Annotated in this window: 51 protein-coding genes and 4 tRNA genes (2 of these 55 only partly in view); 37 read left to right on the top strand and 18 right to left on the bottom strand. The window is 64.4% G+C overall.

Translation table 11 applies throughout. The features are described from left to right. Positions 1-30, bottom strand: the 5' end (the start) of a protein-coding gene (locus ACWH49_RS24040) for a heavy-metal-associated domain-containing protein (RefSeq protein ID WP_448173728.1). It extends 282 nt beyond the left edge of the window; the window shows 30 of its 312 coding nt (coding positions 1-30); it begins with the start codon at positions 28-30; its stop codon lies off the left edge, out of view. A gap of 168 nt (positions 31-198) precedes the next feature. Between ACWH49_RS24040 and cueR the strand changes: the two genes are divergently transcribed. The 16 genes from cueR (at position 199) to ACWH49_RS23960 (ending at position 17,927) form a co-directional block, all read left to right on the top strand. Continuing rightward, complete coding sequence (gene cueR / locus ACWH49_RS24035; protein ID WP_448174390.1) at positions 199-678, top strand: Cu(I)-responsive transcriptional regulator; 480 nt, start codon at positions 199-201, stop codon at positions 676-678. A gap of 71 nt (positions 679-749) precedes the next feature. Continuing rightward, entirely contained in the window at positions 750-1,172 is a 423-nt protein-coding gene (locus ACWH49_RS24030) for a hypothetical protein (protein ID WP_448173727.1), read from the top strand. Positions 1,173-1,276: 104 nt separating this feature from the next. Beyond that, a complete protein-coding gene (locus ACWH49_RS24025) occupies positions 1,277-1,645 on the top strand; it encodes a hypothetical protein (protein WP_448173726.1) in 369 nt (122 codons plus the stop codon). Then, positions 1,642-3,039 carry a TolC family protein gene (locus ACWH49_RS24020; RefSeq protein WP_448173725.1) on the top strand — a complete coding sequence of 466 codons (1,398 nt, stop codon included), beginning with the start codon at positions 1,642-1,644 and terminating at the stop codon, positions 3,037-3,039. Before ACWH49_RS24025 ends, ACWH49_RS24020 begins: the two co-directional genes overlap by 4 nt. A 12-nt stretch (positions 3,040-3,051) precedes the next feature. After that, positions 3,052-4,419 (top strand): multicopper oxidase family protein, encoded by a 1,368-nt coding sequence (locus ACWH49_RS24015; protein ID WP_448173724.1) that lies wholly within the window; start codon positions 3,052-3,054, stop codon positions 4,417-4,419. 11 nt (positions 4,420-4,430) lie between these two features. Next, positions 4,431-4,922, top strand: coding sequence for a cupredoxin domain-containing protein (locus ACWH49_RS24010; protein ID WP_448173723.1), 492 nt, complete (start codon positions 4,431-4,433; stop codon positions 4,920-4,922). Continuing rightward, positions 4,919-5,377 carry a DUF411 domain-containing protein gene (locus ACWH49_RS24005; RefSeq protein ID WP_448173722.1) on the top strand — a complete coding sequence of 153 codons (459 nt, stop codon included), beginning with the start codon at positions 4,919-4,921 and terminating at the stop codon, positions 5,375-5,377. The genes ACWH49_RS24010 and ACWH49_RS24005 overlap by 4 nt, the downstream gene beginning before the upstream one ends. A gap of 11 nt (positions 5,378-5,388) precedes the next feature. Further along, complete coding sequence (locus tag ACWH49_RS24000; protein WP_448173721.1) at positions 5,389-5,733, top strand: copper-binding protein; 345 nt, start codon at positions 5,389-5,391, stop codon at positions 5,731-5,733. A 57-nt stretch (positions 5,734-5,790) separates the two neighbouring features. After that, on the top strand, positions 5,791-6,183 hold the full coding sequence (locus tag ACWH49_RS23995; RefSeq protein ID WP_448173720.1) for a hypothetical protein: 393 nt from the start codon (positions 5,791-5,793) through the stop codon (positions 6,181-6,183). Positions 6,184-6,259: 76 nt separating this feature from the next. Continuing rightward, complete coding sequence (locus ACWH49_RS23990; RefSeq protein WP_448173719.1) at positions 6,260-7,492, top strand: TolC family protein; 1,233 nt, start codon at positions 6,260-6,262, stop codon at positions 7,490-7,492. Further along, complete coding sequence (locus ACWH49_RS23985; protein WP_448173718.1) at positions 7,489-8,991, top strand: efflux RND transporter periplasmic adaptor subunit; 1,503 nt, start codon at positions 7,489-7,491, stop codon at positions 8,989-8,991. Before ACWH49_RS23990 ends, ACWH49_RS23985 begins: the two co-directional genes overlap by 4 nt. Further along, positions 8,988-12,167 (top strand): efflux RND transporter permease subunit, encoded by a 3,180-nt coding sequence (locus ACWH49_RS23980; protein ID WP_448173717.1) that lies wholly within the window; start codon positions 8,988-8,990, stop codon positions 12,165-12,167. Before ACWH49_RS23985 ends, ACWH49_RS23980 begins: the two co-directional genes overlap by 4 nt. A 213-nt stretch (positions 12,168-12,380) precedes the next feature. After that, positions 12,381-12,575 (top strand): hypothetical protein, encoded by a 195-nt coding sequence (locus ACWH49_RS23975; RefSeq protein WP_448173716.1) that lies wholly within the window; start codon positions 12,381-12,383, stop codon positions 12,573-12,575. A gap of 309 nt (positions 12,576-12,884) precedes the next feature. Further along, positions 12,885-14,723, top strand: coding sequence for a restriction endonuclease (locus ACWH49_RS23970; protein WP_448173715.1), 1,839 nt, complete (start codon positions 12,885-12,887; stop codon positions 14,721-14,723). Next, positions 14,720-16,297, top strand: a complete 1,578-nt coding sequence (locus ACWH49_RS23965; protein WP_448173714.1) for a hypothetical protein — start codon at positions 14,720-14,722, stop codon at positions 16,295-16,297. Before ACWH49_RS23970 ends, ACWH49_RS23965 begins: the two co-directional genes overlap by 4 nt. Before the next feature lie 541 nt (positions 16,298-16,838). After that, positions 16,839-17,927, top strand: coding sequence for a GNAT family N-acetyltransferase (locus tag ACWH49_RS23960; RefSeq protein WP_448173713.1), 1,089 nt, complete (start codon positions 16,839-16,841; stop codon positions 17,925-17,927). Here the strand turns inward: ACWH49_RS23960 and ACWH49_RS23955 are convergent. The 4 genes from ACWH49_RS23955 to ACWH49_RS23940 all read right to left on the bottom strand — a co-directional run bounded on the left by ACWH49_RS23955 (position 17,911) and on the right by ACWH49_RS23940 (position 23,781). Then, complete coding sequence (locus ACWH49_RS23955; protein WP_448173712.1) at positions 17,911-19,059, bottom strand: hypothetical protein; 1,149 nt, start codon at positions 19,057-19,059, stop codon at positions 17,911-17,913. The two genes, ACWH49_RS23960 and ACWH49_RS23955, sit on opposite strands and share 17 nt — an antisense overlap. Before the next feature lie 247 nt (positions 19,060-19,306). Continuing rightward, a complete protein-coding gene (locus tag ACWH49_RS23950) occupies positions 19,307-19,924 on the bottom strand; it encodes a hypothetical protein (protein ID WP_448173711.1) in 618 nt (205 codons plus the stop codon). Beyond that, positions 19,914-22,235, bottom strand: coding sequence for a hypothetical protein (locus ACWH49_RS23945; protein ID WP_448173710.1), 2,322 nt, complete (start codon positions 22,233-22,235; stop codon positions 19,914-19,916). The genes ACWH49_RS23950 and ACWH49_RS23945 overlap by 11 nt, the downstream gene beginning before the upstream one ends. Further along, positions 22,213-23,781, bottom strand: coding sequence for a hypothetical protein (locus ACWH49_RS23940; protein ID WP_448173709.1), 1,569 nt, complete (start codon positions 23,779-23,781; stop codon positions 22,213-22,215). Before ACWH49_RS23940 ends, ACWH49_RS23945 begins: the two co-directional genes overlap by 23 nt. On the opposite strand from ACWH49_RS23940, the gene ACWH49_RS23935 reads away from it, so the two are divergent. Next, complete coding sequence (locus tag ACWH49_RS23935; RefSeq protein WP_448173708.1) at positions 23,752-24,003, top strand: hypothetical protein; 252 nt, start codon at positions 23,752-23,754, stop codon at positions 24,001-24,003. The two genes, ACWH49_RS23940 and ACWH49_RS23935, sit on opposite strands and share 30 nt — an antisense overlap. A gap of 88 nt (positions 24,004-24,091) precedes the next feature. Here ACWH49_RS23935 and ACWH49_RS23930 read toward each other — a convergent pair whose 3' ends face one another. Continuing rightward, positions 24,092-24,553 carry a peptidogalycan biosysnthesis protein gene (locus ACWH49_RS23930; protein WP_448173707.1) on the bottom strand — a complete coding sequence of 154 codons (462 nt, stop codon included), beginning with the start codon at positions 24,551-24,553 and terminating at the stop codon, positions 24,092-24,094. Between ACWH49_RS23930 and ACWH49_RS23925 the strand changes: the two genes are divergently transcribed. Next, positions 24,552-26,225 carry an NAD+ synthase gene (locus ACWH49_RS23925; protein ID WP_448173706.1) on the top strand — a complete coding sequence of 558 codons (1,674 nt, stop codon included), beginning with the start codon at positions 24,552-24,554 and terminating at the stop codon, positions 26,223-26,225. The genes ACWH49_RS23930 and ACWH49_RS23925 overlap by 2 nt on opposite strands. Positions 26,226-26,258: 33 nt before the next feature. Then, positions 26,259-26,597, top strand: a complete 339-nt coding sequence (locus ACWH49_RS23920; RefSeq protein ID WP_056471155.1) for a P-II family nitrogen regulator — start codon at positions 26,259-26,261, stop codon at positions 26,595-26,597. Between the two features lie 19 nt (positions 26,598-26,616). On the opposite strand, the gene ACWH49_RS23915 is transcribed toward ACWH49_RS23920, so the two are convergent. From ACWH49_RS23915 to ACWH49_RS23890, 6 genes are read right to left on the bottom strand one after another with little or no spacing between them, the layout of a single operon-like run. Beyond that, positions 26,617-27,201 (bottom strand): LOG family protein, encoded by a 585-nt coding sequence (locus tag ACWH49_RS23915; RefSeq protein WP_448173705.1) that lies wholly within the window; start codon positions 27,199-27,201, stop codon positions 26,617-26,619. Between the two features lie 8 nt (positions 27,202-27,209). Further along, positions 27,210-27,590, bottom strand: a complete 381-nt coding sequence (locus tag ACWH49_RS23910) for a diacylglycerol kinase (RefSeq protein ID WP_056470169.1) — start codon at positions 27,588-27,590, stop codon at positions 27,210-27,212. Positions 27,591-27,622: 32 nt separating this feature from the next. Beyond that, complete coding sequence (locus tag ACWH49_RS23905; protein WP_448173704.1) at positions 27,623-28,159, bottom strand: RDD family protein; 537 nt, start codon at positions 28,157-28,159, stop codon at positions 27,623-27,625. Then, positions 28,156-28,926 carry a DUF3106 domain-containing protein gene (locus ACWH49_RS23900; protein ID WP_448173703.1) on the bottom strand — a complete coding sequence of 257 codons (771 nt, stop codon included), beginning with the start codon at positions 28,924-28,926 and terminating at the stop codon, positions 28,156-28,158. Before ACWH49_RS23900 ends, ACWH49_RS23905 begins: the two co-directional genes overlap by 4 nt. A gap of 56 nt (positions 28,927-28,982) precedes the next feature. Beyond that, complete coding sequence (locus tag ACWH49_RS23895) at positions 28,983-29,438, bottom strand: DUF3619 family protein (RefSeq protein ID WP_448173702.1); 456 nt, start codon at positions 29,436-29,438, stop codon at positions 28,983-28,985. After that, complete coding sequence (locus tag ACWH49_RS23890; RefSeq protein ID WP_448173701.1) at positions 29,435-30,001, bottom strand: RNA polymerase sigma factor; 567 nt, start codon at positions 29,999-30,001, stop codon at positions 29,435-29,437. Before ACWH49_RS23890 ends, ACWH49_RS23895 begins: the two co-directional genes overlap by 4 nt. Before the next feature lie 270 nt (positions 30,002-30,271). Between ACWH49_RS23890 and ACWH49_RS23885 the strand changes: the two genes are divergently transcribed. The 7 genes from ACWH49_RS23885 (at position 30,272) to pbpG (ending at position 39,326) form a co-directional block, all read left to right on the top strand. Then, positions 30,272-32,056 carry an acetolactate synthase 3 catalytic subunit gene (locus tag ACWH49_RS23885; RefSeq protein ID WP_448173700.1) on the top strand — a complete coding sequence of 595 codons (1,785 nt, stop codon included), beginning with the start codon at positions 30,272-30,274 and terminating at the stop codon, positions 32,054-32,056. A 165-nt stretch (positions 32,057-32,221) separates the two neighbouring features. Then, positions 32,222-32,713 (top strand): acetolactate synthase small subunit, encoded by a 492-nt coding sequence (gene ilvN, locus ACWH49_RS23880; RefSeq protein WP_056471147.1) that lies wholly within the window; start codon positions 32,222-32,224, stop codon positions 32,711-32,713. 53 nt (positions 32,714-32,766) lie between these two features. Then, positions 32,767-33,783 (top strand): ketol-acid reductoisomerase, encoded by a 1,017-nt coding sequence (gene ilvC / locus ACWH49_RS23875; RefSeq protein ID WP_448173699.1) that lies wholly within the window; start codon positions 32,767-32,769, stop codon positions 33,781-33,783. A 21-nt stretch (positions 33,784-33,804) separates the two neighbouring features. After that, positions 33,805-34,638, top strand: a complete 834-nt coding sequence (gene pssA / locus ACWH49_RS23870) for a CDP-diacylglycerol--serine O-phosphatidyltransferase (RefSeq protein WP_448173698.1) — start codon at positions 33,805-33,807, stop codon at positions 34,636-34,638. Positions 34,639-34,836: 198 nt separating this feature from the next. Continuing rightward, a complete protein-coding gene (gene leuA, locus ACWH49_RS23865; protein ID WP_448173697.1) occupies positions 34,837-36,546 on the top strand; it encodes a 2-isopropylmalate synthase in 1,710 nt (569 codons plus the stop codon). 32 nt (positions 36,547-36,578) lie between these two features. Further along, on the top strand, positions 36,579-38,120 hold the full coding sequence (locus ACWH49_RS23860) for a 2-isopropylmalate synthase (protein ID WP_448173696.1): 1,542 nt from the start codon (positions 36,579-36,581) through the stop codon (positions 38,118-38,120). 183 nt (positions 38,121-38,303) lie between these two features. After that, a complete protein-coding gene (gene pbpG, locus ACWH49_RS23855; protein WP_448174389.1) occupies positions 38,304-39,326 on the top strand; it encodes a D-alanyl-D-alanine endopeptidase in 1,023 nt (340 codons plus the stop codon). A gap of 37 nt (positions 39,327-39,363) precedes the next feature. On the opposite strand, the gene ACWH49_RS23850 is transcribed toward pbpG, so the two are convergent. Next, positions 39,364-40,134: an IclR family transcriptional regulator gene (locus ACWH49_RS23850; protein ID WP_056470141.1), complete on the bottom strand. Its 771-nt coding sequence runs from the start codon at positions 40,132-40,134 to the stop codon at positions 39,364-39,366. 94 nt (positions 40,135-40,228) lie between these two features. On the opposite strand from ACWH49_RS23850, the gene ACWH49_RS23845 reads away from it, so the two are divergent. Beyond that, the gene (locus ACWH49_RS23845) at positions 40,229-41,329 is read left to right on the top strand and encodes a TIGR03790 family protein (RefSeq protein ID WP_448173695.1); all 1,101 of its coding nucleotides are present in this window, start codon (positions 40,229-40,231) and stop codon (positions 41,327-41,329) included. Here the strand turns inward: ACWH49_RS23845 and hpnE are convergent, their stop codons facing one another. The 3 genes from hpnE to hpnC are packed head-to-tail and all read right to left on the bottom strand — an operon-like array spanning position 41,330 to position 44,315. After that, positions 41,330-42,631 (bottom strand): hydroxysqualene dehydroxylase HpnE, encoded by a 1,302-nt coding sequence (gene hpnE / locus ACWH49_RS23840; RefSeq protein ID WP_448173694.1) that lies wholly within the window; start codon positions 42,629-42,631, stop codon positions 41,330-41,332. It lies immediately after the preceding gene. After that, a complete protein-coding gene (gene hpnD / locus ACWH49_RS23835; protein ID WP_448173693.1) occupies positions 42,628-43,464 on the bottom strand; it encodes a presqualene diphosphate synthase HpnD in 837 nt (278 codons plus the stop codon). Before hpnD ends, hpnE begins: the two co-directional genes overlap by 4 nt. Further along, entirely contained in the window at positions 43,461-44,315 is an 855-nt protein-coding gene (gene hpnC / locus ACWH49_RS23830; protein ID WP_448173692.1) for a squalene synthase HpnC, read from the bottom strand. Before hpnC ends, hpnD begins: the two co-directional genes overlap by 4 nt. 119 nt (positions 44,316-44,434) lie before the next feature. On the opposite strand from hpnC, the gene ACWH49_RS23825 reads away from it, so the two are divergent. The 9 genes from ACWH49_RS23825 to ACWH49_RS23785 all read left to right on the top strand — a co-directional run bounded on the left by ACWH49_RS23825 (position 44,435) and on the right by ACWH49_RS23785 (position 55,159). Then, positions 44,435-45,571: an efflux RND transporter periplasmic adaptor subunit gene (locus tag ACWH49_RS23825; protein WP_448173691.1), complete on the top strand. Its 1,137-nt coding sequence runs from the start codon at positions 44,435-44,437 to the stop codon at positions 45,569-45,571. Continuing rightward, complete coding sequence (locus ACWH49_RS23820) at positions 45,568-48,702, top strand: efflux RND transporter permease subunit (RefSeq protein ID WP_448173690.1); 3,135 nt, start codon at positions 45,568-45,570, stop codon at positions 48,700-48,702. The genes ACWH49_RS23825 and ACWH49_RS23820 overlap by 4 nt, the downstream gene beginning before the upstream one ends. 29 nt (positions 48,703-48,731) lie before the next feature. Beyond that, a tRNA-Leu gene (locus ACWH49_RS23815) sits at positions 48,732-48,818 on the top strand. 29 nt (positions 48,819-48,847) lie between these two features. Beyond that, positions 48,848-50,155, top strand: a complete 1,308-nt coding sequence (gene tig / locus ACWH49_RS23810; RefSeq protein WP_448173689.1) for a trigger factor — start codon at positions 48,848-48,850, stop codon at positions 50,153-50,155. 135 nt (positions 50,156-50,290) lie between these two features. Then, entirely contained in the window at positions 50,291-50,917 is a 627-nt protein-coding gene (clpP, locus tag ACWH49_RS23805; protein WP_056470011.1) for an ATP-dependent Clp endopeptidase proteolytic subunit ClpP, read from the top strand. 135 nt (positions 50,918-51,052) lie between these two features. Further along, positions 51,053-52,318, top strand: a complete 1,266-nt coding sequence (gene clpX / locus ACWH49_RS23800) for an ATP-dependent Clp protease ATP-binding subunit ClpX (RefSeq protein WP_448173688.1) — start codon at positions 51,053-51,055, stop codon at positions 52,316-52,318. Between the two features lie 112 nt (positions 52,319-52,430). Then, positions 52,431-54,854, top strand: coding sequence for an endopeptidase La (gene lon, locus ACWH49_RS23795; protein WP_056470006.1), 2,424 nt, complete (start codon positions 52,431-52,433; stop codon positions 54,852-54,854). Between the two features lie 82 nt (positions 54,855-54,936). Further along, positions 54,937-55,012, top strand: a tRNA-Gly gene (locus tag ACWH49_RS23790). Positions 55,013-55,085: 73 nt separating this feature from the next. Beyond that, positions 55,086-55,159 (top strand) — tRNA-Cys (locus ACWH49_RS23785). Positions 55,160-55,207: 48 nt separating this feature from the next. Here ACWH49_RS23785 and ACWH49_RS23780 read toward each other — a convergent pair. Both ACWH49_RS23780 and murI read right to left on the bottom strand, forming a co-directional pair. Then, positions 55,208-55,292, bottom strand: a tRNA-Leu gene (locus tag ACWH49_RS23780). Further along, positions 55,283-56,134 carry a glutamate racemase gene (murI, locus tag ACWH49_RS23775; RefSeq protein WP_448173687.1) on the bottom strand — a complete coding sequence of 284 codons (852 nt, stop codon included), beginning with the start codon at positions 56,132-56,134 and terminating at the stop codon, positions 55,283-55,285. The genes ACWH49_RS23780 and murI overlap by 10 nt, the downstream gene beginning before the upstream one ends. A 147-nt stretch (positions 56,135-56,281) precedes the next feature. Here murI and ACWH49_RS23770 point away from each other — a divergent pair, with 147 nt between their 5' ends. Further along, positions 56,282-56,497, top strand: the 5' portion of a protein-coding gene (locus tag ACWH49_RS23770) for an electron transfer flavoprotein subunit beta/FixA family protein (RefSeq protein ID WP_448173686.1). The gene runs 534 nt beyond the window's last position; the window shows 216 of its 750 coding nt (coding positions 1-216); the start codon lies at positions 56,282-56,284; its stop codon lies beyond the right edge, outside the window.

Below are 56,497 nucleotides of genomic sequence, written 5' to 3'. Positions count from 1 at the left end.
GGTCATGTCGTTGACTTCGAAGGTGACCATGTAGCTCTCTCCAATGAGTTGCAGTGAGGCTACTTTCGACCTTCCCACCATGGGAGGGTCAAGCGCATTCGTCGCACTACGCAATGGAAGTGGTTTCTTCTTGACCTTGCCACCGTGGCAAGGTCTAGGATGTTCTGGTATCAGTTCCGTCGAAGGACGTGTCCCATGATGAATATCGGCCAAGCGGCGAGCGCGTCCGGCGTGTCTGCCAAGATGATTCGGCACTACGAAGAGCTGGGCCTGCTGCCCGAAGCGCAGCGCACGGAGTCGGGGTACCGACAGTACGAACTGCCGGACGTGCACACCCTGCAGTTCATCCGACGCTCTCGAGAGCTTGGCTTCGCGCTGTCGGAGATTGGCGAGTTGGTGAGCCTGTGGCAGGACCGCACACGCCCGAGCCGCGAGGTCAAGGCGCTGGCCGAGACGCACATCAAGGAGCTGGAGCAGAAGGCCGAGGAAATCCTCGCCATGAAGTCTGCGCTGCAGCATCTCGTGCGTTGTTGTCGTGGCGACGAGCGTCCCGACTGCCCCATCCTCGACGACCTCGCCGGACACGGGCAAGTGCCGAAGGCGACATCTGCCAACGCCACGAAGGTCCGTCGTCGGCAGCAGGAGACACCGTCTGCCAGGCCCCGCACCGCCATTTAAAGCCGGGCCCTATACGTGTGACTTTCTTGCTGTCACACGAGCACAGCTCACCTGCCCGATAATCTGCTGACGTGAAACGATTCCGTGTCTTCATCCTGGTCCTGTTGACCCTGCTGCTCCCCATTCGAGGCGCGATGGCGGCTGCCATGCTGTGCCCGGACGGTGAGAGGTCGACCCAGACGGCTGTGGTGGCCACGCACGGACATCACGGTGCTCAGCCAATGGAGCACCACTCGAGCCACGAAGCGCATACGGACGGGTCGTCCGCTCACCACCACGCCGGCGCAGATGCAGCCGCGGACACGGCGTCCTCGGGCGAGCACCCGGCCACCTGTCATTTCTGCGCGAGTGGTTGCTGCATGGTGTCGCTGCTTGGCACCGCGCCTTCGCTCGAGCGGCCCCGCGTGATTTCTTGGGTTGCCTTCCCCGAACTCGTAGCGCCGCTGCCGGTGTTTCAGTCGGGCGGGCAGGACCGTCCTCCCCGAACCATCTGACCCAGTCAGGCCTCCGTCGAGAGGCCGAACAGGGCTCGTGCGTCCACCGCGCGAGGAATCCGCCGTGGCCTTTGCGCCGGCGCTTCAACAGATGAGTTCGAACAATGAAAAACAACCTACTGGCCTGGGCCGTTGCCCTTGCCGCGTGCGTGCCCCTCTTGGCATCGGCGCAAGACACCAAGACCGGGTCGCCTAAAGCGCCCGCGCAGCTGACCTATCAATCGGCATTCGCCGACTACAAGCCGTACCAGGACGCCCCTCTCGGCAACTGGCGGGCGTTGAACGAGCTCGTCTCCGGAGGGGCGGGCGGCGCGGCCGGCCACGCTGGACACGACATGGGCGGCATGAAGAGCATGAAGATGCCTGCCGCGGCCTCCGCGCCTGCGACTTCCGCTCCCAGCGGCTCGATGCCGATGAAGCACATGAAGCCCATGCCGATGCACGGCGGGCATCCCCAAGGGGGCAAGCCATGATGCGCCTGACCGCCGCGACGCTGGCCTCCCTGGTGCTGGCGGGCTGCGCGTCGTTCTCCCCAGACGGTGGCTTCAGCGCCGTGGAGCAACTGACCAAGGAACGTATCGCCCAGTCGCCTTCCTACCAGCGCACCGGCGAGCAGGCCGACGCCGCCGAGTCACGCGTTGCCGAGTTGCTGAAGCAACCCCTGACCGCAGACACGGCGGTTGAAATCGCGCTCCTGAACAACAAGGACCTTCAGGCCAGCTACGCCGAACTGGGCATTGCCGAGTCCGACCTGGTGCGGGCCGGTCGCCTCGCGAACCCGTCATTCAGCTTCGGGCGTCTCGCCGGCGGCGGTGCCGTGGAAATCGACCGCGCGGTGCTGTTCGATGTGTTGGGCTTGCTCACGATGCCCTTGGCCAAGCAAGTCGAGCAGCGCCGCTTCGAGCAAACCCAACTGCACGCCGCCCACGAGACCGTGGGAGTGGCCGCTGAGGCGCGCAAAGCGTTCTTCGAGGCGGTGACCGCGCAACAGCTCGTCGCCTATTCCGCACAGGTCAAGGAAGCCGCTGACGCATCCAATGAACTGGCTCGTCGCATGGCGGCGGCGGGCAACTTCAACAAGCTTGCGCAGATGCGCGAGCAATCGTTTTATGCCGACGCCACCGTGCAACTGGCCCGCGCTCAGCACCAGGCCGTCTCTTCTCGCGAGCGCCTGACCCGGGTCCTGGCGCTCGGCGGGGACCCGCTTGAGTTCAAGCTGCCCGAACGCCTGCCGGACCTCCCAGCCGCTCCTGCCGAGCCCAAGGACGCGGAGCAGACTGCGATGGACAAGCGCCTCGATGTGCTGGTGGCCAAGCGCGCGACCGACTCGACGGCCAAGTCCTTGGGACTGACGAAGACGACACGCTTCATCAACGTGCTGCATGCGGGGTATCAGAACCGGAGCAACACCGGCGAGACCCGCAAGAACGGCTACGAGATTGAACTGGAGTTGCCACTGTTCGACTTCGGCTCTGCTCGCGTCGCGCGCGCGGAAGCCACGTACATGCAGTCGGTGAACCGCACGGCGCAGGTCGCCATCAACGCCCGCTCCGAAGTGCGGGAGTCCTACTCGGCGTACCGAACCGCGTACGACCTGGCGAAGCACTACCGCGATGAAGTCGTGCCCCTGCGCAAGCGCATCTCGGACGAGAACGTGCTTCGCTACAACGGCATGTTGGCCAGCGTGTTCGAACTGTTAGCCGACTCTAAGGACCAGATTGCCAGCGTCACCGGCGCGGTGGAGGCCCTGCGTGACTACTGGGTGGCCGAGACCAACCTGCAAACCGCGCTCACCGGCCGCTCGTCAGGCCCGGCGCCGGCCATGGGACCGAGCACTGCGACAAGCCCTGCACAGCCGGCCCACTGAAGGAGAAGAACAATGACAAATCGCAGAACATTCTTCAAGGCAGCGGGCGCGACCATGCTGGGCGCTGCCGCCGTCAGCCGCGCCGGCGCAGCGTTGCTTCCAGAGGCCGTGATGCAGTCGTCCGCCGCGATGCAACTTCCGCCACCGCCGCCGAACGGCCGACCGTTTCAGCCCATCGTGACACTCAACGGCTGGTCGCTGCCGTGGCGCATGAAGGACAACGTCAAGGAGTTCCACCTGGTGGCGGAGCCGGTGGTGCGCGAAATCGCCCCCGGCATGAAAGCCAATCTATGGGGCTACAACGGCCAAAGTCCGGGCCCGACCATCGAAGCCGTGGAGGGCGACCGCATCCGCATCTTCGTGACCAACAAGCTGCCCGAGGTCACGAGCGTGCACTGGCATGGCGTCTTGTTGCCATCGGGCATGGATGGCGTCACCGGTCTGACTCAGCCTCCTATCGCGGTCGGCAAGACCTTCATGTACGAGTTCGTGCTGCAGCGTTCTGGCACCTTCATGTACCACCCGCACGCCGATGAAATGGTGCAGATGGCGATGGGGATGATGGGGCTGTTCATCGTGCACCCCAAGGACCCGAAGCAGTTCAAGGTCGACCGCGACTTCGGCTTCATCCTCAACGCCTACGACATCGAGCCCGGTAGCGCGACGCCGAAGGTGAACACGATGCTCGACTTCAACCTGTGGACGTGGAACAGCCGCGCGTTCCCGGGCATCGACCCGTTTGTGGCGCGCACGGGCGAGCGCGTGCGCATCCGGGTGGGCAACCTGACGATGACCAACCATCCCATCCACATGCACGGGCCGCACTTCGAGGTGACGGGCACCGACGGGGGCTGGGTGCCCAAGAGCGCGCGCTGGCCAGAGGTCACCACCGACATCGCGGTCGGCCAGATGCGGGCGTTCGAGTTCGATGCGCTCGCGGGCGACTGGGCCATCCACTGCCACAAGTCGCATCACACGATGAACGCGATGGGGCACAACGTCCCGACCATGATTGGTGTGGACCATCGCGACGTCGCGAAGAAGATTTCCAAGCTGGTGCCCGACTACATGGTCATGGGCGACAAGGGCATGCACGACATGGCCGAGATGGAGATGCCCCTCCCTGACAACACGCTGCCGATGATGACGGGCACCGGACCCTTCGGTCCGGTCGGCATGGGCGGGATGTTCAGTGTCGTCAAGGTTCGCGACGACATCAAGCGCGGTGACTTCAAGGACCCGGGCCCCTACAAGCACCCCGCCGGAACGCTGGCCAGCGAGTACACGGCCGAGATGCCTGAAGCCGTCCGCGCTCGGGCGCCCAAAGCCGATGCCAACACGTTGAAGGTACGCAAACCCACGGGCCATGAAGGCCATTGAAGGAGACACCCATGAAACACCTGAATGCATTGACCTTCGCCGTTCTGGCGCTGACCACCGGCGCCGTGTTCGCGCACGGCGACGAACAACACGCTACTGCCCACAAGTTCGACGCCAGCAAGGTCGAGGCCACGGACTTCGGTCAGGAAGGCAATCCGAAGAAGGTTGCCAAGACCATCAAGGTCGACATGACCGACGCCATGCGCTTCACGCCGTCGAACGTGACTATCAAGCGCGGCGAGACCGTGAGGTTTCTCGTACACAACGACGGCAAGGTCCTGCATGAGATGGTCTTGGGAACCAAAAAGGCTCTTGCCGAGCACGCCGAACTGATGAAGAAGTTTCCGGAGATGGAGCATGCGGACGCCAACATGGCTCACGTGAAGCCCGGCAAGTCCGGGGAAATCGTCTGGCAGTTCACCAAGCCCGGCGAATTCCAGTTTGCGTGCCTGCAGCCTGGTCACTTCGAGGCAGGCATGGTCGGCAAGGTGGTCGTCAAATGAAGCGCCGGGACTTTCTCTCTCTGGCCGTCGCTGGCACGGCCTTCGCCAGCTTTCCCGCCCTGGCCCGGCCGGCGGTGCCACCGGTCGAGGTCTTTAAGAGCCCGTATTGCGAATGCTGCGGTGCATGGGTGGAGCACATGAGGGCGGCCGGGTTCGACGTGAAGGTCACGCTCGTCACCGACACCACCGCGGCACGCAAGCGTCTGGGCATGCCGGACAAGTTTGGAAGCTGCCACACCGCGACGGTCGCAGGCTATGTGCTCGAGGGGCACGTCCCCGCGGTCGAGGTCAAGAAGTTGCTGTCTGCGAGACCGGTCGCAATTGGCCTTGCCGTTCCTGGCATGCCGCCGGGGTCTCCCGGCATGGAGGTTGGTACCCGCCAGGACCCCTACAACGTTTTTCTCATCGACAAGCGCGGACTCGAAACCGTGTTCGCTTCCTACCCCAAAGCCTGAAGGAGCACCCCATGAAAGCCACTCACATCATTGCAGTACTCGGCCTGACCATTGCGTTCAATGTCACCGCCCAAACCCCGCCCGCCCCAGCGACTGTTGACCATGCAGCACACCATACGGCCGCGAGCGCGCCCACGACCGACGGAGAGGTCCGGAAAATCGACAAGGAGCAGGGCAAGGTGACTCTGAGGCACGGCCCCATCGCGAATCTGGAAATGCCCGCCATGACGATGGTGTTCAAGGTCGCGGACCCGAAGCTTCTGGACTCCCTGAAGGAGGGAGACAAGGTGAAGTTCGCCGCTGACAAAGTCAACGGTGCCATCACGGTGACCGCCATCGAGCCCGCCGCGAAGTAGAGCGCGGATTGCCGCGGTAAGCCACGCATAAAACGGGCGACTACACTTGTGATGCCCATGCTGCGTCGACCCTTCCATCGCCTGACCACCACGTTCTTCGTGGTGCTTTCGCTGCTGTTCTCACAGCTGGCGCTGGCGAACTACGTGTGCCCGGGGCAGGCGAGCGCGAGCGCGACTGCAGCGATGGCCGAGATGATGGCGGCAGGTCAACCCTGTGAGGGCATGGACGAGGCGCAGCCCGTCCTTTGCCATCAGCGCTCGGCGAGTGCCGCCCAGTCTTTCGAAGCCGTCAAGCTGCCGGCTGCGTCGCTGCCGATGATTGTTCAGGTCGTTGTGATGCCGTGGGTGCTTCAGGCCTTCGAGGTCGAAGCGCTGCCCGTCGCGTCTGCACCCGAGGCTCGTCCACCTCCGGACCCGCTCTTCCTCTCCACGCTCAGACTCCGCGTCTGACCTCTCCGTCGACTGACCCGGCGCTGGTGCGGCTCGCCCGCTCGCCAGCACCCGCCCATTTGTCTTCGGAGTTTTCATGTCTACCTCACACCTGCGCGCGGTTGTCCTGGCCGTCGCAATGCTTCCGGTCCTGGCCGTAGCCGCACCGCTCACGCTCACCCAGGCGCTCGACCTGGCCGTTCAACGCTCAGAGAACACCCGGTCGGCGCGCGCTGGCGTCGCCAGCGCCTCGGAGGCGGCCCGCGCGGCGGGTCAGCTCCCCGACCCGATGCTGCGAGTCGGCATCGACAACTTACCCATCACCGGGCCAGACCGACTCCGCACCACGCGGGACTCCATGACGATGAAGCGCATCGGCATCGGGCAGGAGTGGGTCTCGGCCGAGAAACGCGCGGCTCGACGGGCGGCTGCCGATGCCGTGGTAGGTCGGGAATCCGTCGCGGTCCAGGCGAGCGCGGCCGACGTTCGGCTGCAAACAGCGCTCGCCTACGTCGATGCCTTCTTCGCAGGCGAAACGCTCAAACTGACGGCGCTGTCGGAACACCACGTGCACGAGGAGCTGGAGGCAGCCAAGGCGCGGCTTTCCTCCGCAGCCGGCAGCAGTCAGGACGTGTTGGCGTCGACGGGCGCACGAGGCATGGCCGAAGACGAAAGCGCAGAAGTTCGTCAGCTGCAAAGTGCCGCACGGGCGGTGCTCGAACGCTGGGTCGGCACTCGCGTCGATGAACTGGCGCCACCCGAGGGACTGGTGACCGTCTCCGAAGAGACCTACGTGAGCAGCCACCCGACCGTGATAGCCGCACAACGCGATATCGAGCTCGCGCGAAAGCAAGCCAATGTGGCGAGCATGGAGCGCAGGCCGAACTGGTCTTGGGAGGTGTCCTACGGCCAGCGCACAGGGTACTCCGACATGGTGTCGTTCGGCGTCAGCATCCCACTCCCGGTGTCGCCGGCGGAGCGTCAGGACCGCGAGACCGCGTCGAAGCTCGCGCTGGTCGACAAAACCGAAGCCAATCTCACGGAAGTCACGCGGGCGGCCCAAGGCGAATACCGCAGCCTGGCTAGTGACGCCCAACGCCTCGCCGAACGGGTGCAGCGCTACCAAATCGCGGTCGTGGTTCCGGGGCAGCAGCGCACCGCGACGGCGCTCGCTGCGTACCGTTCCAACCAGTCAACGTTGATGGCGCTCTTCGAGGCGCGCCACATGGAAGTTGAGGCGCAACGAAAGCTGTTGGGCTTGCGACGGGAATTGGCCAAGACCCAAGCCCTGCTTGCATTCAAACCGCTGGCTCTTGGAGATGCGCAATGAACCGCAGCCCGCTCATCCTCACCCTGGTCGCAGTCGGTGTGCTGCTCGGCGCGGGTGGCTACTACGTTGGACGCCACGGGACGAGCCCCAGCGCTGAACCGACCAATGCGGCGCCGACGAACGCCGACAGAAAGGTCCTCTACTGGCACGACCCCATGGTTCCAGGCCAACGGTTCGACAAGCCAGGCAAGTCTCCGTTCATGGACATGCAGCTCGTGCCGGTCTATGCCGACAGCGACGCGGGCGACGGCGGCGTCAAGGTCAGTCCCACCGTGCAGCAGAATCTCGGTATCCGAACGGCAACCGCCCGCAAGGCAGAGGTGTCGTCTTCGTTCGACGCGGTCGGCGCAGTTCAGTTCGACGAACGCCTCAACGTGGCGGTGCAGACGCGCGTGGCTGGCTACGTGGAGCGTCTGGCGGTACGCGCGCCCATGGAGCAGGTCCGCAAGGGCCAGGCACTGGCGACCATCTTCGCGCCCGAGTGGCTGGGCCCGCAGAACGAGCTGATTGCGCTGAAGCGCGCCGGCGTGTCGCAGGACCTCATCACCGCCGCACGAGACCGGATGCGCGCGATGTCCATTCCTGAGTTGCTTGTCCGCCAGAGCGAGGTCAGCGGAACCGCGCAGGCGCGCTTCACGCTCAGCGCGCCAGTCAGCGGGGTCGTCGCCGAGTTGGGCGTGCGCGAGGGCGTGGCCGTCTCTCCGGGCATGACTCTGTTTCGCATCGCGGGCCTGGAAAAAGTGTGGGCAGTGGCCGAAGTGCCGGAGGCACAAGCTGTTCGCCTAACGCGAGGGCAGAAGGTCAAGGCGGTGCTGCAGGCCGATACCTCGCAGACGTTCGACGGCGCGCTCAAGGAAATCCTCCCCCAAGTCAGCGCCAGCACGCGCACGCTGCAGGCGCGCTTCGAGGTCGACAACAAGGGCGGGAAGCTCACGCCTGGGATGCTGCTGCGCCTGCAGGTGGCGGGTCCGAGTTCGTCTCGGTTGGTTGTGCCGTCCGAAGCCGTCATTCGCACGGGCAAGCGAGCAGTGGTCCTGGTGCGCAAAGAGAACGGCTCCTTCGAGAGCCGCGACGTCGCGATTGGTCAGGAGGTTGGCGACGACATCGAGGTCACGCAGGGCCTGGCGGAAGGCGAGCGAGTCGTTGCCAGCGGCCAGTTCCTCATCGACTCCGAGGCGCGGCTGCGCTCGGTGACAACAAGCATGAGCGACGCCTCCGCGCCCGCTGCACCTGCCTCGGCTGGGTCAATGCCAGTCGCAGGGACGGCAGTCTTCGTCGGCGAGGGCAAGGTCGAAAGCGTCGAGCCCGACGGCCTCACCATTTCGCATGGACCGATTGCGGCGCTCAAGTGGCCTTCAATGACGATGGGCTTCGGCAAGCCCAATGCGAAGGCTTTCGCTGACATCAAGCCGGGTGACACCGTCCGCTTCGAGTTCAAGAAGGGCGGGGCGATGGACTACGAGCTCGTGTCCGTGCAACGCGTCGGGGTCTCGAAGTGATTGCCGCGCTCATCCGCTGGTCGGTCATCAACCGCTTCCTCGTGTTGATGGCAACAGCCTTCCTCGTGGCGGCGGGGCTGTGGTCGGTCAAAAACACGCCGGTGGATTTCCTGCCGGACCTGTCGGACACGCAGGTCATCGTCCGTACCTCTTACCCGGGCAAACCGCCTCAGGTGGTCGAGGACCTGGTCACCTACCCCTTGACGACAACGATGCTGGGCGTGCCCGGAGCAAAGACGGTTCGTGGTTACTCCTTCTTCGGCGACTCGTTCGTCTACGTCATTTTTGACGACAGAACCGATGCGTACTGGGCCAGGTCGCGCGTGGTGGAGTACCTCAACCAGGTCCAGAGCAAGCTTCCGCTCGGTGCGACGGCGACGTTGGGTCCCGATGCCAGTGGCGTGGGGTGGGTGTACGAATACGCGCTGGTCGACCGGACCGGCAAGAACGACCTCGGACAGCTCCGCGCGTTGAACGACTGGTTCCTGAAATTCGAGCTCAAGACCGTACCCGACGTGGCGGAAGTGGCCAGCATCGGCGGCATGGTCAGGCAGTACCAGGTCGTGCTGGACCCGGACCGCATGCGTGGACTCGGGGTGACCCAGGCTATGGTCATGGAGGCGCTGAAGAACGCCAACCAGGCCTCGGGTGGCTCGGTGGTCGAGTTGGCGGAAGCCGAGTACATGGTTCGCTCGCGCGGCTTCCTGAAGTCGCTGGACGACTTCCGTGCCATTCCCCTGTCGGTGTCGGCTTCAACGCCGGTGCTGCTGCGTGAGGTCGCAACGGTCCAAATCGGACCGGAGATGCGCCGTGGCATCGCCGAACTCGATGGCGACGGTGAGGTGGCAGGCGGCGTCGTCGTGATGCGCTCCGGCAAGAACGCTCGCACGACCATCGAAGCGGTGAAGGCGAAGCTCACCGCGCTCAAGCCCAGCCTGCCGCCAGGAGTGGAAGTGGTGGAGACCTATGACCGCTCCAAGCTCATCGACCGCGCGGTCGACAACCTGCGCTCCAAGCTGGTCGAGGAGTTCATCGTCGTCGCCCTCGTGTGCGCCATCTTCCTCTTTCACCTGCGGTCGGCGCTGGTGGCGGTCGTTGCACTGCCGGTCGGGGTGCTGGCTGCCTTCGTGGTCATGCATTGGCAGGGGGTCAGCGCGAACGCGCTATCGCTCGGTGGCATTGCCGTCGCCATCGGGGCGATGACCGATGCGTCCGTGGTCATGGTCGAGAACATGGCCAAGCACATCGAGACTTTCGAGGGGCAGCACGGCCGCGCGCCATCACCCACCGAACGATGGTCGCTGGTCGTCGAGTCGTGCGTCGAAGTGGGACCTGCGCTCTTCTTCTCCTTGCTGGTCATCGCCCTGTCGTTTGTTCCTGTGTTCGCGCTGGAGGCTCAGGAGGGTCGGCTGTTCTCGCCGCTGGCGTTCACGAAGACCTACGCGATGGCGGCCGCCGCAGGGCTGTCGGTCACGCTCGTGCCGGTGCTGATGGGCTACTTCATCCCTGGTCGCATCCCGCACGAAGCGTCCAACCCCGTGAACCGCTTCCTCATCGCCGTCTACCGGCCCGCCCTTGACATAGTGCTGCGCTTTCCGAAGGCGACGCTCGTGGTCGCTGCGGCGCTGCTGGTGCTGACGGCCGTCCCGGTGATGCGTCTCGGTGGCGAGTTCCTGCCGACGCTGGACGAAGGGGACTTGCTGTACATGCCGTCGGCGCTCTCAGGGCTGTCGGCATCCAAGGCATCGCAGTTGCTCCAGCAGACCGACCGCCTCATCAAGACGGTGCCGGAGGTCGAACGCGTCTTCGGCAAGGCCGGGCGGGCCGACACCGCGACTGACCCGGCACCGCTGGAGATGTTCGAGACCACCATCCAGTTCAAGCCCCGCGCACAGTGGCGGCCGGGCATGACACCGGACAAGCTCATCGAAGAACTGGACCGCGTCGTCAAGGTGCCGGGCCTGTCCAACATCTGGGTGCCGCCCATCCGCAATCGCATCGACATGCTGGCCACCGGCATCAAGAGTCCCGTCGGCATCAAGGTCGCCGGCGCCGACCTGATGACCATCGACAGGCTGACCACGCAGATTGAGGCGGCGGTCAAGCGCGTGCCCGGCGTCACGTCCGCGCTCGCCGAGCGCCTGACGGGCGGCCGGTACATCGACGTCGACGTGGACCGGTTGGCCGCGGCGCGGTATGGCTTGTCCATCGCGGACGTGCAGGCGGTGGTCTCCACAGCCATTGGCGGCGACAACGTCGGCGAGATAATTCAGGGCCGTGAACGATATCCCATCAACGTTCGCTACCCGCGCGAAATCCGTGACTCGTTGGAGCGGTTGCGTCAACTGCCATTCGTGACCGGGAAGGGCGCTACCGTGCTGCTGCAGGACGTGGCGCGATTGTCAATCGAAGACGGTCCGCCCATGCTTCGCAGCGAGAACGCACGGCTCTCGGGCTGGGTCTACGTCGACGTGCGAGACCGGGACCTGCGCTCCGTTGTGAACGACATGCAAGCGGCCGTGGCCAAACAGGTGGCGATGCCTGCTGGGTATGCGGTGTCTTGGTCCGGCCAGTTCGAATATCTCGAGCGCGCGACAGAACGCCTGAAGCTGGTGGTGCCGGTGACGCTCGCGGTCATCTTCGTGCTGCTCTTTCTGCTGTTCCGCTCGTTCGGCGACGCGGCGCTCGTGATGGCCGCAGTCCCGTTCTCGCTGGTCGGAGGCTTCTGGCTTATCTGGGCGCTGGGGCACTCCATTTCCGTTGCGACGGCCGTCGGTTTCATCGCGCTGGCGGGAGTGGCCGCCGAGTTCGGCGTCGTCATGCTCATCTACCTGAAGAACGCGCTAGCCCGCCGCCTTGCCGCAGGCGAGCCTGACAACGACGAAACCTTGCTTTCAGCCATCCGCGAGGGAGCCGTCCTGCGTGTCCGCCCGAAGGCCATGACCGTCGCCGTGGTCCTGGCCGGCTTGCTGCCCATCCTGCTCGCAACCGGCACAGCCTCCGAAGTCATGACCCGAATCGCCGCGCCCATGGTCGGTGGCATGGTGACCGCGCCACTGCTCAGCATGCTGGTTGTACCCGCCGCCTGGTACCTGCTGCACCGCCGGCGCGGCAAGCGGCACGCGCCTGCTGCCGGGCCAGTCGCGCTGCCAATTTCCGACCCATCCAAGGCCTGAACGACCACTTGTGAGAACACTCGCAACGTTCACCGTCGCATTGCTTGTCACCACCGCAAACCTTGCGATGGCTGAGTCCATGCAGATGCCGATGAAGGCCTCGACGGCAGCCTCTACCGTCGCGGCGATGCCGCTCGTCAACGGATAGGTCCGCAGGCTCGACGCGGTCCGGGGCTCATCGCGCTGCGACACGGAGACATTCCAAACCTAGCAATGCCGGCAGTGATGATGGGCTTCGACATTGCCGACAAGAAAATGCTCGCGGGCCTCAAGGTTGGCGACAAGGTCCTACGAGATGGTCAAAGGCAAGGCGACTGTTACGGAGGCTGCACGCGGTCAATTGCAGGGCGTCACGGTCAGCCATCGTTGTCGGGCCTTATCGGCCGGTTACTCTGCTTGGCCAGATAGAACCATTTCGTGGCCATTAGGCATTCGGGTGGGGAAGACGACGAACCCGTCGAACGGTGCGAAGACGCGAGAACCTTCTGCCGCGTTGCGATGACGTAGCCTGGTTGAAGCGCATCAGAACTTCGACAGTTGCGAGCGAACGCATCGCCTGTGGTGACGGCCACGCCCAAGGCCGCCCGTGGTGGTATGCCCTGCTAATCGGCTCCATACACGCCGGTGGAACGGTGGGACTGACTTCAATGAGCTGGGAGCGCACCACGCGTCGTCCGTTGTTTGGACGATACAGAGCGCACCGCTTATGCTCGCCGCATGTCCGCTGACCCTATCTTGTACTGCCTCGAACGGGTTTCTGACTACAGAGACTTCGAACGGCTCTGTTCGGCTCTTCTTGCCGGTGCTGGATATCCTGGGATTGAGCCGCTAGGCGGAACCGGCGATAAGGGGCGCGACGCCATCATCAGAAGTGATGATGCCGGCCGTCGAACCGTTTTCGCCTACACAGTCCGTTCAGACTGGCGCATCAAGCTCGACAAGGATTGCTGCCGCGTACGAGAGATGAGGCACAACCCTGACGCCTTCGTGTTTGTCTGCACGGAGGTGTTGAGCGCGACGGACAAGGACTTCGCGCACCAGTTGGTGTCGAGGACGTTCGGTTGGACTCTTGAGCTCTACGACCTGGAGCGGCTTCGGGTGCACCTGGTGGGCCCGCAGCGCCACCTTATCGCGCAGCACCCCAGCATCTTCACGCCGCCGTTCTTTCCACAGCGTGGGGGCCAATCGCTGTCGGAGAGTAAGGACACCATTCTCATCGACCACATTGACAGCGACCACGCCCTGGCAACCTGGCTCTCTCGTCGCCTGTCGCTTCAAGGCTTTCGGACCTGGTGCCGTGGGACTGCACCACTCGCTGGCGAGAGCCCGGACGACAGCGTGCGCAAGCTCCTGGAGGTTCGCGCCATCCAGTATCTCCCCATCATCTCTGCAGCAAGTGTCTCGGACCAGTTGTTCATCGAGCGTTGCTCAATCGCTGCCGCAAAGAGCGACTTCGTACTCCCTTGCAGTTCAACTACGGGGCAGGAGTCCCGATTGCCATCAAGGGTCAAGACCATCTCACCGGCAGCCTTCACGGTCTCGTGGACCCTCGGCCTGCAGCAAGTGCTTGAGCGGCTTGGTGCGCTAGGCGTTAAGCCAGAGCTCGACCCGGAGCGCGGCAGGCAAATTGCACTCAGGGACTATCTGCCGACCCGAGTTACCGTAGCAAAGCCAGAGCCTGTCTTTGCAAACGTGTTCCCCCTGCGGTTGCCACCGACCATGCTCATTTACGACCTCCGTCGTTCGCTCACGGAGACGGAAGTCTTGGAGCTTCGAAGGCGTTGGGCGTTTGTAGAGCTGAGCGCATATCGGCTCGTCGCCTTCACACCCCCACAGCACGGCGTCGTCCCTTCCAAGAAGGCGGACCGGACGCCGGAGTTTCTTTGGGCTGATGTCTCGCACAAGGACGGCAAGAAAACGTTTGACCTCGCTAAAGAGCTTGCCTGGCGTAGTCTCGAGGTTGTCTGTGCGGAGAAGGGGCTGAGGTATTGCAAGGACAGACAAGTCCTTCATTTCGCTGCGCGCGAGACGGGCGAGTGGAATCAGGCTATTCAACACGTCGATGGACGCTCGACGACAGTGCAACTGACGGGGGAGCGAACCAAAGGGTGGGGGGACCACGCGTCACCGTTTCTTTATCAGCTCGCGCCACGCTTCCGCCCCCAGCGCGACTTCGATGGCACGTGGAACGTTGTGGTCAACATCTACGTGCGGACTACGACCATCGAAGGGCAGGTATTCGAGCTAAAGGAGATTGGTCGTCGTCGGAAAATTGTCACGAGGAGCTGGTGGAACAAGGAGTGGCTCGCTCGGCTGCTCGGCGTCGTTCAAGCCCTCCAAACTGCGGACGGCCGTATTCAAGTTGGCGAAGGAAACCGAGCCGTGGTGATGGAAGCCACCCCTCTTAGATGGGAGTGTCCGGTTGGGCTGGACGTTCTCGCGCTGTCCGGCATGTCCGACCTAGGCGAGGAAATTGCGAACTGCCGTACTCGAGATGACGAAGCGGAAGACGACGATGAAGCAAATCCGACTGTTGGCCAAGGGGCCGTCAAATGACTGACACCTTCCACTTCCTCGGCGAGCCGCTGCTCGAGTTCGGTCATGGACAGACGGCCGAGGACCCGCACGACGGCCTCGCTCTATTCGGCCCTGCCGAGCCACGGTCTCAGCTGCCGGACAACATCGTTATGGGCACATCGCAGGGCATCGCGCTCTGGGCAGAGTGGTGCGCGGCCATGAATGCGCCGGCAGCGTGCGTTGACCCAGGACGTCATCGCGCTTGGCCGCCGTTTCCTGGTTTTGATGTTGCTTTTGGTGCACGTTGGCCTAGCCCAGTTCGGAGTTGCGCGGTCGATACGATGCAGCTCTCGGAGGCGTCACGTAAAGCCGACAAGCACGACCGTGCCTTTGCGGTTGCGAATCTCTACGTGGAGCAAGTGGAGCGATTGACCAAGCTAGACGCGCGTCCCGCGCTTGCCATCTGTGTCGTGCCCGACGAGGTCTACGAGAACTGTCGACCGAACTCGTCGGTTGCACGCGCCAAGCGAAGCGACGATGCACGAACCAAGGTCGAGGTCAAGTTTCTTAATCAGGCCATAGACGACCGCAAATCCGGACAGTCGCGCATGTTTGATGAAGGGGACCCATCCGTTGCAGCGGCGCTCGAAGAAATGGACGCATTCGAAGAAGCACGCGGCCTGTCTTCAGATTTTCGCCGTCAGCTCAAGGGGCGGATGATGGGTCACGAGCTTCCGGTGCAAATCATCAAAGAGTCCACGTTGCGAATCACACCACAGGTGCGCAACGGTGAACCGGGTACGAATCCCCTCTCCGACCGGTTATGGAACTTCGGAACTGCTGTCTTCTACAAGTGCGGCGCCAAACCGTGGAAGACGCCTTGGGCGCGCGAGGGCGTTTGCTATGTAGGGCTCGCTTACAAGCTGACCGGTGATGGTCGAAAGGCCTGCTGTGCCGCCCAAATGTTCCTCGATAGTGGTGATGGCGTCGTCTTCGTCGGCGAGTTTGGACCGTGGTACTCCAGAGAGACCGGCGAATTCCACCTTCCCCCCGAAAAGGCTGAGGCGCTGTTGCGTGGGACCATCGAAACCTATAGGCAGGAGGACGGGCGCCCTCTGAAGGAAATTTTCCTGCACGGGCATTCCGGTATCGACCTTGAGGAGTACCAAGGCTTTCTTCGCGCTTGCCCGCCGGGCGTCAAACTCGTGGCCATACGGGTCCGTCAAGACAGAGGAGGCCAGCGCTTGTACCGCTATGACGACCACCCTAACGTGGCAAAACGTGGGCAACATCCGGTCCAGCGAGGTGTCTTCTGGAAGCGCACGGCTCGGCATGGACTGCTGTACACCAATGGATTCAAGCCGAGGATTGCGACGTACGATGGGTTCGAGGTACCGGTTCCATTGGCCATCACGATTCAGCACGGTGAAGGCGACATTCTTCAAGTCGCCAAAGACATCCTCGGCCTGACGAAACTAAACTACAACTCGTGCCAGTTAGGCGAAGGGCGGCCCATCACGGTAAAGTACTCGGACCGAGTTGGTGAAATCTTGCTGGCGAACCCTGGACTGCCACCCGAAAAGTGGAAGCACAATTTTAAGTACTACGCCTGACGAGCAGCATGTGAGTAGTGAAGCTGGTCCAGCGGCCAGTATCACGCCCTTGTCGTCCGTCAACCAGACGCGTTCGAGAGATTCAGCTCCAGCGGGATGTGCATGTCGCTGCTTGCGCTACTGCCTCTTTAGTTCGCAGCCCCTGCGGTTCCAACATGCGAGTGGCAACCCCTTTTGGACTCCGACGCGCCCGAGCATCTCGGCCGTAAGGCGGAGGAAGGGTGACTGTCGAGTTGAAGCGACCGACCGATTTCGATACAGGGGTTCATCGGAGACAGCCTTGGAGCACTGGACGGAATTCAACGCGTGAGATGCGAGAGGACTTCTAGCAGAGCGTTTGTGGAGCTGCGCCCCACATGTCAACCTGAACATCTGCGCTGAGTTTCACCCGTCCAAGAGCCCACTTGAGGACGCTTACGTGCACCGCGGTGATTCGAAAGGCCCGGCTCCCACTTGACCCTCGTCGGGCCTGTAGAGTCGGGCGGGACGGAGGTCAACGAGGATGCAGGCAACAGTTCGAGTCGTAGATACGCTTTCAGACGTGAGCCGCGACGCGTGGCAAGCGCTGGCTGGACCCAACCCTTTCGTTGGCTATGATTTTTTGAAGCTTCTTGAGACCTCCGGCTGTGCCTCGCCGGCTACGGGCTGGACACCACAGTATTTGCTTGTGGAACGAGGGGGACGCTTGAATGGAGTCGCCGCGGTCTATATCAAGACGCACTCTCGAGGTGAGTTCGTTTTTGACCAGGGGTGGGCGCAGGCATTTGAGCGTCACGGACTGGAGTACTACCCAAAGCTCGTGGTGGCGGTTCCATTTACTCCCGTCCAGGGGCCCAGACTTCTTGCAGCCGATTTGGGCACAAAAAAGCTGCTTGCAAACGCTCTCGTTGCGCTGGTCCAGTCGTGCTCTGCGTCATCGGTACACGCACTGTTCGTCGAAGAGGAAGACAAGCAAGCGTTGGTAGAAGCCGGCTTCTTGATTAGGGAGGGAGTCCAGTTCCACTGGAGCAACGACGGCTACGCCACGCTGGATGATTTTCTAGTGCGGCTTACCCACGACAAGCGCAAGAAAATTCGTCAGGACAGCAAGTACGTCGCCGCAGCGGGAATTCAGTTTCGATGGCTCTCGCATGAGAACATCGCCCTTGAGCATTTGAAGTTTTTCTACGCGTGTTATTTGCATACGTACAGAGAGCATTGGTCAACGCCATACCTTTCGTTTGACTTCTTCTTGGAACTGCATCGCTCAAGGAGTGCTGACCTTGTTCTCATCCTTGCGATGAGGGATGAGTCGCCTGTTGCCTGCGCGCTAAACATTCTCGGCGGAAAAGTGTTGTACGGCCGCTATTGGGGCAGCACAGAGTTCGCTCGAGGACTTCACTTCGAGACGTGCTACTTGCAGTCCATCAAGTTCTGCATCGAACACGGGCTAGAGACATTCGAGGGCGGAGCACAGGGCGAACACAAGATGTCAAGAGGGCTGCTCCCAACTAAGACCTTCTCAGCTCATTGGGTGGCGGACGAGCGATTCGCTACAGCCATCGAGGATTTTCTTCGTCGCGAGACGCAAGCCGTCGACGAGTACGTCGAGGGCATGGATGAAAGTAGTCCGTTCAAGAGCGACTCGTAATGGTGCGCTTGGTGCGGGTCTTACCTTTCGTCTTCCTATCTGTGCCATTCACTTGAGCCTCTAGTTCAGCAATACGTTCGTCGCGCTCCTTCAATGTCATCCGAAGGCTGTCGTTAGCAATTTGTCTTTGGAGCAAGTGCTTCTGAAGCCTCTCCAATTGCGAAGAAGTCCTCAACTCCGTAATCGCTTGAGAATATGCGCGTTGGGACAGTACACTGCTGTGACCCAAAAACGGCTGCACCGCACGCTCTACGTCTTCCTGTGCCATTGACAGCCCCTGAGCGCGTCGAAACGAAATCTCGTCTCGCATCCGTTCCTTAGCGCTTCTGCGGCGCAGGCTGTGAGACCCCCGTCCTTTTGTGTTCCGGCCAGGTGCAATTGCCTTGAACGCGTCGGCGAGAAGTTCGATGGCGTAGTGGTCGGTGAGCGGAGTCCCTCGCGTGGACAGAAAGACCCGTCTCCCCGCGACTCGCTCGGTACAACCTAACTTCCGAAGATGCCCGGCTCTTTCCTCACTGATGAAGCGTGCAACTTCTCTTGCAAGCTCCCAGCGCACAGTAAAGCTGTCTGTGTAGCCACGCTTCTGAAACGGTGGCGCGACGGTGAAGGCATCGTTTTCCCGCTGCCTGTGCAGTTCCTCCTCTGAAAACTGCGAGACCTCGAGTGAATTTATGGAGGAGATGCGCCACGCAAGTTGCTCGCCCAAGCGCATCATGAGAATGTTTCGCAGTGCGGTGTGCGTCTCGCGATTCCGGCCCCAGAAGTAGTCTTCCAGCGCGTCAACATCCTTGTCGGTGGCCCAGTATTGGCGCGTGTCGCCGGCGCTCTTGTTTCCGATGCGCTCGAAGCACTTAGGGTAGAGCTGTCCCTCCTCGAGTCCGGCGCCCCGGGCCGCGCCTTCCAGCTTCAATGGAAGAGTCGAGCAAACGCGGCAGTCCGAAAAACCAATCGTCGTGGGGTCAAGGCGATACGCCCTCTGGCACTCGGAAAGGAACTTGTAAATCTCCTTCAGCTTGACGTTGACCGTCCGCCTCGCGGCGAGGTCGTCGTCGCGAGAAATGTGGCTGGCTTTGACTTGCTTAAAAGCATGCTTACGGTAGGCAACGATAGTATCGTCATCGACTTCACTCAAGTCCTTCTTGCGACTTGCTAGGAATTGAGCGAATGACTTCAAAGCATAGGTTGCCGCGTCCAGTTGAGACTTGATAGTCCTCGCGGGAGTCTCCTTCTCATGAAGGATGCTACTGAGCGTGTCGAGGTACTCGTTGAAAGGATACAGAAGCCTTCCACCGGAGTCTCTCAGCGAGGGAACACGCTCCTTCTCTAGGCGAACCCAATGTAGAGAAATCTCAGAATCGAAGTGCCTTTCCTGCGTCATATCAACTACGCCTCTTGAGCGGAGCAAGCTTGCTTATCGTCGCCGTCAGTTCCGCGGTTCTCGCTTCAAGTTTGGATATTTGCTGTCGCAACTCGTCCTCATTTCTCTGCCTCAGCGACTTCTCCTTACCCAATTCAATTCGGGCAGCGTCTGCTTCCCGTCGAAGTCGCACGACATCCTGTTCTTGCTGGTCCAGAATGCAGTTTGTTCGCCTAAGTTCGTCTTTCAAGTGTTCGATGACTGAACTCTTGTTCGCTCTCTCCACTTGGGATAGCGCCTTGTCTTTTACGACCTGCAACATCGACGCAATCGACGCCCTGATGGTGTCGTAGGCCGGTTGATTGAGGGTCGAGCGCGAGACCTTCGTTAGTTCTATTTCGGCATAGGTCTTTCCTTCGAAGAGCTTGGCACTGCCACCCCAGAATGCGAACGACTTGATGTCGACTGGAAACTGAATTAGAACCGGTTCGCCGTCAGTGTCGCGGACTACATCTCCTGAAGGCGTGATTTGCCAAGGTAAGCCGTAGCGCGCCCAACTAGCTAGCACCTTTAGTTTTAGGTCGACGGCCTCTCTAACTCGGTTCTTGCCACGCGCCGAGATGTGTTCCTTACCGGACATGGCACGACACCTTTGCGTTCCACCCTTCGAGCAGTTCGGCCAAGGCTCGTTGGTTGTCGGTAGCAATACGCGCTTCCAGCTCCATTACTTTGGCGAGTCCGGCGCTCGCTGATTGATAGCGAGGGCGGAGAAAGTCCGGAGTCGTCGCAGCGCACGCCAGCTCCCGTGCCGACTTCGCCTCCTTGGCTAGGTCATCAACGTGTGGGGATGATTTGAGAGAATGAATGCAACCAGCGCACCTTTCGTGGGACGCATTCTCGTGATGCAGACTTCCCTCTGCGTAGCACTTAGCTAGTCGAGCGGTAGCGCCAGGGCCTTCTGCCATGCATGAGGTGTGCTTCATAGGGTTGACGCGATAGCCATGCTTGTGAAGCAACTCCACAACCGTATGTACCTTTCGAATTGTGTTGGCGGATGAGAAGCTCGCATTCCTGCTCAATGCTTTGGTGAGGCGGTGAACAAGATAGGGAAACATGCCGCCAAATTTTTCGCCGCTATACATCGCCTGCACCTTGTCGAGAAGGTACTGAAATTGCGCGGGTTTCAGGGCGTCAAGAATCTCATTGAGGTCAACGTCGCTTCTGCCAAAAATTTCTGGGGCCGATGTCCCCGGCTGGCGCTCAACCTCGTCGCGCTGATATGGGATTGTTGAGCTCAGCCACAGGTGCCCCATCTGCTTGCTCAAGGCAACGATTTCGGCGCAATCGAACCGATTTACGTAAATCAAGCAGAAGGTGCGGCGAAACGGCCACTGCGTATCGTCGAACAGTGTCGGTTCGACGCCCGCCTCTCCGAGATACTCATGCAAGTAATTTCGGAACCCAAAGTCGTGTGACTCAATACCGAAATTGAGCCCAGCAAGGCTTTTCAGCACGAAAAGTTTGTCTCTCCTAGCCTCTTCCCTGGTCGCTGCCGTGGACTTTTCGGGTGTTCCAAGCGGTCTTAAGGTATTCGAAATGCGCTCTAGCAGGTCTACGACGTCGTGAACAATAACGTTGGCTGGAAAAGTGCGGTACTCTCGGTACCCCTTCTCACAATAGATTTCGAGTCTGAAGTCATTTAACGACCCTGCAACTGAGGTTAGACAGCCGAAGTGCATGCCGAAAGGCAAGCCTTGTCCAACCACCTCGTTCACTCGGCGACCATGATTAATGCCAATTAAACTCGCGCACGAGATGAAAGTCTTGTGCATCCATTTTAGTATTGAGTTTCCCTTGCCGAGATTGAAGTTGTCTGGTTCTATCCAGCTGTGATGCGGCGCCAGTTCTCTGACGTAGGCCTTGGTCGCTGCGTGGACTCTCCTTCTTGCCTCATCGTGGCTGTGTGCGTCAGGCTGGAAGTCCTCGCATAGCTGCCTTGCTCGTTCAAGTACGGAAAGCAATACTGGGCCTCGGTCATAAACCCATTCCAGAGAGTACTTGAAGAGCTTTACCGCATCCGAGAGTTGGAGGTTGTCTGTCTGACCTCTGTTGCTAGTCGGTCGGATGGTGACAGGGAAGGGGATGAACGAAAAGCCGTCGTGTTCCCCGTCACTCAAAGCCAATAGGTTGAGGGCTTCAGTCACGCTCTTTAGCGAAGCGCCGGGCTTCACTCCTGCGAAACTTCCATGTGCTGGGTTCGAGGGTTGGCCCGTCAGGAGTGCAATGCGGCGCCTGAAGGACCTTGGTACGCTGGCGCCGTCCAGCACGAGTCCCGTCATCTGCTGAAGCTGCGACAGATTGATGTGACCGCACGCGGTCTTGCTCGTTGACCGAAGGCGGGCTGCGATGGCAGGGTCTTTCCGCGCGGCCAGATACACACGCGCGAACGTCCTTCGATGATTCAGCACAGCCGACCACGTTGACCTCTGGAGGGTGGCGACAAGCGAAGCTACCGCCGAATGCGGTACTTGCCGCAGCTTGTAATAGCCCTCCTGGAGCATCCAGCTGAAAATCCGAAGGCAAGCGTTGGCTACGGTTGGCAGGTTGATGTCTAGCCGTCCGTCGTGGTGACTTTCAACGGTCCTGAGAAGCGCAGTTCGAAGCGGAGCGACTAAGTGAGGAAAGTTGTGAAGTCGAAGGACTTGTCCAGAATACACGCCGTTTCCGTTGCCGCCCGCCAGCAGGATTTCGGAGAAATCAAAAGTCTTAAGTCGTGAGGCGAGCGCCTGGGAATGCCGAACGTCGATAGTCAGCCGGTCTGACCGGTCTTCCAGGATGCGGTCGCGCCACGATTTCAGCGCTGCGGACCCCTTTTGCCTGTCTGACACAAGCGAAAGACGCGTTGCATTCTTGGACGCTATGAGTCCCTTATTCGCCTGTGTGTGTCTCATGAATTGCTTCCTCAAACGCCCGTAGCAAACCTTTGTGTGGGCTCGCAAGAATGAGTTGACGCAAGGCCTCGCAGACCACCGCTCTGGGCAAATGATGCTTTACGAACGCAGTCGGATTCGCGTGCGCGAGGTCTCTCAGGTTCCGCTTGTAGAAATTGTGTTGAAAGGCGGTATGGTGAATCTCGTCAATCCCAATGGTCAGGGAGGTGGTTCCCGTAGACGAAATCCAGTCGTCTACTGCTGACGACCTCGGTTGCGGCGCCATTCCCGTTAAAGGGAAGAGGAGTCGCTTGCTGACGTGTTCCTTGAGCTCGTGCTCCTCGACCTTCGCCTCTCGTCCGACGACCCAGAGAATGGTTGCGCCGAGCATCTTCATGAACTTGTTGATGTTCGACTCATGCATCCAGGAGATGATGGTCTCTTCCAAGTACTGCGCGGTAACGTCTATGCTGCCGTGGCCGGCTAAGGCAGCCGTGGAGAATACGTCTCCTGACGGCGATGTGTAGTGGATTTGAAGGGCTAGGTTTCTTAAGGAGCGAAGCTGGAAGGACCAAAGTGAATTGTCCCGACGAAGTTTGCTGTGGACTTGGCTTTCAATGAGGAGTTTGAATTGATTAGAGCCGCCCTTGAGTCGAAGGCGAAGGACGCGAAACAATGGGGTCCGCTCAGGGATTTGTGGGTCAGTTGGAGATTCAGCGCTGGCGTTGAGAAGGACTTTGAGCGCTTTCACCGCCAAGGGGCTCACCACGGTGAAACCATTGTCATCCCCCAGTTCCGGAACTGAGCTGAACACGTCGCGAGTCTGTATCTGGTCCGTCTTAAGCTTGACCCCGCGAAGCCGGTAGCCCTGACTTAGCGGCTCTATGTCTCTGAATTTTGTGCCCTTCAAGGTCTGCTTGTTCAGCCCCGTCTCTGCCATGAGGCTTACCAAGCAAATGAAGGCAACTTTTCGCGTTGGGCAGATGTGCGACAACAAAACCTCCCTCCTGGCTTCAAAGTCTTCGCCAAGCGCCAGAGAGTTCGGTAGCGGTACATCGCTCAGCCAAACGGTCCTCGAATTTCGCCACTTCTTATGTCGCAATCTGGAACTCGATGCGATGTCCTCGTATGGCTTGGCGACCGCGAGAGAACCCGTGATTCCCCAGAGAAAAAGCGCGACCTGGAGTTTGGCTTGTTGACCGAGGCCGAGGAACGGCTTGCGCTCTGGTGCGAAGCCGGCGAGCAGACGCCGCCGCATTGGGGCGGGGAGGCCGTCTAGGCCAGATTCCTGTGCAAGGCGTAGCTGCGCGACCACCTGCTCGTGCGATTCGAGCACTTCAAGACACAGTTGAAGAATGGGTGCCTTTCGCTCAACCAGCTTCGCGTTGGTGTTTGCCTTCAGTGACTGAAGCGTGTCGAATTCGATAGACCGAAGGGGTGCCGTCGCTTCCTCTGTTTCACCAACGCGCGTATGGTGGCGTCCCCGATTGCGCAGGGGCGCCTGAAAGCGGGTTTTGAATCCGCAGGACTTCACGCCATGGCCGTCGCCAAGCGGCAGGGGAAACAACTGGAAGATGTATCTAGCGCTAAGCGAAGTTGTGTATCGAGTGCTGCCCTCGTACTCAGCGGCGACAACGTCTTCAATAAGCGTGAACAGTCGCTTAATCCTGCGCTGGTCGAGGATTTGCGGCGAGGCATTAAGCAATGCCAGCGCTTCTGGATTCCTGACAAGTCGCCCCAAGACGTGCCCGAACCTTCGCAGTTGCTGATGGGGAAGCGGGGAGGGTGACGACTCCAAGACTGACCAGAGCAGACCCTTAGGCTTAACGCCTAGGGTCCTGAGCGGCACTTCGAGCGAGTGGTGGACGCGCTCGCCGTTAGGGTTTGCCCATGTGCGCAGGGTCACACCTGAACTTGTCCAGATGTGGCTTGACGATGAATTCGGTGCCAAGGAGCCCATGATGACCTGGGGAAGCTGCCAATCTCAATGCTATATGTACACGGTGTAGAAGCCTACATAAGTTGTCGTACTCGCCGTACGAGTGTTCCTTGAGGTAGAGCGGGCAGGCGGCGATCAGCGCCGTGCCATCGAACACCGCGAGGAACTGCGGCAGCCAGCCGGTCCGCGCCACGGCGCTCTCCGACCGGTGCAGCGCCAGCAGGTACTCGTGGCGCATGAACGGCGTGGCGCTGGCCTGGGCGGCGACCAGTTCGTTCCACGCCGCCGCATCGATCTGGCCCGGGTCGTCGAAAACCCGAATGACATAATCGTTCGAGCCTTCCGGGCCGTCCGAATCGGCCTCCGTCTTTCGCTTGCGCGCGTCCGCAGTACCCACCATGTCAGAACAATCCTCGGTCAAAGTGGCGCTGGCGCAGATCAATGCCACGGTCGGCGATCTGGCCGGCAACAGCGCGCGCATCGTCGACGCCGCGCGCCGCGCCTTCTCGCAAGGCGCCCGGCTGGTGCTGACCCCCGAACTCGGCCTGTGCGGCTACCCGCCCGAAGACCTGCTGCTGCGCCCCGCATTCATGCAGGCCTGCGCCGATGCGCTGGCCGACTGCGCGCGAGCGCTGGCCGATTTGCCGGGCTTGTTCGTGGTGGTGGGGCATCCGCATCAGTTCGGTGATCGGGGTGATGTTAGGTCGAACTCGGTTTCGGTGCCGCAGCGCTACAACGCGGCCTCGGTGCTGAGCGAAGGTCGGGTGCTGGCCACCTATTGCAAGCGCGAACTGCCGAACTACCAGGTGTTCGACGAGCGGCGGTACTTCGCGTCGGGCCGCGATGCGGGGCAGGGGGCCGTCGTGATCGAGGTGCAGGGCCTGAAGTTCGGTCTGAACATCTGCGAAGACGCCTGGTTCGACGAGCCGGGCACGCTCGCGAAGGCCGCTGGCGCGGACGTGCTGTGCGTGCTGAACGCCTCGCCGTTCCACCTCGGCAAGCTGGCCGAGCGCGAGGAACGGATGGCGCAGACCGCACGCGCACTGCGCATGCCGCTGCTCTATGCCCATCTGGCTGGCGCGCAGGACGAGGTCGTGTTCGACGGCGCCTCGTTCGCGCTGGACGCCGAAGGTGCGGTGACCGCGCGCGCCGCGATGTTCGAGGAGGCGCTGACGCTGCTCGACGTGTCCGCCGTGACGGCGACCGGCGAGGTGGCGCTCACGCCGTCTATCGAGGCGCAGGCCTGGGCGGCGCTGGTCGTCGGCGTGCGCGATTACGTCGACAAGAACGGATTTCCCGGCGTGATCATCGGCTTGTCCGGCGGCATCGACTCGGCGCTGGTGCTGGCGATCGCCGTCGACGCCCTGGGCGCCGACCGCGTGCGCACGGTGATGATGCCGTCCCCCTACACGGCGGACATCTCGTGGATCGACGCCCGCGACATGGCGCAGCGCCTGGGCGTGCGCTACGACGAGATCTCGATCGTGCCGATGTTCGAAGATTTCAAGCGCAGCCTGGCCACCGAGTTCGCGGGCCGCGCCGAGGACGCGACCGAGGAGAACATCCAGGCGCGCATCCGCGGCACGCTGCTGATGGCCCTGTCGAACAAGTTCGGGTCCATCGTGCTGACCACCGGCAACAAGAGCGAGATGGCGACCGGCTACTGCACCCTGTATGGCGACATGGCCGGCGGCTTCGCGGTGATCAAGGACGTCGCCAAGACGCTCGTCTACCGCCTGGCGGCGTGGAAGAACGCGCAAGGGCGCGAGATCATCCCCGAACGCATCATCACGCGCCCGCCCTCGGCCGAACTGCGCCCCGACCAGAAGGATCAGGACAGCCTGCCGCCCTACGAGGTGCTGGACGCGATCCTGTCGCGCTACATGGAATTCGATCAGGGCATCGACGAGATCGTCGCGGCCGGCTTCGCGGCGGCCGACGTGGAGCGGGTCACCAAGCTCATCAAGATCAACGAATACAAGCGGCGGCAATCGCCGGTCGGCATCCGCATCACGCACCGGGCGTTCGGGCGCGACTGGCGCTACCCGATCACCTCGAAGTTCCGCGCTTAAACTAGTCTCGTCAAACCCTTGCAGGAGCTCGTCATGAAACAGATCACCGCGATCGTCAAACCGTTCAAGCTCGAGGAAGTGCGCGAGGCGCTCGGTCAGGTGGGGGTGACGGGCCTGACCGTGACCGAGGTCAAGGGCTTCGGGCGCCAGAAGGGCCACACGGAGCTGTACCGCGGCGCCGAGTACGTGGTTGACTTCCTGCCGAAGGTGAAGCTCGAGGTCGTCGTCAAGGATGCGGACGTCGACCGTTGCATCGAGGCGATCGTCAAGGCCGCCAAGACCGGCAAGATCGGCGACGGCAAGATCTTCGTCACCGCCATCGAGCAGGTGATCCGGATCCGCACCGGCGAGACCAACGACGAAGCGGTCTGACGGCCGCCTTGCGCGCGCGTCAGATCTGGCGGTAGTTGTCCGGCGCCGTGGCAAGCGGCGCCAGCGCGCCGAGCCGCTCGACCAAGGCCACCGGGTCGCTGTCGACCTGCAGCAGCGCGTTCTGTTCGGCCGCCATGAAGCCCTGCGCTTCGCTGTGGCGCAGGAAGCCGAGCATCGCGTCGTAGTAGCCCGCGGCGTTCAACAGGCCGATCGGCTTGTCGTGGTAGCCGAGCTGGCGCCACGTCCACACTTCGAACAGCTCCTCGAACGTGCCGATGCCGCCCGGCAGCGCGAGGAACGCGTCACTGCGTTCGGCCATCAGTGTCTTGCGCTGGTGCATCGTGTCGACGACATGCAGTTCGGTCAGGCCGATGTGGCCGAGTTCGCGGTCCATCAGCGATGTCGGGATCACGCCGACGACCGTGGCGCCGGCAGCCAGCGCCGCATCGGCCACCACGCCCATCAGACCGGCGCGGCCTCCGCCATAGACCAGTTGCCAGCCGCGCCGGCCGATCTCGCGGCCGACCGAGCGTGCTGCCTCGGCATGGACGGGCGACACGCCAGGTCGCGAGCCGCAGTAGATGCACAACGAGATGGGTTTCATCGGCCCGATCATCCCGCGAATCGCTGCCACAGCGCGGCGGCCCAGGTGCCCGAGCACAGCAGCAGCGACAGGAAGACGGCGGCGCTGCCGATGTCCTTCGCGCGCTTCGACAGGTCGTGGATCTCGAACGAGATGCGGTCGATCGCCGCCTCGACCGCCGAGTTGAGCAACTCGACGATCAGCACCAGCATCACCGAGCCGGCCAGCAGCACCACCTCGACCCAGCTGCGGCCGAGCCAGAACGCGATCGGCAACAGCAGCACCGCGAGCCAGAACTCCTGGCGGAAGGCGCTCTCGCCGCGGTACGCGCTTTGCAGGCCGGCGACCGAATAGCCGGTGGCGCGGATGACCCGGTCGAGCCCGGTGCGCCCCTTGTGCGGATTGGTCATGGGGCCGGATTGTGCCTCGGGCAGAGGCCTGCTCAGGTCTTCGGGATGGGGGTCGGGCGCGCGTCGATCAGGCGCGTGCCGCAGAGCGCGTCGTGCCAGAACTGGCGCTGCGGGTGCAGCAGTGCCAGCAGTGCATAGCCGATGACGCCGATGGCCACGGCCGCCAAACCCTGCCAGCGCGTCCAGTGGTTCAGTGCCGCGACCGCCGCGGCCGGCGCGAACCAGGCGCAGCTCGCGACGAAGCGCGCCAGGGCGCGTGCCTGGCTCAGCGGCCTGCCGTCCGCGGTGACGACGCGGATGTGCCAGGTCTGCATCGGCAGGGTCTGGCCGCGCGCGGACCAGAACCAGCTGAAATAGACCGCGTAGATCAGCAGCGTGATCGCCCGCAACGCGGTGTCGCTCTGCAGCGGATGCTGGTGGCCGGTCAGCGCGACGAACAGGGCGCCGAGCGCGCCCGGGATCAGACCGATTCCGAACAGCAGCAGACCCTCGTAGACGAACGACGCCATGCGCCGCTTCAGGCTCGGCGTCTGGAAAACGCCGCCTGGAGCCCCGGTCGCCGCGGTCATTGCCGCGGCGTGGGTTCGGGTGCCGGCGTGGTGGCCGAGCGCGTGGCCGCGCCTTGCGGGCCGCGTTGCGGCAGCAGCGTCGCCTTGTTGACGAACTCAGGCGTGGCCGCGATCTTTGGAAGGCCGGTCTGCTGGTGGCCGGGTGGCGCAGGCCGCCGGTTGATCAACGTGGTCGTTGCGCCCGGGCGGGCCTGAACGACAGTCGGCGCCACGGCGCGAGGCGCAGCGACCAGCGCCGGGTTCGGCACGATGTTGGACTTGGCTTGCGGTGCGGCGTCGCGAACCGAGCGCACCGCCGTGGGCGATGCGTTCTTGCGCGCGGCCTCGGTCGGCGGCGCGGCGCGCTCGGCCAACTGCCGCTTCTGCTCGGGAGACAGCGCCTGATAGGCGTCCCAGCGCGCCCTGCGGTCCTGCGCCGGAAGCTGCTTGGCCTCCTGGAAATGCATCCGCGCTTCGGTGCGCTCCTTCGGCGTCAGCTTGGCCCAGGCCGTCATCCGCTCCTGCACACGCGCCTGCTCTTGCGGGTTCAGCTTGGGAAAGCGAGCCGCGAGTTCCTGCCACTTGCGCTTGCTGCGCACGTCGATCGTCGACCATTCGCGTTCCAGCGGCTTGAGTGCCTGCTGCTGCGCCGGTTGCAGTTCGGTCCACCGGGCGCCCTGCTCGCCCGCGGGGGGAGCCTTGACGGCTGCAGCCGGGGGCTGGGCACGTGCCTGCGACGTCTGCACCAGGCAGCCGACCGCGATCATCGTCAGGGTGAGGGCCGTCACGGCCCAACGCGGACCCGGTGTGGAGACGCGCGTGGTTCGGGTCATGGGAGCCCCGGTCACTCGCCCGGCGTCTTCAGGAATTCGGCGAAACCGGCGTCGCTGTAGGCGCGCGGCGGCAGGTCGTCGGCCAGCAGCGCGGCATCGACCTCGGCGGCGGTCGCGATCTGGGCGTTGTCCTGCAGGCGCTGGATCATGAACAGACCCGCCGCCAGCGCGAACACCGGCAGCACCGACGCGAACTTCAGCCACCAGCCCGATCCGGCCATGCCCAGGATGGCGGCGCCGCCGCGGCTCACACCGACCGCCGGGGTCGTCGCGGCGGCGCGGGTGGCACGGGCGCGCTCGAGCGCCTTCTCGCGTGCGAAGCGCAGGCGCTCGGTCAGGTCGGGGCCGATCTCGGCGGTGCGCTCGCTCAGCCCAGCGGCCACGCGCAGCGCGAAGCGCGTCTGCAGCGCGTCGACGGCGGCCTGAGGCGGCAAGCGGGAATCGGTGCGGAAGTCGTACTGGTTCATAGCGTTATTCCCTTTGTCCTGAGGGCCGTCGACAGGGCATGCACGGCGCGCGAGCAGTGCGTCTTGACGCTTCCCTCCGAGCAGCCCATCGCAGCGGCCGTCTCGGCGACATCGAGTTCCTCCCAGTAACGCAACAGGAAGGCTTCCCGTTGACGCCCGGGCAACCGCGCCACCTCGGCCTCGATGGCAAGCAGGATCTGCGCCCGTGATGCGGTATCGGCCGTGCTCTCGGACGCCAGCGAACCGCCCAGGGCCTCGAGCGTCTCGAGGATGTCGAAGTCGCCGTCGCTGCCGGCCGATTCGAAGTCCGAGAAGTTGCGCACCACCGCGTTGCGCACCTTCTGGCGGCGGAACCAGTCCATCGTCGCGTTCGACAGGATGCGCTGGAACAGCAACGGCAGTTCCGCGGCGGGCCGGTCGGCGTACTTCTCGGACAGGCGGATCATCGTGTCCTGCACGATGTCGAGCGCGGCGTCTTCGTCGCGGACCGCGTACAGCGCGCGCTTGAAGGCGCGCTTGTCGACGCTCTTCAGGAAGTCGGAAAGTTCTTTGTTGGATGCCAAGAGCGTCGGATACCGTCTGGCGCCAGGTGGAGGAAGACCCCGCAGGCAAGGCGGCGATTATCTCATTGCCCGCGTCGGGCCCGGCGATCCTTGCGGCGGCGCAGCAAAGCGGTGACATAATGCCGGGTTGCACGACAGTTCTGGTCGACACGCTGGCCGCTCAACCGGAGCGCCGACATCGTCGACCCTCAGGCACCACACCCGTCTCACGAGGATGAGGAGAGGTGCACCGATGGTTTTTCGTCAGAGAAATTCGCAAAGGTTTCCGCCATGGACATCTCCCCCACCGAAATGAAGCGGGCCGCGTCGGCGCAGCCGCTCCCCTCCAGCGCCACGCCGGCGTCCGAGCCCAACGGCTCCGAAATCCTCGTCAAGTGCCTCCAGGCCGAGAACGTCAAGTTCCTCTGGGGCTACCCGGGCGGCGCGGTCCTGTACATCTACGACGCGCTGTACAAGCAGGAGACGATCGAACACGTGCTCGTGCGCCACGAGCAGGCCGCCGTCCACGCAGCTGACGGATACGCCCGCGCGACGGGCGACGTCGGCGTTGCGCTGGTCACGTCAGGACCTGGCGTCACGAACGCGATCACCGGCATCGCGACGGCCTACATGGACTCGATCCCGATGGTGATCATCACCGGGCAGGTGCCGACGCCGGCGATCGGCCTGGACGCCTTCCAGGAGTGCGACACCGTCGGCATCACCCGCCCGGTCGTCAAGCACAACTTCCTCGTCAAGGACGTGCGCGACCTGGCGCTGACGATGAAGAAGGCCTTCCACATCGCGCGCACCGGCCGGCCCGGTCCGGTGGTCGTCGACATCCCGAAGGATGTGTCGATGGCCAAGACGCCGTTCTACTACCCCGAGCGGGTCGAGATGCGCTCGTACAACCCGGTGCGCAAGGGCCACGGCGGGCAGATCCGCAAGGCCGTGCAGTTGCTGCTCGCCGCGAAGCGCCCCTACGTCTACACCGGCGGCGGCGTGGTGCTGGGCAATGCGTCGGCCGAGTTGCGCGAGCTGGCCGACCTGCTCGGCTACCCGGTCACGAACACGCTGATGGGACTGGGCGCGATGCCCGCGAGCGACCCGAAGTTCCTCGGCATGCTCGGCATGCACGGCACTTACGAAGCCAACATGACGATGCAGAACTGCGACGTCCTGCTGGCGGTGGGCGCGCGCTTCGACGACCGGGTGATCGGCAACCCGAAGCACTTCGCCTCGGTGGAGCGGAAGATCATCCACGTCGACATCGATCCGTCGTCGATCAGCAAGCGCGTGCGCGTCGACATCCCGATCGTCGGCGACGTGAAGGACGTGCTGCAGGAACTGATCGCGCAGATCCGCGACGCACAGTCCAAGCCCGACGTGCCCTCGATCTCCGCCTGGTGGAAGCAGATCAACGAGTGGCGGAAGAAGGACTGCCTGTCCTTCAAGAACAGCACCGAAGTGATCAAGCCGCAGCACGTCGTGCAGACCCTCTGGGACCTGACGAAGGACAGCGACGCCTACATCACCTCCGACGTCGGCCAGCACCAGATGTGGGCCGCGCAGTACTACCGCTTCGACGAGCCGCGCCGCTGGATCAATTCTGGTGGCCTGGGCACGATGGGCGTGGGCCTGCCGTACGCGATGGGCATCAAGCTCGCCAAGCCCGATGCCGACGTGTTCTGCATCACCGGCGAAGGCTCGATCCAGATGTGCATCCAGGAGCTGTCGACCTGCCTGCAGTACAAGACGCCGGTCAAGATCATCTCGCTGAACAACCGCTACCTGGGCATGGTGCGGCAGTGGCAGCAGCTCGACTACGGCGGCCGCTACTCGCACAGCTACATGGACGCACTGCCCGACTTCGTCAAGCTGGCCGAGGCTTACGGCCACGTCGGGCTGAAGATCGAGAAGCCGTCGGACGTTGAAGGCGCGCTGCGCGAGGCGATCCGCCTGAAGGACCGCACCGTGTTCCTCGACATCCGCACCGACCCGACCGAGAACGTCTGGCCGATGGTGCAGGCGGGCAAGGGCATCTCCGAAATGCTGTTGGGCTCCGAAGACCTGTGACGCGCTGAACGCCGCGGCGGGGCAGGGCGTTACCGCGCCTTGTCCGGGACTGCGGCGAGAGGCGCCGATCCCCTTCGGCGAATTCACTCTCCTTTGAACGAAAGCAGCGTGGCCAAGGGCCGGGCGGTTACCGCCCCCGGTCCAACGAGCGCGCTGGACATCGATATGAAACACATCATTGCCCTCTTGCTCGAGAACGAGCCGGGCGCACTCTCGCGCGTCGTCGCGCTGTTCTCGGCGCGTGGCTACAACATCGAGAGCCTGACGGTCGCGACGACCGAAGACGCCTCGCTCTCCCGCATGACCATCGTCACCGCCGGCTCCGACGAGGTCATCGAGCAGATCACCAAGCACCTGAATCGGTTGATCGAAGTGGTCAAGGTCGTCGACCTGACCGAAGGCGCGTTCACCGAACGCGAGCTGATGCTGATCAAGGTGCGCGCGGTCGGCAAGGAGCGCGAGGAGATGAAGCGCATGGCCGACATCTTCCGCGGCCGCATCATCGACGTGACCGACAAGAGCTACACGATCGAACTCACCGGCGACACCGGCAAGCTCGACGCCTTCCTGGAGGCGATCGACCGCGCCGCCATTCTCGAAACCGTGCGCACCGGCACCAGCGGGATCGGTCGCGGCGAGCGCATCCTGCGCGTCTGATTCTTCAGGCCATCCACCATCCCGCATCCACTGAATCCACAGGAGAGATAGACATGAAGGTTTACTACGACAAAGACGCCGACCTGAGCCTGGTCAAGGGCAAGAACGTCACGATCATCGGCTACGGTTCGCAGGGCCACGCCCACGCGCAGAACCTGAACGACAGCGGCGTCAAGGTCACGGTCGGCGTGCGCAAGGGCGGCCCGTCGTGGTCGAAGGCCGAGAAGGCCGGCCTGAAGGTCGCCGAGGTCGCCGACGCGGTCAAGCAGGCCGACGTGGTGATGATGCTGCTGCCGGACGAGCAGATCGCCGCCGTCTACAAGAACGATGTCGAGCCCAACATGAAGCAGGGCGCCTCGCTCGCGTTCGCGCACGGCTTCAACGTGCACTACGGCCAGGTCGTTCCGCGCGCCGACCTCGATGTCTGGATGGTCGCGCCCAAGGCCCCGGGCCACACCGTGCGTTCGACCTACACGCAAGGCGGCGGCGTGCCGCACCTGATCGCTGTGCATGCCGACAAGACCGGCAAGGCCCGCGATCTCGCACTGAGCTACGCGGCGGCCAACGGTGGCGGCAAGGCCGGCGTGATCGAGACCAACTTCCGCGAAGAAACCGAGACCGACCTGTTCGGCGAGCAGGCCGTGCTGTGTGGCGGCGCGGTCGAACTGATCAAGGCGGGCTTCGAGACCCTGACCGAAGCCGGCTACGCGCCGGAGATGGCCTACTTCGAGTGCCTTCACGAGCTGAAGCTGATCGTCGACCTGATCTATGAAGGCGGCATCGCCAACATGAACTACTCGATCTCGAACAACGCCGAGTATGGCGAGTACGTGACCGGGCCGAAGATCGTCACCGACGCGACCAAGCTGGCGATGAAGCAGGTGCTCAAGGACATCCAGACCGGCGAATACGCGAAGAGCTTCATCGTCGAGAACCGCGCCGGCGCGCCCACGTTGATGAGCCGCCGCCGCATCACGGCCGAACACCCGATCGAAGTGGTCGGCGAGCAGCTGCGCGCGATGATGCCGTGGATCAAGAAGAATCGCCTGGTCGACCAGTCGAAGAACTGATCGCAAGGTATCCTCGCGCCGATGAACGACGCATCCCCTTTGCCTGACGAGGACAACTCGCCTGCGGCCGAAACCACCCGGCCGCGGCGCAAGGGCCTGTACATGCTGCCGAACGCGATCACGCTGGCGGCGCTGTTCTCCGGCTTCTACGCGATCGTGATGGCGATCAACGGTCGTTTCGAGTTGTCCTGCATCGCGGTGTTCTGCGCCGCGGTACTCGACAGCCTCGATGGCCGCGTCGCCCGCATGACGAACTCGCAGAGCGCGTTCGGCGAACAGATGGACAGCCTGTCCGACATGGTCAGCTTCGGCGCCGCGCCGGCGCTCATCGTCTACATCTGGGGCCTGAAGGACCTGGGCAAGGCGGGCTGGATCCCGGCGTTCGTCTACATCGCGGGGGCGGCGCTGCGGCTGGCGCGTTTCAACGTCAACATCGGCGTGGTCGACAAGCGCTTCTTCCAGGGCTTGCCGAGCCCGGCGGCGGCGGCGATCGTGATCGGCCTGGTGTGGGTGGTCGACGACGCCGGGTTCAAGGGCGTCTCGCAGATCCCGGCGCTTGCCTACACCGCGTTCGCGCTCACGTTGTTCGCCGGCCTGTCGATGGTGACCAACGCGCCGTTCTACAGCTTCAAGGTCGTGGGTTCGCGGCGCACGGTGCCCTTCATCGTGATCGTCGCGATCGCCATCGCCATCGCGCTGGTCGCGCTCGACCCGCCGAAGGTGCTGTTCGCGATCTTCTGCGCCTACGGACTGTCGGGCTACGCGATCTATGCGTGGCGGCGGATGAAGGGCAAGCGCGCGAGCGTGATCGCCACGTCCACCGACGATCCGGACGAGCAAGGGTTGCATCGCTGAACGCGGCGCGCCGTCCCGTGCTACATTCGAAGCTTATGACGTTCGTGTCCGCGCTCTCGCTGCTGCTACTCCTAGAGGAACCACGGGTTCGCTAGTCACGCACGTCCACACGTCCTGATCTCAACGGCCCGTATGCAACCTGCAGCGGGCCGTTCGTCATTTCTGTGCTGCAGGTTTGAACTCCACCGGAACCAAACCATGTTGAAGCAACCGCAGCAGAAGTACCGCGCCTTCGCCCCGATCGCCTTGACCGACCGCACCTGGCCCGACGCCGTGCTGAGCGCGGCTCCGATCTGGCTGAGCACCGACCTGCGCGACGGCAACCAGGCGCTGATCGAACCGATGGACCCGCAGCGCAAGCTGCGGATGTTCGAGATGCTGGTGAAGATCGGGTTCAAGGAGATCGAGGTCGGCTTTCCGTCCGCGTCGCAGACCGAGTTCGACTTCCTGCGCCTGCTGATCGACGAGAACCGCATCCCCGACGACGTGACGATCCAGGTGCTGACGCAGGCGCGGCCGCACCTGATCGAGCGCACCTTCGAGTCGCTGGTGGGCGCGAAGCGCGCGATCGTGCACCTGTACAACGCGGTGGCGCCGGTGATGCGCCGCGTGGTGCTCGGCATGGATGTGGACGGCATCGTCGAACTCGCCGCCAGCCACGCGCGGATGATCCGCGACTGCGCGGCGCGCATGCCGGAGACCGACTGGCGCTTCGAGTACTCGCCCGAGATGTTCTCCGGCACCGAGCTCGCCTTCAGCAAGCGCGTGGTCGATGCGGTGACAGAGGTCTGGCAAGCCTCGCCCGAGCGGAAGTGCATCGTCAACCTGCCATCGACCGTCGAGCATTCGACGCCGAACGTGTTCGCCGACATGATCGAGTGGATGCACCGCCACCTGGCCCGTCGTGACGGTATCGTGCTCTCGGTGCATCCGCACAACGATCGCGGCACGGGCACGGCGGCCGGCGAATTCGCGCTGATGGCCGGCGCCGATCGCATCGAAGGCTGCCTGTTCGGAAACGGCGAGCGCACCGGCAATGTCGATCTGGTCAACATCGCGTTGAACCTTTACACGCAGGGCGTCGCGCCGGGGCTCGACTTCTCCGACATCGACGACGTGCGCCGCTGTGTCGAGCATTGCAACCAGCTGCCGGTGCACCCGCGCCATCCGTACGTGGGCGATCTGGTCTACACCTCGTTCTCCGGCTCGCACCAGGACGCGATCAAGAAGGCCTTCGCCTCGCGCCGCGAGGGCGACGTCTGGGACATGCCCTACCTGCCGATCGACCCGAAGGACCTGGGGCGCAGCTACGACGCGGTGATCCGCGTCAACAGCCAGTCGGGCAAGGGCGGCATCACCTACCTGCTCGAGAGCGAATACGGGCTCGAATTGCCGCGGCGACTGCAGATCGAGTTCAGCCAGGTCGTGCAGGGTGTGATGGACGGCGAGGGCAAGGAGCTCTCGGCGGCCGACATCTGGCAGATCTTCGAACGCGAATACGCGATCGCCGATGCAACCCGCGCGCGGGTCGAGCATCCGACGATCGTCGATCGTCATGACGGCACGGTGCAGCTGACCGCCGACGTGACGATCGCGCGGCGGCAGGTGCGTGTCGACGGCCACGGCACCGGCCCGATCGACGCGTTCGTGAGCGGCCTGGCCGCGCATGTCGGCCTGCCGCTGCGCGTGCTCGATTACCACGAGCATTCGATCGGCAGCGGGGCCGACGCACGCGCCGTCGCCTACCTCGAGCTGCGCATCGGCGCCGAGGCGGGCAGCGCGCAGACGCTGTTCGGCGTCGGAATCGACACCAACATCGTCTCGGCGTCGCTGAAAGCCATCGCCTCCGGACTGGCGCGAGCGCGCGGCGTCACGGTCGGCGCGCAGGTGCAGCCGGCGCTCGCCTAACATCCACCGAAGAACACAGGAGCAAGTTCATCATGGCCGACAAGCTGATCATTTTCGACACCACGCTGCGCGACGGCGAGCAATCGCCCGGCGCCTCGATGACCAAGGACGAGAAGCTGCGCATCGCGCGCCAGCTCGAACGTCTGAAGGTCGACGTGATCGAGGCCGGTTTCGCCGCTTCGTCGAACGGCGACTTCGAATGCGTGAAGGCCATCGCGCACGCGATCAAGGACAGCACCGTCTGCTCGCTCGCGCGTGCCAACGACCGCGACATCGCCCGCGCCGCCGAGGCGCTGGCCGGTGGCGCGTCGACCCGCATCCACCTGTTCCTGGCCACCAGCGCGCTGCACATGGAGAAGAAGCTGCGCATGACGCCCGATCAGGTGTTCGAGCAGGCGAAACTCGCCACCCGCTTCGCGCGCAACCTGAACGGCGATGTCGAGTTCTCGCCCGAGGACGGCTACCGCTCGGACCCGGACTTCCTGTGTCGTGTGCTCGAGGCCGTGATCGCCGAAGGTGCCACCACGATCAACGTGCCCGACACCGTCGGCTACGCGATCCCCGAGCTGTACGGCCAGTTCCTGCTCGACCTGCGCACCCGCATCCCGAACTCGGACAAGGCCGTCTGGTCGGTGCACTGCCACAACGACCTCGGCATGGCCGTGGCCAACTCGCTGGCGGGCGTGATGATCGGCGGCTGCCGCCAGGTCGAATGCACGATCAACGGCCTGGGCGAACGCGCGGGCAACTGTTCGCTCGAGGAGATCGTGATGGCGGTCAAGACGCGCCGCGACTACTTCAAGCTCGATCTGAACATCGACGCGACGCAGATCGTGCCGGCGTCGCGGCTGGTCTCGCAGACGACGGGCTTCGTCGTGCAGCCGAACAAGGCGGTGGTCGGCGCCAATGCCTTCGCGCACGCGTCGGGGATCCACCAGGACGGCGTGCTCAAGGCCCGCGACACCTACGAGATCATGCGGGCCGAAGACGTGGGCTGGGCCGCCAACAAGATCGTCCTCGGCAAGCTCTCGGGCCGCAACGCGTTCAAGCAGCGACTGAAGGAACTGGGCATCGAGATGGAGAGCGAAGCCGAGATCAACGCCGGCTTTGTGCGGTTCAAGGAACTGGCCGACCGCAAGAGCGACATCTTCGACGAGGACATCATCGCGCTGGTGATGGACGAATCCGTGACCGCCGAGCAGGAGCACTACCGCCTGCTCGCTCTGTCGCAGCGCTCCGAGATGGGCGAGAAGCCGCATGCCAGCGTGGCCTTTGCGGCCGGCGACATCGAGCACCATGCCGAAAGCGACGGCAACGGGCCGGTCGACGCGAGCCTGAAGGCGATCGAGTCGAAGCTCCAAAGTGGTGCGGAGATGCTGCTCTACTCGGTCAACGCCATCACCTCGGGCAGCACCGAATCCCAAGGCGAGGTCACGGTGCGACTGCAGCATGGCGGCCGGGTCGTCAACGGCGTGGGCGCCGACCCGGACATCGTCGTCGCGTCGGCCAAGGCCTACCTGTCGGCGTTGAACAAGCTGCACAGCAAAATCGAACGAGTCGCCGCCCAGGGGTGACCACGGCCCGGCTGACGGCCGGCGAGTCTGGACTTGAGGAAGAGCGCGTAAGTTTTTGATCTTGCGCGCTTTTTTTCTTTCACCTACACTCCCGGCACTGAGCGAAAAGGGACGTCCGTGGCATCGATCAACAAGCTGGTTCTGGGTGGCGTTTGGGCGCTGATCGCGACTTTTTCGCTCGCGATGCCGACACATTCAGACGCGGCGCAGCGAGCCGCCAAGAAAAAGTCCCACGCGGTCGCATCCGTGAAGCCCAAGGCCGCCGTCAAGTCGCGCGGCAAGAGTGCCCGCCAAGCGACGCTGGTCGGCGCCGGCAACGTCCGACGTGTCTCGACCCTGCTTCGAGTCGAGCCCGCCCGCCCGTCGTTCGGTCAGATGTACGGGTTGCACAACACGGCGGATTCGCTCGATCTGAAGTCCAGCGTCGCGCTGGTGCTCGACTCGGACACCAATGAAGTGCTGTTCAGCAAGAACCCGGGCGCGGTGCTGCCGATCGCCTCGCTGACGAAGTTGATGACCGCGCTCGTCGTCACCGAAGCCAAGCTGCCGTTGAACGAGACGCTGACGATCACCGACGACGACGTCGACACCGAGAAGAACAGCCGCTCCCGCCTGCGCGTGGGGACCAGCCTCAGCCGCGAGGAGATGCTGCACCTCGCGCTGATGTCTTCGGAGAACCGCGCTGCCCACGCCCTCGGACGCGCTTATCCCGGGGGCCTGGAGGCGTTCGTCGCCGCGATGAACCGCAAGGCGCAGGAACTGGGCATGAAGGACACGCGTTACGTCGAGCCCACGGGCCTGTCCAGCCGCAACCAGTCGAGCGCGCGCGATCTGGCCACGCTGGTGCAGGCGGCGCAGGCGCATCCCATCATTCGCGAGTTCTCGACCTCGTCGGAATACGAGGTCGAAGTCGGCAACCGCCCGACGCAGTTCCGCACCACCAACGCGCTGGTGCGCAGCCCGTCCTGGGACATCGCGCTGCAGAAGACCGGCTACATCACCGAAGCGGGTCGCTGCCTGGTGATGCAGGCGCGCATGGCGGGCCGCAAGCTGATCATGGTGTTCCTGGATTCGGCCGGCAAGTACTCGCGGATCGGTGACGCCGAGCGCGTTCGCCGCTGGGTCGCCGATTTGCCGGCCCATGCCGTCCACGCCGCGCCTGCCGCGGCCGTCGAGACCGCCACCATCGTCAAGCCGATCTCCTGATCGCCGGCGGTACGCCTCCAGGCGCGCCGGGCCGGGGTCACGCCGCGCGGTGCCCGAGCGCCGACGAGATCTGCGCGGCCGTTTCCTTCAGGCGCTCCAGCCAGCTTTCCTCGAGCCGGTCGGCTGGCGCCGAGATCGACAGGCCCGCCACCAGCTTGCCCTGGTCGTCGAGGATGCTGGCCGCCATGCAGCGCACGCCGAGTTCCAGTTCCTCGTCATCCCGCGCCGTTCCGACGCGGTTGACGCGCGCCAGCTCGCGTTCGAGCTGCGCGAGCTCGGTGATGCTGTTGCGGGTGTGGCCGGCCAGCCCGGTGCGGGTCGCGTAGGCGCGCACGCGGGTCGCGTCGTCCTGGGCCAGGAACAGCTTGCCGACCGACGTCAGGTGCAGCGGCGCGCGCCCGCCGATCGCACGCACGACCTGCATGCCGGAACGCTCGCTGTAGGTGCGTTCGATGTAGACGATCTCGTCGCCCTGACGCATCGACAGGTTCACCGGCTGATGGGTCAGCTTGTGAAGTTCCCGCATCGGGCCGAGCGCGGCATCGCGCACGTCGAGCCGTGCCTTGACCAGGTTCCCCAGCTCCAGCAGACGCATGCCGAGCCGGTAACTGCCGGCCTCGGGGCGATCGACGTATCGGCCGATCGTCAGGTCGTTCAGGATGCGGTGCGCGGTCGACGGGTGCAGGCCGGTCTGTTCGCTGATCTGTTTCAACGACACCGGATCGGGGTAGCTGGCGAGCACGTCGAGCAGCCCGAAAGCGCGCTCCAGCACCTGTATCGTCGGCGTCTTGCTTTCACTTTTGACCATGGCCTCGATTCTCCCTCAGATTGTCAAATTTTTGTATGGCGAAAACGTCGGCTGTAATCCGGGACCTGGAATCTTGCGCACCGGGGTCGCCCTCGTGGCCTCGGCAACGATGCTGGCGGCCGGGGCCCAAACCCGCGAGACGGACTACCTGAAACGTCAGTACGACTTCACCGCGCCGCCGCTGCCGGCGCCGGCAGCTAGTGCGAACCGGTGGACGCCGGTCCCGCGAATCACAGGCCGCATCACGAGCCGTGAACTCGGGTTGGTGATCAACACGGCCGACCCGTATTCGGTGGAAGTCGGCGAGTTCTACATCAAGGCACGGGGCCTGACGCGCGCCCAGGTGCTGCGCCTCCAACTGCCGGTGCGCGGCGTGCTGACACCGGACGAATTCAGGCAGTTCGCCGCCGCGGTGGATTCGTTCTTCGATGTGCCCGTGCAGGCGCTCGCGTTGGCCTGGACGCAACCCTACGCCGTGGCCTGCAACTCCATCACCGGCGCGCTCGCGCTCGGCTTCGACGCGGCGCTGTGCAACCACACGTGCGCGCCGTCGGCCCGCTCGCCGTACTTCAACAGCGCGACCGCGCGTCCCTATTCCGACCTGAAGCTGCGGCCCGCGATGCTGCTGGCGGCGCGCGACACGGCGATGGCCAAGGCGATGATCGAGCGCGGGGTCGCGTCCGACGGCACGCTCGGGCTGCGCGGCAGCCCGCCAGTCCATGCCTATTTCGTCAGGACGAGCGACGGCGCCCGCAGCGCCCGGGCGCCTCTGTTCCCGCCGCCGGGCCTGCTGCGTCGCCCGGGGGTCGACGTCCATGTCGAGGCCAAGGAGGCGATCGAGAAGGCGCAGCGCGTGCTGATCTACGAGACGGGCCTGGTCAGCGTGCCCAAGCTCGACACGATCGGCTGGGTGCCGGGGGCCCTGGCCGATCACCTCACGTCGTTCGGTGGGCAACTGGAGCGCGAGACCGGCCAGATGTCCATCCTCGACTGGATCGCTTCGGGTGCGACCGCCAGCTACGGCACCGTCTCCGAGCCGTGTGCCCACCCGCCCAAGTTCCCGAACCCTCAGGTCCTGTTGCTGCATTACCTGCAAGGGGCCAGCGCGCTCGAGGCTTACTGGAAGAGCGTCGCCTGGCCGCAGCAGGGCGTGTTCATCGGCGAGCCGCTGGCCGCGCCGTTCGCGCGGCGCTGATCAGCGCGGCTGACGCGCGGCGGCCAGGCCGCTGCGTACCGCGCCCTCCAGCGTCGCCGGGTACGGCCCGTCGACATGGTCGCCGGCCGCCATCAGCCCCGGCACGATCCGCATCGCGGGGCGTGACAAGCCCGGCGTGCAGCGGAACGTGGCGCGCTTCTCGGTCAATGTCCGCACGGCCGTGAGCCGCGCACTCCCGAGTTGTTGGCGCAGGGCGATTCGGGCCTGCTGCAACGTGGCCTCGGTGGTCGTCGCCATGCCGCGTTCGACCCACGCTTGCGCGCCGCTGACGACGAACGCCAGCAGGCCCTGCGGTCCACCCAACTGCCCGCGGTCGAACACGAACTGCGCCGGCGCGTCGACGCCCGTGCGGAGCGCCAGCATCGGTTCGTCCAGGCGCACGCCCTCGGCGCGGAGGTAGACGGTGACGATCGGCTCGTAGTGCAGCGCGGCGGCGCGCGCGGCCCATGCCGGTGCGATCTCGCGGACCAGCCGCGCCGCTTCCGTCGGCGTCGTCGCCAGGACGACGCGTTCGAACGGCTCGCCGTCGATCGACCACCCGCCGCCAGCGGCGGCCAACGATCCGACGCGATGGGTCATGCGCACACTCGCGCCGGCCTGCGCCAGCCAGCGCAGCGCCGGGTCGGGCACCAGCGCGCTGAGGCCGACTTTCGGCAGCAGCAGGTCGGCGGAGCCCGGGCCCGAGAAGAGGGCGTCCTTCAGCACGCGCAGGAACACGCTCGCACTCGCCTCGTCGGCGGGCGTGTTCAGCGCGGCCACGCACAGCGGATCGATCAGGTCGTCGCGGATGACGTCGGGCAGGTGGCGGGTCAGCGTGCCGACGGTCAGCGCAGGATCGCAGCGGAAGCCGCGCAGCGCCCAACCCGCTGCGGCGACCAGCAGGGCAAGGCGTGTGTCCAGCGGCCAGCCGCGCTGGCGCAGCACCGCCGAGCCGAACGCCTGCATCGGCGCACCCGGGCGCAATTGCAGGCCGATGCCGTCCGGGTAGGTCACGCGCAACGGCGTGCGCACGAAGGCATCGGCCGGCTCGACGCCGAGCGTGCGCAGCAGCCTGAGCGTCTCCACGTACGCGCCGATCAGGATGTGCTGGCCGTTGTCCAGCAGCTGCCCGTCGCGATCGACGTCCCGTGCCCGGCCACCGAGCTGGGGGGCCATCTCGAACAGCGTGACGTGGTCACCGCGGCGCGTCGCCTCGACGGCTGCCGCCAGCCCGGCCCAGCCGCCGCCCACCACCGCGATCGGGGTCGCCCCCGGGCGGGGCGGCGCGGCGAGCGGGTTCACCGGCCGCGCCAGTTCGTGCGCATCGCGATCCAGAGCTTGCGCAGCGGCGTCAGCGACGTGCGCTGGTGCAGCACCTGGAAGCCGCCGGCCTCGATCTCGCGCAACAGGGTGCGGTAGATGTTGGCCATCATCACGCCGGGCTTCTGGGCCACGCGGTCCGCCGCGGGAAGCAGCGCGAAAGCTTCGTCGTACAAGCGGTGCGCGCGGTCCGCCTGGAACTTCATCAGCGCGGTGAAGCGATCGCTGTAGCCCCGGTTCAGGACTTCCTGCGCCTTGACCTCGAACTGTTTCAGTTCGGAGACGGGCAGGTAGATGCGGCCGCGGCGCGCGTCGTCGCCGACATCGCGGATGATGTTGGTCAGCTGCATCGCCAGGCCGAGGCGATGCGCGTAGTCGGTGGTGCGCGGGTCGGTGCGGCCGAAGATGCTCGCGGCCACCTCACCGACCACGCCGGCGACCAGATGACAGTAGCGCGCGAGCCCCGGGAAGTCGAGGTAGCGCGACTGCTCGAGATCCATCTGGCAGCCGTCGACCACCGCAAGCAGGTGCTCGGCGCGGATATCGAACGCGGCCGCGTGCGGCATCAACGCCTTGGTGACCGGGTGGCTCGGCTGACCGCCGAACGCGGACGCCACCTCCTTGCGCCACCAGGCGAGCTTGGTCGCCGCGACGCCCGGATCGCTGACCTCGTCGACCACGTCGTCGACCTCGCGGCAGAACGCATAGAACGCGGTGATCGCGGCGCGGCGCGGCGGCGGCAGGAACAGGAAGGCGTAGTAGAAGCTCGAGCCGCTCTTGGCAGCCTTGTCCTGCACGTACTGTTCGGGCGTCATGCGGAGCGGCTCGCGACGAACGCGCGCGGCGCGCGCATCCACAGCGCGCGCCAGAGCAGCACGGGTGCGTCGAGCGCCTTGACGGTCGGCCGCGCATTCAACGTCGCGAAGTCCATCGCTTCGATTTTCTCCAGGATGCGCAAGCCCCCATGCACCACCAGGCGCAGCTCCCAGCCGGCGCGGCCGGGGACCGCGTGCACCAGCGGTGCGCCCGCCTGCATCAGGTCGCGCGCCCAGCCGACGAGATCGGCCACCAGCGCGCGCACGTTCGGCGCGTCGTGCTGCCCGAGCAGCGCGGACGCCGCGACGCCATGGCGGACGCAATCGCCGGTGGGCGGGTAGATGCGTCCACGGCGGGTGTCGACGCCCAGGTCCTGCCAGAAGTTGGCCAGCTGCAGCGCCGTGCAGATGGCATCCGACTGGCGCAGCGCCTGCGCGTCGTCGACGCCGTACAGGTGCAGCAGCAGACGGCCCACGGGGTTGGCCGAACGCCGGCAGTAGTCCAGCAGCTCGGCGCGCTCGGCGTAGCGCGTCTTGACCACGTCCTGCTCGAACGCGCTCAGCAGATCGGCCAGCAGATCGGCAGGCAGCGCGTGGGCGACGAGGGCGGCGCGCAGCGGCCCGAAGACGTGTGGCCATCGCGACGATGGCGCGTCGCCCCGGCAGGCGGCTGCCAGGTCGGCACGGTAACTGCTCAACTCGGCCAGACGCTGGTCGGCCGATGCGTCGCCCTCGTCGGCGATATCGTCGGCCGTGCGGGCGAAGTGGTAGATCGCACTGACCGCCGGCCGCAGGCGGGGCGGGCACAGGATCGATGCGACCGGAAAGTTCTCGTAGTGTTCGACGCTCACGGCACGATTGTCCACGTTGTGCGCCGGGGCGGCAGTCGCGCCGGGCGGTAGTGTTTGACATTGGCCGGGGTGGCCGAATATATTACTGACCGGTCAGTCATTTAAAGCCGAGGAATTCCATGCGCCCTGCGCTGATCGTCAAGCTGGCCGCTGTCGCGGCAATCGCAGCGCTCGCCGCCTGCTCCCGCACCGAGACCGCGCCCGATCCGATCCGCGCGGTTCGGACCTTGACCGTCTCGCCGCAGACCGCCGGCGGCAGTTTCGACTACGCCGGCGAGGTCAAGGCGCGCACCGAGTCGCGCCTGAGCTTCCGGGTCGGCGGCAAGATGGTGAAGCGGCTGGTCGACCTCGGCGACACCGTGAAGGCCGGGCAAGTGCTGGCGCAGCTCGATGCGCGCGACCTGCGCCTCGGACAGGACGCGGCCCGCGCCAGCATGGCGGCGGCGCAGGCCTCCTACGAGCAAAGCGCCGCCGACTACAAGCGCTACAAGGAACTGAGCGACAAGGGCTTCATCGGTCCGGCCGAACTCGATCGCCGCGAGATGGCGATGAAGACGGCGCGCGCGCAGCTGGACCAGGCGCGCGCGCAGTCCAGCGTGCAGGGCAACCAGGCGGGCTATGCCACCTTGGTCGCCGATGTCAGCGGCGTGATCACCGGCGTCGATCTCGAGCCCGGCATGGTCGCGTCCGCCGGCACGCCGGTGCTGCGGCTGGCGCACGACGGCCCGCGTGACGTGGTGTTCTCGGTGCCGGAAGACAAGGTCGCGACCGTCAAGGCGCTCGCCGGGCAGCCCGGGTCTTTCACCGTCAAGGTCTGGGGCACAGACGCGCCACTGCCGGCGACCATCCGCGAGATCTCGGCTGCCGCTGATCCGGCCACCCGCACCTTTCTCGTCAAGGCCGACATCGGCACCGCCGCCGCAGGGGCGCGCCTCGGCCAGACCGCCACCGTGTCGATGGAGCTGCCCCAGATAGCGGGCGTCAACAAGCTGCCGCTGTCGGCGCTGCGGGAAGAGCAGGGGCGCAGTGCGGTCTGGTTGGTCGACCGTGCCAGCATGACCGTCAAGTCGCAAGAAGTGAAGCTTGCCGGCGCCGACGGCAACGAGGCCGTGATCACCGGTGGCCTGTCTCCCGGGCAGATCGTCGTGACCGCGGGGGTGCATGTGCTGAGCCCGGGGCAGAAGGTCAAGTTCTATGTCGATCCCGGCGCGACGACCGCGCCCGCGGCGTCGGGCACACCGGTCAGCGTCAAGTGAGCGAGCCGGCCGTGGGGGATCAGGACGCGCCGTCGCGCTTCAACATCTCGAAGTGGGCGCTCGATCATTCGGCGCTGACCCGCTACCTGCTGATCGTGCTGCTGGCGCTGGGCGCGGCGGCATACTTCCAGCTCGGGCAGGATGAGGATCCGCCGTTCACGTTCCGCGCGATGGCGCTGCGTGTGTTCTGGCCGGGCGCCACCGCGCAGCAGGTCGCCGAGCAGGTCACCGACAAGCTCGAGAAGACGCTGCAGGAAGTGCCGTACGCCGACAAGATCCGCAGCTACTCCAAGCCCGGCGAGGCGCTGATCATCTTCCAGGTGCGCGACTCGTCGCCGCCGAAGGAGATGCCGCAGATCTGGTACACGGTGCGCAAGAAGATCGGCGACATGCGAGCGACGCTGCCGGGTGGCGTGATCGGCCCGTATTTCAACGACGAGTTCGGCGATGTCTACGGCTCGATCTACGCGCTGTCGGCCGACGGCTTCAGCTACCAGGAGCTGAAGGACCAGGCGGACCGCGTGCGCCAGCGCCTGCTGAAGGTGCAGGACGTCAACAAGGTCGGCATCTTCGGCGCGCAGGACGAGAAGCTGTTCGTCGAGATCCCGCAGAAGCGCCTCGCGCAGCTCGGGCTCGACTTCAACCAGGTGCTGGCGCAGCTGGGCCAGCAGAACGCGGTCGAATCGGCCGGCACCGTCAACGCGCCGACCGATTACCTGCAGGTGCGGGTGGGCGGCCAGTTCAACACCGTCGAGGAACTGCGCCAGTTCCCGATCCGCGCGAACGGCGCCAACTTCAAGCTCGGCGACATCGCCGAGATCAAACGCGCGTATGTCGATCCGCCGCAGGTCAAGGTGCGGCATCAGGGCCACGAGGTCATCGCGCTCGGCATTTCGATGGCCAAGGGCGGCGACATCATCCGCATGGGGCATTCGCTGGACACCACGATCGCGCAGATCCGCGCCGAGCTGCCGGCCGGCATCGAGCTGCATCAGTTCCAGAACCAGTCGAAGGTCGTCTCGGGTTCGGTGAACGAGTTCGTCGGCGTTCTGATCGAGGCGGTCGTGATCGTGCTGGCGGTCAGCTTCATCAGCCTCGGGCTGCACTTCAAGCCGTTCCGCCTGGACTGGCGGCCGGGGCTGGTCGTGGGCATCACGATCCCGCTGGTGCTGGCGATCACGTTCGTGACGATGTACTACTGGGGCGTCGGGCTGCACAAGATCTCGCTGGGCTCGCTGATCATCGCGCTCGGGCTGCTTGTCGACGACGCGATCATCTCGGTCGAGATGATGGTGCGCAAGCTCGAGGAGGGCTACGACAAGGTGCGCGCCGCGACCTTCGCCTACGACGCCACCGCGATGCCGATGCTCACCGGCACGCTGATCACCGCCGTCGGCTTCCTGCCGATCGGGCTGGCGCAATCGACGGTCGGCGAATACACCTTCGCGATCTTCGCGGTCACGGCCGCGGCGCTGCTGATCTCCTGGTTCGTGTCGGTCTACTTTGTGCCGTACCTCGGCGTGTGGCTGCTGAAGACCCGCCCGCATGCAGGCCAGCCGCACGAGATGTTCGACACACCGTTCTACGGGCGCTTCCGGCGCGTCGTCGGCTGGTGCGTGCAGCACCGCTGGATCACGATCGGCCTGACGATCGGCACGCTGGTGCTCGGGATCGCCGGCATGGGCAAGGTGCAGAACCAGTTCTTCCCGGATTCGAGCCGGCCCGAGATCATCGTCGACCTCTGGTTCCCGGAAGGCACCTCGTACGCGGCCAACGAGTCGGTGACCAAGCGCGTCGAAGCGCGGGTCATGAAGCTCGATGGCGTCGACCACGTGACGACCTGGGTCGGCAGCGGCGTCGAACGCTTCGTGCTGGTGCTCGACCAGATCTTCCCGCAGAGCAACGTCAGCCAGATGGTCGTGCTGCCGAAGGACCTGAAGGCGCGCGAGAGGTTGCGCAAGATGCTGCCGGAGCTGCTGGCGACCGAGTTCCCGGAGGTTCGCGGCCGTGCCAAGCTGCTGCCCAACGGGCCGCCGGTGGCGTACCCGGTGCAGTTCCGCGTCGTCGGGCCGGATGCGGCGAAGGTGCGCGTCTATGCCGACGAGGTCAAGGCCATCATGCGGCAGAACCCGAACCTGCGCGGCATCAACGACAACTGGAACGAGTCGGTCAAGGTGCTGCGCCTGGACATCGACCAGGACAAGGCCCGAGCCCTCGGCGTGACCAGCCAGTCGATCGCGCAGGCCGCGCGCACCATCAACACCGGCACCACGATCGGCCAGTATCGCGAGGACGACAAGCTCGTCGACATCGTGCTGCGCCAGCCGCTGGACGAGCGCGACGCGATCACGGATCTCGCCAACGGCTACGTGCCGACTGCCAGCGGCCGCAGCATCCCGCTCGGCCAGATCGCCCGCGCCAGCTTCGTCTGGGAACCGGGCGTGCTGTGGCGGGAAGGGCGCGACTACGCCGCCACGGTGCAGGGCGACATCATCGAGGGACTGCAGGGCGCCACGGTGACCGCGCAGCTCGACCCGCTGTTTAAGCCGGTGCGCGACAAGATGCTGCCCGGCTACCGCATCGAGGTGGCCGGCGCGGTGGAGGAGAGCAGCAAGGGCCAGGGCTCGATCGCGGCCGGTGCGCCGCTGATGCTGTTCATCATGTTCACGCTGCTGATGCTGCAATTGCACAGCTTCAGCCGCTCGGCGCTGGTGTTCCTGACCGCGCCGCTGGGCATCGCCGGCATCGCCGCGGCGCTGCTGGTGCTGAATCGGCCGTTCGGCTTCGTCGCGCTGCTGGGCGTGATCGCGCTGATGGGGATGATCATGCGCAACTCGGTGATCCTGATCGACCAGATCGAGCAGGACCGGGCGCGTGGCGTGCCCACCTGGGACGCGATCGTCGAGGCGGCGGTGCGGCGCTTCCGCCCGATCATCCTGACCGCGGCGGCGGCCGTGCTGGCGATGATCCCGCTGTCGCGCAGCGTGTTCTGGGGGCCGATGGCGGTCGCGATCATGGGCGGACTGATCGTCGCCACCGTGCTCACGCTGCTGTCGCTGCCGGCGATGTATGCGGCATGGTTCCGCGTCCGGCGCGACGAGCCGACCGGAATGCCCGCCGAGAACGGCTAAAATCCGCCTTTCGCCGAGGGATGCCCCTCGCGCGGGTGGCGAAATTGGTAGACGCACCAGGTTTAGGTCCTGACGCCAGCGATGGTGTGCGGGTTCGAGTCCCGCCCCGCGCACCAGCTATTCATACACACAGAGTTCACACACCATGACCGTCCAAGTTGAAACCCTCGACAAGCTCGAGCGTCGCATCACGCTCACGCTGCCCACCTCCGCAATCAGCACCGAAGTCGAGTCGCGCCTGAAGAAGCTCTCGCGCACCGTCAAGGCCGACGGCTTCCGCCCCGGCAAGGTGCCGATGAGCGTGGTCGCGCAGCGCTACGGCTATTCGGTCCACTACGAGGTCATGAACGACAAGGTCGGCCAGGTGTTCAGCGAGGCCGTCAACGAGGCCAAGCTGCGTGTCGCCGGTGCCCCGAAGATCGCCGAGAAGGAAGGCGCGCCGGAAGGCCAGGTCGCGTTCGATGCGACCTTCGAGGTCTACCCCGACGTCAAGCTCGGCGACCTGAGCACCGCTGAAGTCGAGCGTGTGTCGACCGAGGTCACCGAAGAGGCGATCGACAAGACCATCGACATCCTGCGCAAGCAGCGCCGCACGTTCGCGCAGCGCCCGGCTACTGAGGGTGCCGTCGAGGGCGACCGCGTGACGATCGATTTCGAAGGCAAGATCGACGGCGTGCCGTTCGACGGCGGCAAGGCGGAAGGCTTCCAGTTCCTGATCGGCGAGGGCCAGATGCTCGAGCAGTTCGACCAGGCCGTGCGCGGTATGAAGTCGGGCGAGTCGAAAACCTTCCCGCTGCAGTTCCCAGAGGATTACCAGGGCAAGGATGTGGCGGGCAAGGAAGCCGACTTCCTGGTCACGCTGAAGAAAATCGAGGCCCAGCACCTGCCGGAAGTGAACGAGGCGTTCGCCAAGTCGCTCGGCATCGCCGAACCGACGGTCGAAGGCCTGCGCGCCGACGTCAAGAAGAACCTCGAGCGCGAAGTGAAGTTCCGCGTCCTGGCGCGCAACAAGGCCAGCGTGATGGATGCGCTGGTCACCGCGTCGGAACTCGACGTGCCGAAGGCGCTGGTCGCCGGCGAGACCGAGCGCATGGTCGAGGCCGCCCGTGCCGACCTGAAGAAGCGTGGCGTGAAGGATGCCGACTCCGCGCCGATCCCGGCCGAGATCTTCCAGCCGCAGGCCGAGAAGCGCGTGCGCCTGGGTCTGGTGGTCGGCGAACTGGTTCGTGCGAACAACCTGCAGGCCAAGCCCGACCAGTTGCAAAAGCACATCGAGGAGATGGCGCAGAGCTACGAGAAGCCGTCGGAAGTGGTGCGCTGGTACCTCGGCGACCGCCAGCGGCTGGCCGAAGTCGAGGCCGTGGTGGTCGAGAACAACGTCGCGGAATTCGTGCTCGGCAAGGCCAAGGTCACCGACAAGGTGCTGCCGTTCGACGAACTGATGACGGGCTGATCGTCGTCCCGAATCCCTCCGAGGGCGCGGCCGCGAGGTCGGCGCCCTTTTTCGTGCCCGGGCCCAATCTGCCACGTCGACCTTGTGGCGACATAATCGGCCCCAACATCTGCGGAATCCCTTTGAAGGAGTGCCATGAGCGCGCTTGAAACCACCGGCCTGGGCATGGTCCCCATGGTCATCGAAACCTCCGGCCGCGGCGAGCGGGCCTACGACATTTACAGCCGCATGCTGCGCGAGCGGGTCATCTTCCTGGTCGGGCCGGTCAACGACCAGACCGCGAACCTGGTTGTGGCGCAGCTGTTGTTCCTGGAGTCGGAGAACCCCGACAAGGACATCTCGCTGTACATCAACTCACCGGGCGGCTCGGTCAGCGCCGGGCTGTCGATCTTCGACACGATGCAGTTCATCAAGCCCGACGTGTCGACGCTGTGCATGGGCATCGCCGCCAGCATGGGCTCGTTCCTGCTGATGGCCGGTGCCAAGGGCAAGCGCATGGCGCTGCCGAACTCGCGCGTAATGATCCACCAGCCTTCGGGCGGCGCGCAAGGCCAGGCGACCGACATCGAGATCCACGCCCGCGAGATCCTGAAGACGCGCGAGCAGCTGAACAAGATCTACGCGGAGCGCACCGGCCAGACGATCGAGAAGATCCGCTCGGACATGGAGCGCGACATGTTCATGGACCCGACCGAGGCCAAGGCCTACGGCCTGATCGACCAGGTGCTGGAGCACCGCGCGACGCCGCCGAACGCGGGCTGACGCCCGCGGCCGGCGAGGAGCCGGCGCGGTGCCAGCAACAACACGGAAAACGGGGCCTTTTTCACTGTGAAGGCCCCGATTTCTTTTGAACTATCATTGGCCAGTCCCTTCCCCTACGCCTCGACGAACCACTCTATGGCTGACAAAAAAGGCGCCTCCAGCGAGAAGGTCCTGTACTGCTCGTTTTGCGGCAAGAGCCAGCATGAGGTGAAGAAACTCATCGCCGGCCCGAGCGTGTTCATCTGCGATGAGTGCATCGAACTGTGCAACGACATCATCCGCGATGAAGTGCCTGCTGAAGGCACCGATCCGAAGGCCGCCAAATCCGACCTGCCGGTGCCCAGCGAGATCAAGGCCAGCCTCGATCAGTACGTGATCGGGCAGGACGTGGCCAAGCGCACCCTGTCGGTGGCCGTCTACAACCACTACAAGCGGCTCAAGCACATGAGCCGCACGAGGGACGAGATCGAACTCGCCAAGAGCAACATCCTGCTGATCGGGCCCACCGGCTCGGGCAAGACGCTGCTGGCGCAGACCCTCGCGCGGCTGCTGAACGTGCCGTTCGTGATCGCCGATGCGACCACGCTGACCGAAGCCGGATACGTCGGCGAGGATGTCGAGAACATCATCCAGAAGCTGCTTCAGAACTGCGGCTACGACGTCGACAAGGCGCAGCGCGGCATCGTCTACATCGACGAGATCGACAAGATCAGCCGCAAGGCCGACAACCCCAGCATCACGCGTGACGTGTCGGGCGAGGGCGTGCAGCAGGCGCTGCTCAAGCTCGTCGAGGGCACGATGGCGAGCGTGCCGCCGCAGGGCGGGCGCAAGCACCCCAATCAAGACTTCTTGCAGATCGACACGACCAACATCCTGTTCATCTGCGGCGGTGCGTTCGACGGGCTCGAAAAGGTCATCCAGAACCGCTCCGAGAAGTCCGGCATCGGTTTCGGTGCCACGGTGCACGGCAAGAGCGAGAAGCGCGTCTCCGAGGTGTTCCGCGATGTCGAGCCCGAGGACCTGATCAAGTTCGGCCTCATCCCCGAGCTGGTCGGCCGCCTGCCGGTGGTCGCCACGCTCGGCGAGCTGACCGACGACGCGCTGGTGCGCATCCTGACCGAACCGAAGAACGCGCTGGTCAAGCAGTACCAGAAGCTGTTCGCGATGGACGGCGTCGAGCTCGAGATCCGCCCGTCGGCGCTGCAGGCGATCGCCCGCAAGGCGCTGGCCCGCAAGATCGGCGCGCGCGGGCTGCGCTCCATCATGGAGCAGTCGCTGATCGACACGATGTTCGACCTGCCCACGCTCGACGGCGTGGCCAAGGTGGTGCTGGACGAGCACACGATCGAAGACGACGCCAAGCCGCTTCTCGTCTACCGAGAGCAGAAGGCGAGCGCCTGACGACCGGCGCCGCGTCCATCAGTCCGGGTTCGCCGCAGGGCAGTTCGTGCCGCGGCGTCTTGCAATGAAAGCTCGAGCCCTCAGATCGGCTTGAGAAAGAGAGGAACACCCCATGTCCGGACACCCCATCCTGCCTGCCGAAGAAATTACCCTGCCTCTGCTCCCGCTGCGCGACGTGGTGGTCTTCCCCCACATGGTGATCCCACTGTTCGTGGGTCGCCCCAAGTCGATCAAGGCGCTCGAAGTGGCAATGGAAGCCGGCCGGCAGATCATGCTGGTCGCGCAGAAGGCCGCCGGCAAGGACGAGCCCAAGCCCGACGACATGTTCGAAGTCGGCTGCGTCTCGTCGATCCTGCAGATGCTGAAGCTGCCGGACGGCACCGTGAAGGTGCTGGTCGAGGGCATCCAGCGTGCCAACACCCACCGCATCAGCGACAACGGCGAGTACTTCGTCGCCGACGTGACGCCGGTACCGCCCGAGGCCGATACCAAGCCGGAGATCGAGGCGCTGCGCCGCGCGGTCACGCAACAGTTCGACCAGTACGTCAAGCTGAACAAGAAGATCCCGCCCGAGATCCTGACCTCGATCGCCGGCATCGATGACGCCGGTCGCTTGGCCGACACGATCGCCGCGCACCTGCCGCTGAAGCTCGAGAACAAGCAGTCGGTGCTCGACCTCTACGCGGTCGACAAGCGGCTCGAGAAGCTGCTCGAGCAGCTCGAGCATGAAGTCGACATCCTGCAGGTCGAGAAGCGCATCCGTGGCCGCGTCAAGCGCCAGATGGAGAAGAGCCAGCGCGAGTACTACCTGAACGAGCAGGTCAAGGCGATCCAAAAGGAGCTCGGCGACGGCGAGGACGGCGCCGACATGGAAGAACTCGAGAAGAAGATCATTGCCGCGAAGATGCCGAAGGACGCGCGCAAGAAGGTCGACGCCGAGTTCAAGAAGCTCAAGCTGATGTCGCCGATGTCCGCCGAGGCGACTGTCGTGCGCAACTACATCGACACGCTGGTCAACCTGCCATGGGCGAAGAAGACCAAGATCAAGCACGACCTGGCGTTCGCCGAGGCCGTGCTGAACGAAGACCACTACGGCCTCGACAAGGTCAAGGACCGCATCCTCGAGTACCTCGCGGTGCAGCAGCGGGTCGACAAGGTCAAGTCGCCGATCCTGTGCCTGGTCGGCCCTCCGGGTGTCGGCAAGACCTCGCTCGGCCAGAGCGTCGCGCGCGCGACCGGGCGCAAGTTCGTTCGCATGGCGCTGGGCGGTGTGCGGGATGAAGCCGAGATTCGCGGTCACCGCCGCACCTACATCGGCTCCATGCCGGGCAAGGTGCTGCAGAGCCTGACCAAGGTCGGCACGAAGAACCCGCTGTTCCTGCTCGACGAGATCGACAAGCTGGGCATGGACTTCCGCGGCGACCCGTCGAGCGCGCTGCTCGAAGTGCTCGATCCGGAGCAGAACCACACGTTCAGCGACCACTACGTCGAGGTCGATTTCGACCTGAGCGACACGATGTTCATCGCGACCTCGAACTCGATGAACATTCCGCCGGCGCTGCTGGACCGGATGGAAGTGATCCGCCTGTCGGGCTACACCGAGGACGAGAAGCTGAACATCGCGTTGAAGTATCTCGCCCCGAAGCAGGCGAAGAACAACGGCGTGAAGGACGAGGAGATGGAGCTCACCGAATCGGCGGTGCGCGGCATCATCCGCTACTACACCCGCGAAGCCGGCGTGCGCTCGCTCGAACGCGAAATCAGCAAGATCTGCCGCAAGGTGGTCAAGTCGATCCAGCTGAAGCAGGTGACGGACAAGGTCGTCGTGACCGAGGACAACCTCAACGACTACCTGGGCGTGCGCAAGTACGACTACGGCCAGGCCGAAAAGAAGAACCAGGTCGGGCAGGTCGTCGGTCTCGCGTGGACCGAAGTCGGCGGCGATCTGCTGACGATCGAGGCGGCCGTGATGCCCGGCAAGGGCAACATCATCCGCACCGGCCAGCTCGGCGACGTGATGAAGGAATCGGTCGAGGCCGCACGTTCTGTCGTGCGCAGCCGCGCGCGACGCCTGGGCATCAAGGACGAGATGTTCGAGAAGCGTGACGTGCACATCCACGTGCCTGATGGCGCGACGCCGAAGGACGGCCCGAGCGCGGGCGCGGCGATGACGACGGCCTTCGTGTCGGCGCTGACCGGCATCCCGGTCAAGGCCAATGTCGCGATGACCGGCGAGATCACGTTGCGCGGTGAAGTGACGGCGATCGGCGGATTGAAGGAGAAGCTGCTCGCGGCACACCGCGGCGGCATCACCACCGTGATCATTCCGGAAGAAAACGTCAAGGACCTGCAGGACATTCCTGAGAACGTGAAGAACAAGCTCGAGATCGTGCCCGTCAAGTGGATCGATCGTGTGCTCGAGGTCGCGTTGGAGCGGGTGCCGGAAGCCTTGCCGGAAGAGGAAGCGGCGAAGCCCGCCGAAGAGGCTGCCAAGCCCGCGGTGCCTCCGGCCGGGTCCGAACTGCTGACGCACTGAACTTTGTTCGAGCCGGCTTGCAGAGCCGGCATTTTTCAGCCTATAATGCGGGCTCTGCAGATATTCGATGTCGGCAGAAAATGCGGGAGTAGCTCAGTTGGTAGAGCGCAACCTTGCCAAGGTTGAGGTCGAGAGTTCGAGACTCTTCTCCCGCTCCAAACTCGAAGAAAAAGGGAAGCCGAGTGCTTCCCTTTTTCTTGTCTAGAATTCCGACGGATCGGAACAAGAAGCGGCGCGATAGCAAAGCGGTTATGCCCCGGATTGCAAATCCGGTCAGTCCGGTTCGACTCCGGATCGCGCCTCCAAACGAAAAAGCCTCGCAGCGATGCGAGGCTTTTGTCGTTGTGGCGTCCTGGTGCCCGGGGCGGGAATCGAACCCGCACACCTTTCGGTCGCGAATTTTAAGTCCGCTACGTCTACCAATTTCGTCACCCGGGCCGTTGGCACGGGATGATAGTCAGAAGTTCGACCGGGGTCCGATCCAGGCCCGGGCATCGAGGCAGCAACCGCGCCATGGTGTCGCTCGCGCCGGTGCTGACGACGCGCACACGCGGCGTCGCGTCGAACACGGGCTCCATCCCGTCCCAAAGCGAGGCCGTGCGCTCGGAGATGGCGCTTGCCGTGTCGACCACCGTGATGTCGGGCCCGAGCAGCTCGCGAATCGTCGGTTCGACGAACGGATAGTGCGTGCAGCCGAGTACGACCGTGTCGACCCGCGCGGCCCGAACCGCTTCGCAGTACGGCGCCAGCGCTTCAACCAACGCGGCGCCGTCCAGCACGCCGCGCTCGATCGCATCGGCGAGCCCGGGACACGCCTGAACGTGCACATGGGCGTCGCCGGCGTAGCGATCGACCAGATGACGCAGCCGCGCGCTACTCGCCGTGGCCACCGTGGCCATCACGGCGATCCGTCGCGTGCGCGACCGGGCCGCGGCCGGCTTCACGCCTGGCTCCACGCCGACGAACACGATCGTCGGCCAACGCGCGCGCAGCGCCTCGATGGCCAGCACCGTCGCGGTGTTGCAGGCCACGACGATCATCGTCGCGCCTTGTGCGATCAGCCAGGCGACGAGGCGCGAGCTGCGCTCGACGACGAACTCGCCAGGGCGATCGCCGTAGGGCGCGCACGCGACATCGCCCACATAGACCATCGATGCATCGGGCAGGCGCTCGCGCAGCGCGCGAAGGATCGACAGGCCGCCGACGCCCGAGTCGAAAACACCGATGCAGGGCCCGCGAAAGGCGGCATCGATCTCGGACAATTCCTGAGCGTCGGTCATGGCTGCCGGCAGTCTAGACGCGACTTCGGTCTAAAATAGCACGATCGTTCGTTTTTATGGGCTGGCGTCACCTTGGCGGCAGGGAGCCGATACCTCGCCAACTAGAATCCGCCCAACCCGGAATCCCGCTTTCAGGAGACAGCTGCAATGAAAATCCTCGTCCCGGTCAAACGCGTCGTCGACTACAACGTCAAGGTACGCGTCAAGAGCGACGGCACCGGCGTGGACATCGCCAACGTCAAGATGAGCATGAACCCGTTCGACGAGATCGCCGTCGAAGAGGCGGTGCGGCTCAAGGAGAAGGGCATCGTCTCCGAGGTGATCGCCGTTTCTTGCGGTGTCACCCAGTGCCAGGAGACGCTG

It is taken from the genome of Rhizobacter fulvus, from assembly GCF_964020785.1.
Note: the sequence above shows the minus strand (reverse complement) of the source record. Positions and strands in the feature narration are given on the sequence as shown.

What these genes read in the sequence shown, in the direction of transcription:
- cueR (WP_448174390.1), top strand. Translation starts at nt 199, where the DNA reads ATGAATATCGGCCAAGCGGCGAGCGCGTCCGGCGTGTCTGCCAAGATG.
- ACWH49_RS24025 (WP_448173726.1), top strand. Translation starts at nt 1,277, where the DNA reads ATGAAAAACAACCTACTGGCCTGGGCCGTTGCCCTTGCCGCGTGCGTG.
- ACWH49_RS24020 (WP_448173725.1), top strand. Translation starts at nt 1,642, where the DNA reads ATGATGCGCCTGACCGCCGCGACGCTGGCCTCCCTGGTGCTGGCGGGC.
- ACWH49_RS24015 (WP_448173724.1), top strand. Translation starts at nt 3,052, where the DNA reads ATGACAAATCGCAGAACATTCTTCAAGGCAGCGGGCGCGACCATGCTG.
- ACWH49_RS24010 (WP_448173723.1), top strand. Translation starts at nt 4,431, where the DNA reads ATGAAACACCTGAATGCATTGACCTTCGCCGTTCTGGCGCTGACCACC.
- ACWH49_RS24005 (WP_448173722.1), top strand. Translation starts at nt 4,919, where the DNA reads ATGAAGCGCCGGGACTTTCTCTCTCTGGCCGTCGCTGGCACGGCCTTC.
- ACWH49_RS24000 (WP_448173721.1), top strand. Translation starts at nt 5,389, where the DNA reads ATGAAAGCCACTCACATCATTGCAGTACTCGGCCTGACCATTGCGTTC.
- ACWH49_RS23995 (WP_448173720.1), top strand. Translation starts at nt 5,791, where the DNA reads ATGCTGCGTCGACCCTTCCATCGCCTGACCACCACGTTCTTCGTGGTG.
- ACWH49_RS23990 (WP_448173719.1), top strand. Translation starts at nt 6,260, where the DNA reads ATGTCTACCTCACACCTGCGCGCGGTTGTCCTGGCCGTCGCAATGCTT.
- ACWH49_RS23985 (WP_448173718.1), top strand. Translation starts at nt 7,489, where the DNA reads ATGAACCGCAGCCCGCTCATCCTCACCCTGGTCGCAGTCGGTGTGCTG.
- ACWH49_RS23975 (WP_448173716.1), top strand. Translation starts at nt 12,381, where the DNA reads ATGCCGGCAGTGATGATGGGCTTCGACATTGCCGACAAGAAAATGCTC.
- ACWH49_RS23970 (WP_448173715.1), top strand. Translation starts at nt 12,885, where the DNA reads ATGTCCGCTGACCCTATCTTGTACTGCCTCGAACGGGTTTCTGACTAC.
- ACWH49_RS23965 (WP_448173714.1), top strand. Translation starts at nt 14,720, where the DNA reads ATGACTGACACCTTCCACTTCCTCGGCGAGCCGCTGCTCGAGTTCGGT.
- ACWH49_RS23950 (WP_448173711.1), bottom strand. Translation starts at nt 19,924, where the DNA reads ATGTCCGGTAAGGAACACATCTCGGCGCGTGGCAAGAACCGAGTTAGA.
- ACWH49_RS23945 (WP_448173710.1), bottom strand. Translation starts at nt 22,235, where the DNA reads ATGAGACACACACAGGCGAATAAGGGACTCATAGCGTCCAAGAATGCA.
- ACWH49_RS23935 (WP_448173708.1), top strand. Translation starts at nt 23,752, where the DNA reads ATGGCCGTCGCCAAGCGGCAGGGGAAACAACTGGAAGATGTATCTAGC.
- ACWH49_RS23925 (WP_448173706.1), top strand. Translation starts at nt 24,552, where the DNA reads ATGTCAGAACAATCCTCGGTCAAAGTGGCGCTGGCGCAGATCAATGCC.
- ACWH49_RS23930 (WP_448173707.1), bottom strand. Translation starts at nt 24,553, where the DNA reads ATGGTGGGTACTGCGGACGCGCGCAAGCGAAAGACGGAGGCCGATTCG.
- ACWH49_RS23920 (WP_056471155.1), top strand. Translation starts at nt 26,259, where the DNA reads ATGAAACAGATCACCGCGATCGTCAAACCGTTCAAGCTCGAGGAAGTG.
- ACWH49_RS23915 (WP_448173705.1), bottom strand. Translation starts at nt 27,201, where the DNA reads ATGAAACCCATCTCGTTGTGCATCTACTGCGGCTCGCGACCTGGCGTG.
- ACWH49_RS23910 (WP_056470169.1), bottom strand. Translation starts at nt 27,590, where the DNA reads ATGACCAATCCGCACAAGGGGCGCACCGGGCTCGACCGGGTCATCCGC.
- ACWH49_RS23905 (WP_448173704.1), bottom strand. Translation starts at nt 28,159, where the DNA reads ATGACCGCGGCGACCGGGGCTCCAGGCGGCGTTTTCCAGACGCCGAGC.
- ACWH49_RS23895 (WP_448173702.1), bottom strand. Translation starts at nt 29,438, where the DNA reads ATGAACCAGTACGACTTCCGCACCGATTCCCGCTTGCCGCCTCAGGCC.
- ACWH49_RS23885 (WP_448173700.1), top strand. Translation starts at nt 30,272, where the DNA reads ATGGACATCTCCCCCACCGAAATGAAGCGGGCCGCGTCGGCGCAGCCG.
- ilvN (WP_056471147.1), top strand. Translation starts at nt 32,222, where the DNA reads ATGAAACACATCATTGCCCTCTTGCTCGAGAACGAGCCGGGCGCACTC.
- ilvC (WP_448173699.1), top strand. Translation starts at nt 32,767, where the DNA reads ATGAAGGTTTACTACGACAAAGACGCCGACCTGAGCCTGGTCAAGGGC.
- pssA (WP_448173698.1), top strand. Translation starts at nt 33,805, where the DNA reads ATGAACGACGCATCCCCTTTGCCTGACGAGGACAACTCGCCTGCGGCC.
- leuA (WP_448173697.1), top strand. Translation starts at nt 34,837, where the DNA reads ATGTTGAAGCAACCGCAGCAGAAGTACCGCGCCTTCGCCCCGATCGCC.
- ACWH49_RS23860 (WP_448173696.1), top strand. Translation starts at nt 36,579, where the DNA reads ATGGCCGACAAGCTGATCATTTTCGACACCACGCTGCGCGACGGCGAG.
- pbpG (WP_448174389.1), top strand. Translation starts at nt 38,304, where the DNA reads ATGCCGACACATTCAGACGCGGCGCAGCGAGCCGCCAAGAAAAAGTCC.
- ACWH49_RS23850 (WP_056470141.1), bottom strand. Translation starts at nt 40,134, where the DNA reads ATGGTCAAAAGTGAAAGCAAGACGCCGACGATACAGGTGCTGGAGCGC.
- hpnD (WP_448173693.1), bottom strand. Translation starts at nt 43,464, where the DNA reads ATGACGCCCGAACAGTACGTGCAGGACAAGGCTGCCAAGAGCGGCTCG.
- ACWH49_RS23825 (WP_448173691.1), top strand. Translation starts at nt 44,435, where the DNA reads ATGCGCCCTGCGCTGATCGTCAAGCTGGCCGCTGTCGCGGCAATCGCA.
- tig (WP_448173689.1), top strand. Translation starts at nt 48,848, where the DNA reads ATGACCGTCCAAGTTGAAACCCTCGACAAGCTCGAGCGTCGCATCACG.
- clpP (WP_056470011.1), top strand. Translation starts at nt 50,291, where the DNA reads ATGAGCGCGCTTGAAACCACCGGCCTGGGCATGGTCCCCATGGTCATC.
- clpX (WP_448173688.1), top strand. Translation starts at nt 51,053, where the DNA reads ATGGCTGACAAAAAAGGCGCCTCCAGCGAGAAGGTCCTGTACTGCTCG.
- lon (WP_056470006.1), top strand. Translation starts at nt 52,431, where the DNA reads ATGTCCGGACACCCCATCCTGCCTGCCGAAGAAATTACCCTGCCTCTG.
- murI (WP_448173687.1), bottom strand. Translation starts at nt 56,134, where the DNA reads ATGACCGACGCTCAGGAATTGTCCGAGATCGATGCCGCCTTTCGCGGG.